We start from the raw sequence: 57,056 nt of genomic DNA on the forward strand, positions 1-57,056 counted from the left end.
CTTGACGCCGAGCGCCATCAGCACGTCGGCCGCGCCCGATCGCGAGGAGGCCGCGCGGTTGCCGTGTTTGGCGACCGGCACGCCGCAGGCGGCGGTGATGATCGCGGCGAGGGTGGAGACATTGTAGGAGCCGGAGGAATCGCCGCCGGTGCCGACGATGTCGATCGCCTCGGCCGGCGCGCTCACCCGCAGCATCTTGCCGCGCATGGCGCCGACCGCCCCGGCGATCTCCTCGGTAGTCTCGCCGCGCACCCGCAGCGCCATCAGGAAGGCGGCGGCCTGGGCGTTGGTGACGCCGCCGGAGAGGATGGTGTCGAAGGCATCGCGCGCCTCGTCCCGCGACAGCGAGGCGCCGGTCGCGACCTTGGCGATGAAAGGTTTGAAATCGTCCATCAAAAACTCTGTCGGATCAGGCTGGCTGGGTCAGGCTCGTGTCTCGGTCAGGCGTCTTCACGGGCCCGTATCGCGTCGTGGTCGCGGCCGCGCCATCGCTCGGCGGCGGCGAGGAAATTGCTCAGGATCGTGGCGCCGTGCTCCGAGGCGATGCTCTCCGGGTGGAACTGCACGCCATGCACCGGCAGCGTACGGTGCGACAGCGCCATGATCTGGCGATCCTCGGTTTCCGCCTCGATCGACAGCGCATCGGGCAGGGTGTCGCGGGCGACGACCAGCGAGTGGTAGCGCGTCGCCTGCAGCGGCCCGTTGACGCCGTGGAACAGGCCGCGCGCCCGGTGCGTGATGGTCGAGACCTTGCCGTGCATCGGCAGCGGCGCCCGCACCACATCGCCGCCGAAGGCCTGGCCGATCGTCTGGAGCCCGAGGCAGACGCCGAAGATCGGCTTCACCGCGGCGCCCTCCCGGACCAGATCCAGGCAGATCCCGGCCTCGTTGGGCGTGCAGGGTCCGGGCGACAGCACCAGCGCCTGATGCGGGCCGTCCAGCGCCTCCGCGACGCTCACCGCATCGTTGCGCACGACGTCGACCCGCGCCCCCAGCCCGCCGATCAGGTGGACGAGGTTCCAGGTGAAGCTGTCGTAATTGTCGATCAGCAGGACGCGCATGGGCTCAGCCGTGTTTTCGGGCAAGAGGTCATGCACGGTCGGGGGCGGGGCGGTCAAGTTGGCAGCCGCTCCGAGGGGCCGGCGAAGGCCGCCCCTTCGCGGCTCCCGCCGCGCGGCTACTGCCCGCGCCCGGTCCGCGCGGCGAAGCGGATCGCCTCCTCGGCCGCCTTGAACAGGGCCTTCGCCTTATTGACGCATTCCTGCTGCTCGGAGGCCGGATCGGAATCATAGACGATGCCGGCGCCGGCCTGGACATGCATGCGCCCATCTTTGACCACCGCCGTGCGCAAGACGATGCAGGTGTCCATCTCGCCATTCGCGCCGAAATAGCCGATGCAGCCGCCATAGGCGCCGCGTGCGTCGGGCTCCAGCTCGTCGATGATCTGCATCGCCCGGACTTTTGGCGCGCCCGACACCGTCCCCGCCGGGAAGCCGGCGCAGAGGGCGGCCAGCGCGTCGTGACGCGGGTCGATCGTGCCCTCGACATTCGAGACGATGTGCATGACCTGGCTGTAGCGCTCGATGAAGAAGGAATCGGTGACCCTGACCGAGCCGATGCCGGCAACGCGGCCGACATCGTTGCGGCCGAGGTCGAGCAGCATCAGATGCTCGGCCCGCTCCTTGGGATCGGCCAGCAGCTCGCACGCCAGCGCCTCGTCCTCCGCCGGCGTGGCGCCGCGCCGGCGCGTCCCGGCGATCGGGCGGATGGTCACCGTGTCATCGCGCAGCCGCACCAGAATTTCCGGGCTCGAGCAGACGATCTGAAAATCCGCGAAATCGAGATAGCACAGGAAGGGCGCGGGATTGACCCGCCGCAGCGCCCGGTAGAGCGAAAAGGGCGGCAGGGCGAAGGGCGCCTCGAAGCGCTGCGACAGCACAACCTGGAAGATGTCGCCGGCCCGGATGTAATCCTGCGCGGTGGCGACCATCGCATGGAAGTCCCGCTCCGAGGTGTTGGAGACGATGGCGGGGGCGGGCAGGGCGGCGATGTCGATCGCGGCCTCGGCCGGCAGCGGCCCCTCCAGCACCCGCGCCACCTCGTCCAGCCGCTCCAGCGCGCGTTCATGCGCGGCGCGGGCGGGGATGCCGGGCAAGGGCCGGACCGGGGTGACGAGGTGGATCTCGTCCTTGACCGAGTCGAACACCACCATCAGCGTCGGCCGGACCAGGATCGCGTCGGGCACGCCGGTGCCGCCCTGCTTGGGTTCCGGCAGCCGCTCCATCAGCCGGACCATGTCGTAGCCGAGATAGCCGAAGACGCCGGCGGCCATCGGCGGCAGCGCATCGGTGCCGGCGGGAATCGCGCTCTCCGCCAGCAGCGCGCGCAGGCTCTCGAAGGCCGGGCGCGGATCGGGCTGGAACGCTTCGCCCAGCGCGGTGCGGCAGAGCGAGGCCCGGCCGTGATGGCAGCGCCAGATCAGGTCCGGCTCGAGCCCGATCATCGAGTAGCGGCCGCGCACGGCGCCGCCTTCCACCGATTCCAGCAGGAAGGCCGGGCCCTTCTTGGCGTGGCGCAGCTTCAGGAAGGCCGCGACCGGCGTCTCGCAATCCCCCACCAGCACCTGGGTGAGCAATTGCACGGCGCCCGCCCCATAGGCTGCGGAAAACGCGGCGAGATCGGGCGCGGCGTCCATCTCAGTTCTGGGCGCCGCCGGTGGCGTTGCGGAAGGCCGTCTCGTTGATGGTGACGCCGAGATCGGTCTGCCGCTTGGCGATGAACTGCGCCAGGATATCCTCGCTGACGCTGTTGCCCAGCGCCCTGGCGAAATTCTCCGCCTCCTGCGTGGTGCGGACATAAGGGGGCACCGTGGCGGCATCGACCTTGAAGAGGATGCGCTCGCTGCCCGCACCCGCCGCAGCGCCGGCCTTGCCGACCACCGTGCCGAACACCAGGGTGACGACATTGGCCGGCAGGTCCGGGCGCTGGTCCTGGCGGCCCAGCCCCTCGGCCTTCTCGACCGTCAGCCCGGCATCGGCCGCGACCGCGTCGAAGGCCTCGCCCTTGTCCAGCCGCGCGACCAGCTCGCGGGTCCGCGCCGCGAGCCTGGCCGCGACCTCGTCGGCCCGCCATTGCGGCTCGATCAGCGCCTTCACCTCCTCGAAGCCGCGCTCGCGCGCCGCGTCGATCTTGGTCACGTCATACCAGACATAGCCGCTGTCGCGCGGCAGGCGCAGCGCCTCGTTGTCGACGCCGATATCGCTTCGGAAGATCGCCTGGGCGGTGGCGTCGCCGCCGGGCAGCGCCGGCTCGCTGCCGCCGTCGGGCTTGCGCAGCGTCGAATCGATCGGGCCGACGGTCCGCAGCGGCAGGTTGAACTCGCGCGCGATATCGGCCAGCGGCTTGGCCGAGGCGCGCTGATCCTCGATGCGGTCATGGATCTCGGCGATTCGGCTCGCGGCGCGGCTGGTCGCCAGCTCCGCGCGGATCTCTGCCGCGACCTCCTCATAGGGGCGCACCCGCTCCGGGGTGATCGCGGTCACCCGCAGCAGCGCCGCACCGAAGGCCCCCGCGACGGGCGCGCTGACGACGCCCTCCTGCAGCGCGAAAGCCGCGTCGCGCACCGCCGGATCGAAGACCTGCGGCCGGGTGAAGGTGCCGAGCGTGAGATCGTTCGGCGCGATGTTGCGCGCCGTGGCCACCGCCTCGAAGCTTTCGCCGCCCTCGATGCGCGCGCGGGCCGCCTGGGCTTCCTCGACGCTCGGGAAGACGATCTGCTGGATGGTGCGCGTCTCCGGCGAGCCGAAGCGCTGCGCCTTGACCTGCTCGTAGCGGGCGCGGGCCTCCTCCTCGGTGACGGCGGCGGGGTCGGCGAGCGTCTCGGCCGACAGCGCGAGCAGATTGGCAATGCGGTATTCCGGCGCGCGGAAGCTCGTCTTGCGCTCGTCGAAATAGGTCTTGAGCTGCGCCTCGGTCGGCGCGGCGATCTCGCCGGCGGCGCCGGCCGGCAGGCGCGCGAAGGTGATGGCGCGCTTCTCGTTGCGCAGGCGGTGGCCGATCTGCTGCAGGGCCAGAGGCGCGCTCACCGCGCCGACCACCATCTCGGCGATCTTCTGGCGCAGCACGGTGTTGCGCTGCTCGCGCACATAGCTCTGCTCGGTGAAGCCGTTCGAGCGCAGCAGCTCGTTGAAGCGCGCCGCCGAGAACTGGCCGTTGGAGTCGCGGAAGGTCGGGTCGTCGAAGATCAGGTTGCGGATCGTCTCGTCGGAGACCGCCAGGCGCATCTCGCGGGCGGTCTGGTCGAGCACGGCCTCGGTGACGAGGCGCGACAGGACCTGGCGGTCGAGGCCGATCAGCTGCGCCATGTCGGGAGTGATCGCGCGCCGCTGCTGGCGCGACAGCTGCTGGACCTCGTTCTGATAGGCGGTGCGCAGCTGCTCGATGCCGATCTCGGTCTTGCCGACCCGCGCCACCGAATTGCGGCCATAGCCCTGGAAGATGTCGCCGATGCCCCAGATCGCGAAGGAGAAGATCAGGAAGCCGAACAGCACGAAGATGAGGAGCTTGCCGAGAAAGCTCTGACCCGCCTTGCGGATGCCTGTCATCATCATCGTCTGGTTCTTCCCTGCTTGTCAGGCACGCGCCGGTTTCGCCGCCGCGGCTTGGTCGGGGGTGCTTATAGGAACCGGCGGCGCAAGCCGCAATCTCCGCGATCGGTGGGCTCGGCCGGCCGATCGGCGGTCCGGCCGCGAATTGCGATGCCCCGCCAGCATTGCTAAAGCGCCTCATCGGATTTTTGGAGTGTGGCGATGGCGCGCAGCATCAGGCCCCTTGTGGCCGGCAATTGGAAGATGAACGGGCTGAAGAGCGAGTTGGCCATCGCCGGCGCCGTCGCGACAGGCTGCGACGCCGCGCTGCGGCAGGCGGTCGATCTCGCCATCTGCCCGCCGGCCACGCTGCTCGCCGCCCTCTCGGACAGCCTCGCCGGTACCGGCATCGCCACCGGCGGCCAGGATTGCAGCCGTGAGGCGAGCGGCGCCTTCACCGGCGAGATCGCGGCGGCGATGCTGGCCGATGCCGGGGCGCGCTACGTCATCGTCGGCCATTCCGAGCGCCGGACGCTGCATGGCGAGGACGACGCCACCGTCAGGGCCAAGGCCGAGGCCGCGGTCGCGGCGCAGCTGGTGCCGATCATCTGCGTCGGCGAGACGAGGGCCGAGCGCGAGGCGGGCAGGGCCGTGGCGGTGGTCTGCGGCCAGCTGGCCGGCTCCGTGCCTGCGGCCTCGGGCGCCGCCAGCCTCGTCGTCGCCTATGAGCCGGTCTGGGCGATCGGCACCGGCCTGACGCCGACGGCCGGCGACGTCGCCGAGATGCACGTCGCCATCCGCGCGGAGCTCGGCCGGCTGCTCGGGCAGGAGGCGGCTTCCGGGGTCAGGCTGCTCTATGGCGGCTCGGTCAAGCCCGGCAACGCCGCCGAGCTGATGAGCGTTCGCGATGTCGATGGCGCGCTGGTCGGCGGCGCGAGCCTCGTCGCCGCGGATTTCCTGGCGATCGCCCGCGCCTGCGCCTGATCGCCCCCGACAAAACGGAAATCGCGGGTGGTGCTGGCGCCGAGCGCGTGGTATGTGCCGCCCGCATTGGCAGGCCGCGCCGCGGCGAGGCCAGCTCCATCAGGGCGGGCGCGACGAGGATTCCCTTGGCTTTCGCCTGCCCGATACCCATTTGCTGAGTCCATGCAGAACGTTCTCATCGTCATTCACCTGATCATCGTGGTCGCGCTCGTCGGCGTGGTGCTGCTGCAGCGCTCAGAAGGCGGCGGCCTGGGCATGGGCTCGGGCGGAGGTGGAGCCGGTGGCTTCATGACCGGCCGCGGCCAGGCCAATGCGCTGACGCGGACGACGGCGATCCTGGCCGGCGCCTTCTTCCTGACCTCGATCGTGCTGGCGGTGATGGCGACGCAGGGTCGCGTCCAGCGCTCGATCATCGATGGGGCGCCCGGCACCAGCGCGCCGGCGGCGCCCGGCGGCCCGAGCGCGCCCAATGCCGGCGGCGTGCTCGACCAGCTGCGCCAGATGCAGGGGCCGAGCGGCGCGCAACCGCCGACGCCTCCGGCGCCGGCACCGGCGCCGCAGCAGTGAAGACAGGGCAGGGGCCGGGCGACCGGCCCTTCTCTTTTGTGTGGGGCCGCGACGGCTCCGACGCGGTTGTGGACAAGCGTCCGGGGCGTAGCCGCCCTGCGCTGCCGCCCTTCGCGAATCGAATCCCTGGCGTTAAAGGTGATCTCCCATGACGCGGTATGTTTTCATCACCGGCGGCGTGGTGTCCTCGCTCGGCAAAGGCCTGGCGGCGGCGGCTCTCGCAGCCCTCCTGCAGGCGCGTGGCCATACGGTCCGTCTGCGCAAGCTCGACCCCTATCTCAACGTCGATCCGGGCACGATGAGCCCGTATCAGCACGGCGAGGTCTTCGTCACCGACGATGGCGCGGAGACCGATCTCGATCTCGGCCATTACGAGCGCTTCACCGGCCGCCCCTGCAACAAGGGCGACAACATCACCACCGGCCGCATCTACATGGACATCCTGACCAAGGAGCGTCGCGGTGATTACCTCGGCGCCACCATCCAGGTGGTTCCCCATGTCACCAACGCGATCAAGGAGTTCATCCTCACCGGCAACGAGGATTACGACTTCACGCTGGTCGAGATCGGCGGCACCGTCGGCGACATCGAGAGCCTGCCCTTCCTCGAGGCGATCCGCCAGACCAACCAGCAGCTCCCGCGCGGCCAGTGCATCTTCGTGCATCTGACGCTGCTGCCCTATATCCCCACCGCGGGCGAGCTGAAGACCAAGCCGACCCAGCATTCGGTGGCCGAGCTGCGCTCCATCGGCATCCAGCCCGACATCCTGCTCTGCCGCACGGATCGCGAGATCCCGCGGGAGGAGCGGCGCAAGCTCGCGCTGTTCTGCAATGTCCGGGAGACGGCGGTGATCGAGGCGCGCGACGTCGCGTCGATCTATGACGTGCCTTTGTCCTACCATGCCGAAGGGCTGGACAATGAGGTGCTCGCCGCCTTCGGCATGGATGCCGAGGGCGAGCCCGACATCTCGAACTGGCGCCGCATCTCCGAGCGGGTGAAGAACCCTGAGGGCGAGGTCACCATCGCCATCGTCGGCAAATATACCGGGATGAAGGACGCCTATAAGTCGCTGATCGAGGCGCTGATGCATGGCGGCATCGCCAACCGCGTCAAGGTCAATCTCGACTGGATCGAATCCGAGGTCTTCGAGAAGGAGGATCCGGCGCCCTTCCTGGACCATGTCCATGGGATCCTCGTGCCCGGCGGCTTCGGCCATCGCGGCGCGGAGGGCAAGATCAAGGCGGCGACCTTCGCCAGGCAGCGCAAGGTGCCGTATTTCGGCATCTGCTTCGGCATGCAGATGGCGGTGATCGAGGCGGCCCGCTCGCTCGCCGGCATCGAGAACGCCAATTCCACGGAGTTCGGCCCGACCGAGGAGCCGATCGTCGGTCTGATGACGGAATGGATGCGCGGCAACGAGCTGGAGCAGCGCGCGGCGGGCGGCAATCTCGGCGGCACGATGCGGCTCGGCGCCTACGCCTCGACCCTGGCGGCCGGATCGAAGATCGCGCAGATCTACGGCACCACCGAGATTTCGGAGCGTCACCGCCACCGCTATGAGGTGAATATGGGCTATCGCGAGAAGCTCGAGGCCAAGGGCCTGTCCTTCTGCGGCCTGTCGCCGGACGGGCTTCTGCCCGAGACGGTGGAATATCCGGACCATCCCTGGTTCATCGGGGTGCAATATCATCCCGAGCTGAAATCGCGCCCCTTCGAACCGCATCCGCTGTTCGCGAGCTTCATCGAGGCCGCGATGGTGCAGAGCCGTCTGGTCTGAGCCCATCCGGGCTTATCGGGCGATCGCCCCGTCAGGGCCGGCGCACCCTGAAGCCGGCGGGCCGCTATGGCTCGTCCCCGGGCGATGCCGGCGGCGGGCGCAGGCGCAGGGTCTTGCCGCCGACCAGGTCGAGAATCTGCGAGGTCAGCGCGTCGCGCTGGCGCGCTCGCGCGGGAAGCGGCGCGGGTTCCTCCGCCAGATGCAGCATCAGCGCCGTGAGCAGGCTCTTCACCGGCTCGGTCAGCCCCGCCTGCGGCGGGCAGATGGAGATGCTGCCCGCGATGCTGAGGCTCGTTTCACTGTCCTGATGCAGGAGGACCGGGTCCCGCGACAGCGTCACCATCTGCGGCTTGCTTCCGGCGATGCGGGATCTGGCGGCGAGGCTGGCGCTGTGCTCGTCCGCGAAACCCTCGGCGAGGACGGTGACGCGGGCGCTGAGCGGAATGGCATGATGATCGGCAGTCACGGCGGCAGGCTTTCTCATGGGTCTCGCTGCGGCTACGCGGCAAACCCCCATCCGGATGCAGCGCGGGACGGCGCCGCGAAACGCCATGACCGGGCTTGAAGCTGCTGCTAGTCTTCCGGCCCGACTCTCCAGGCTGCGAGGCTTCGATGACCCTCTCCGACACCGCCACGGTCCCGGCTCCGCGCGGGCTCGACCATCTCGTCGTCGCCGTGCGGGATCTCGATGCGGCCGGCGCCTTCTATGAGCGGCTCGGCTTCCGGGTCGGCGCGCGCAACCGCCATCCCTGGGGCACCGAGAACCGGATCGTCCAGTTCCCCGGCTCCTTTCTCGAGCTGATCACCGTCGCGGATGAAGCGGCCATCCCGCCCGCCGCCGCCGGCCGTTTCTCCTTCGGCGCCTTCGTGCGCGAGGCGTTGGAGCGCGGCGAAGGCACCGCCATGCTGGTGCTGGAAAGCCTGGATGCGCAGGCCGACAGGCAGGCCTTCAAGGCCGCCGGGATCGGCGAATTCGAGCCCTTTTTCTTCGAGCGCCAGGCCAGGCGCCCGGATGGCGAGGAGGTTCGCGTCGCCTTCTCGCTCGCCTTCGCCGACAATCCCGCCGCGCCGGAATGCGGCTTCTTCGTCTGCCAGCAGCACGAGCCGCAGAATTTCTGGAATCCGGCCTTCCAATCCCACCCCAACGGCGCAATGGCGCTCAGCGCCGTGGTGATGGTCGCCGACGAGCCGGCTGCGCATCGCCCCTTCCTCGATGCCTTCACCGGCGGGGCGGAGGTGCTGGAGGGCAATGCGGATCTCGTCTGGACCCTGCCGCGCGGGCGCATCGACGTGCTGGATCCCGATGCCGCGGCCGCGATCTATCATGTCGAGCCAGAGCCGACCCCCACGCATTTTCTCGGCTTCTGCGTCGCCGTCCCCGCGCTCGACCCGGTGGCGGAGCGGCTCGAGGCGCAGCGCATCCCCTTCGTGATGGGCGAGGACCGGCTGGTGGTGCGCCCGGATGCGGCCATGGGCTGCGCCATCGCCTTCGAACGCGCCTGACGCGCCCGCCCCCGTTTCGAGACGACAGGAACACCCCTCATGATGGCGCAGGCGCTGGTCAAGCTCCCGGATTTCGTGCTGTTCTTCTCCGGCTCGCTGGTGCTGGTCGGGCTCTATCTGCTCGTCTACACCCTGGCGACCTCGCATAACGAGTTCGGGCTGATCCGGCAGAACAATGTCGCGGCGGCGCTGTCGCTCGGCCTCAGCCTGACCGGCTTCGCCCTGCCGCTGTCGAGCGCGGTCGTCCATTCCACCAGCATCGTCGATCTCGCCATCTGGGGCGTGGTGGCGATCGTGGTGCAACTGATCGTCTATATGCTGGTGCGGCTCGTCCTGCCCAACCTGTCCTCGCGCATCGCCGGGGGCGAGCTCGCCTCCGCGCTGTTTCTGGGCGCGGCTTCGCTGGCGGCAGGCGTCATCAACGCGGCGGCGATGAGCTTCTGAAGCGGGCAGGCCCCGCGCCGCGCAGCCGGGCGGTCAGGCCGCCGAACGCTCGGCCGGGAGATGCGCCAGCAGCCCGACCAAAGCGCGGTCGTGCAGCACGACCATGCGCTCCTTCGGCTTGAGCCAGGCCACCGCGTCCTCGATCGTCTCGGCATCGACCAGCTTGGCCTGGGCGACGGCGCGTTCCGGCTCGATCTCGCCGCGGCGCCGCGGCTGCGCCTGCGGCAGCATCTCTTCATGCGCCAGCCGCAGCACCGGATCGGCGTGCAGGGCCTGCAGCCCGTCGGCATCGTCGAAGCCGGCCTGCGCGAATTCCGCCTGCAGCGCGTTGGCGCGGGTGGCGACGGCCGGCGGCTCGCCTTCCTCAGGCGTCAGCAGCAGCTTGCGCCGCTTCAGCCAGAGGCCGATGGCGAGTTGGCCCGACGCCCATGACAGCGGGATCGCCAGCACCAGGCCGACGATCGTCGGCGACATCCAGGCGAAGAGCGAGGTCGCTATCATGAAGGCGGAAATGCCGGTCACCACGCCCATCGCCGTGTGGATGCGGTGGCGCCGAATGATGTCCTTCAGCGGGATCGAGCCATCGTCGCGTCGCTGCGGGTTCCAGCCCGTATCGCGCCCGAGCAGGATCTGGAAGACCGAGCCGGACTGGATCAGCATCATGATCGGCGCGAAGAAGGCGGAGAACAGGATTTCCAGCAAGGCCGACAGGATCAGCCTGAAGGCGCCGCCGCCGGCCCTGCGCAGCTTCGCATTGACCAGCGTGAGGATCAGCCCGAAGCCTTTCGGCGCGAGCAGGATCGCCATGGTCAGCGCGAACAGGTTCAGCGCGCGCTCGGGGTCGAAGCGCGGCCAGATCGGGAACAGCGTGAATTCCTGCGTGAAATATTCCGGCCTGGCGTAATTCACCTGCAGCACGATCAGGATGCCGACCACCAGCTGCATCAGCCAGAAGGGCGAGGCGAGATAGCCCATGATGCCGGTGGCGAAATGCTGCCGCGTCGGCAGCACGAAACCCTTCGCGCCGATGATCCGCGAATGCTGCAGATTGCCCTGGCACCAGCGCCGGTCGCGCACCGAGATGTCGATCAGCGAGGGCGGGCTCTCCTCATAGGAGCCCGTCAGGTCCGGCAGCATGTAGACCGACCAGCCGGCGCGGCGGATCAGCGCCGCCTCGACGAAATCATGGCTCAGCACATGGCCGCCGAAGGGCGGCTTGCCCTTGAGATCGGGCAGGCCGCAATGCTCGGCGAAGGCCCTGGTCCGGATGATCGCGTTATGGCCCCAGTAATTGCCGTCGCGGCCCGACCACATGGCGAGGCCCGTGGCGATGACCGGGCCGTAGACCCGCGCCGCGAATTGCTGCAGCCGGGCGAAGAAGGTGTTGCGGTTGATGATCAGCGGCAGGGACTGGATGATGCCGGCATCGGGATCGGCCTCCATCGCCGCGGCGAGCCGCACGATGCAGGTCCCGGTCATCAGGCTGTCGGCGTCGAGCACCAGCATCTGCTCGTAATGCCCGCCCCAGCGCGTCACGAAATCGGCGATGTTGCCGGCCTTGCGGTGGTGGTTCTTCGGCCTGTGCCGGTAATAGACACGGCTGTCGGGGCCGAGCCTCTGGCGCAAAGCGAGGAAGGCCCGCTCTTCCGCGATCCAGACATCGGGATTGGTCGTGTCCGAGACGATGAAATAGTCGAAATGCGCGCCGAGCCCGGTCGCTTCCACCGATTCCCGGATCGCCGCCAGCGCCGCGAAGGTTCGCGCGGTGGATTCATTGTAGATCGGCATGACCACGACGGTGCGATGCCGCAGGCTCTCGATCCGTTCCGCCGGCGGCCGGCTGAACAACAGGCCGAAGAAGCCGAGCAGCGCGCTGGTGAAGGCGAGCGCGATCCACGAGAAGTTCAGCGTGAACAGCACGAGCAGCGCATATTGCAGCGAGGTCGTGCCGCTGACCGAGACGACGTTGTACATCTCCCAGGCGCCATAGGCGGTCAGGGCCATGCCGCCGCCGAAGACGAAGAGTCGTTTCAGCCAGGGCGTCGCCCAGCTCTCGGGCCGCGCGGGCTTGCGCCGCTGCGCCGGGTCCCAGCTCCGGAAGGACTGCACCGGCATGATCAGCGGGCTTTCCGGCGGCGTCGCGGGTTCGGTGCGCAGGCGCTCCGTCGGTCTCGTCTCCTGCAGCACGTCCGGGCTCACCACGTCCATCGGTCCAGCCAGGTTTCCGAGACGGGCTGCCCACCCGCCTGCAGCACGAGCCTGAGCTCGCTGAGCGAGTCCGCCCCGGGCTCGACCTCGAAGCCGACGCGCATCAGCTTGCGCTCCGGATAGGGCCAGAGCCTGACATTATGGATCGTGCCCTGGCTGGTCGAGACGGCGGCCCTTATCGCCGCGACCTGAGCCGCATCGGCCAGGCGCTCGCCGCTGAAGTCGATCAGGAAGCGCCGGCGCCGCGGCTGCGTGCCGCGCCCCTGGCGCGTCCTGACCGCGGTCGCCAGAGCGGGCTTCTCCGGCGGCTGCCAGCACCAGGCCTGCCGATAGGCGAGCGAGGTCTCGCTGCCGGCGGCGAGCGCCTGGCGCGGCCGCCAATAGGCGATGATGTTGTCGTTGAGCTCGGAATCGCTGGGAATCTCGATGAGCTGCACCGATCCGGCGCCCCAATCGCCGAGCGGCTCCGTCCAGACGCTGGGCCGGAGCTCGAAACGCTGGTCGTCATCCTGGAAGGCCAAGGCCTCGCGCTCGCGCTGGACGAGGCCGAAGCCGCGCGGGTTCTCGTCCATGAAGGAGGAGACCTGCAGGGTCGCCGGATTGTTGACCGGGCGGTAGATCCATTCGCCGCCGCCGGTCAGCATCTGCACGCCGGAGACCTCGTGCACCGCGGGGCGCAGATCGTCGAAGCCGCGCCGGCTCTGCGGCCCCGAGAGGAAGGTGCCCATGGTGCAGCCGAAGCCGATATGGTCCAGCACCTGCCGGGCGAAGAGCGTCATCTCGACATCGATCAGCGTGATGTCGCCCGGGCGCAGCGTCATCCGGACGGCGCCCGTCAGGCTCTCGGAATCGAGCAGCGCATGGATCACCAGCGCGCCGGAGGCGGCACTGGGGCGCTCGATCCAGAAGGCGCGGAAGAACGGGATCTCCTCGCCGCGCGTCTCGCCCGGGCGCAGGATCAGGGCACGCGCCATGGCGCCGAGATTCTGCCCGCGCGCCAGCGAACGGAAGAAGGTGGCGCCTTGGAAGACCGCGACCTCGAAGGGCCGCTCCAGCCCGGCCGCGATCCGCATCCCGGAGAATTGCAGGTCGAGATTGGGCGGCGGCGGGGCGACGCGGCCGTAATCGAATTTGGCGCGGTCGAAGGCGACGCGCCGGACGATGCCGTCCTCGACCGTGAACAGCCCGACCGGGCGCGAGAAGACATAGCCGCGATGCAGCGGCTCGACCGTGAATCCGCGATTCTCACCGGCCCAGAGCAGGCTACCCGGCACCGCGCGTATCCCAGCATATTGGTCATAGGGGAGGTTGGCGTAGCCATCCGGCAGATCGGTCGCCACCACCGGCACCAGCGGCCGGCGCGCCAGGTTGCGCGCGGTCTCGACGACCAGCCCCGCATCGAAGGGCTGCCCCTCGGCGACCACGGATTGCACGATCGCCGCCCAGTTGCTTTGGGCCAGAGCCGGCGCCGCCGGCAGGAGCGCCGCGGCGGCGATCCCGGACGCCGCGCCTTCGATGAACTGACGACGAGTGACGGATGAAGACATCATTTCCAACGCATTCGGGCGACGCCCGCGCCCATTCGCGCTTCTAGAGCATTTTCCGGGCCGCTGAAAAGCGCCGACGCGTTAAAAATCAAGAAGATCGCAAGTATCGTCAAATCTCGGTTCCCGCTGTTGCGGTCGATGGAGGGGGCGGGAGGCGGCTGTGCTTCTGCCGTGCGGGACCGACTTTGGCATTTCCTGGCGAGATCGGTTATCCACGCGGCCGCATCGCCGCCGTGCGCCTGCCTCCGTTTCCGGCGGCAGAGCGAGCGGGACGATCGGACAAGCCTGCACAGGACCCGATAATCATGACCGAAATAAAGCCCGCCCGCTCCTGCCTCGCGATCATCCTTGCGGCCGGTGAGGGGACGCGGATGAAATCGGCGCAGCCCAAGGTGCTGCATCGGGTCGGCGGCCGCTCCATGCTGGCGCATGTCCTGGCCGCGGTCGGAGCGGCGGGGGCCGATGCGGTGGCGGTGGTGATCGGGCCCGATCGGCCGGACGTGGCGGCCGAGGTCGCGGCCGTGCTGCCGGGCGCCGATGTGGTGGTGCAGCGCGAGCGCCGCGGCACCGCCCATGCGGTGCTGGCGGCGCGCGAGGTCATCGCGCGGGGCTATGACGACGTGCTGGTCGCCTTCGCCGACGTGCCGATGGTGCGCACCGAGACCTTCGCCGGGCTGCGGCAGGGGCTGGCGCAGGGCGCCGGCATCGTGGCGCTCGGCTTCGAGGCGCGGGATCCGACCGGCTATGGCCGCTTCGTCCTGCGCGACGGCGCGCTGGAGGCCATCGTCGAGCACAAGGATGCGAGCGCGGAGCAGCGCGCCATAACCCTCTGCAATGCCGGGCTGATGGCGCTGGACGGGCGCCATGCGCTGGCGATCCTCGATTCGATCGGCGACAGCAACGCCCAGAGCGAATTCTATCTGCCGGACGCCGTCGCGGTCGCCCGCGGGCGCGGCCTGAAGGCGGTGGCGCAGCTGGCGCCGGAGTCCGAGGTCGAAGGCGTCAACGACCGTATCCAGCTGGCGGCGGCCGAGGCCAAGTTCCAGGCCCGCCGGCGGCTCGAGATCATGGCCGGCGGGGCCACGCTGCTCGCGCCCGACACGGTCTTCTTCAGTCACGACACGCGGATCGGGCGCGACGTGCTGATCGAGCCGCATGTCGTGTTCGGCCGCGGCGTCACGGTGGCCGACGGCGCGGTGATCCACGCCTTCTCGCATCTCGAAGGAGCCGAGGTCGGCGCCGGCGCCAGCGTCGGGCCCTATGGCCGGCTGCGCCCGGGCACCAGGCTCGCCCGCAACGCCAAGGTCGGCAATTTCGTGGAGATCAAGGCCGCCGAGATCGGCGAGGGCGCCAAGGTCAACCACCTCACCTATATCGGCGACGCCAGCATCGGCGCCAAGGCCAATATCGGCGCCGGCACCATCACCTGCAATTATGACGGCTTCTCCAAATATCGCACGGTGATCGGGGAGGGCGCCTTCGTCGGCTCGAATTCCGCGCTGGTCGCTCCGCTCACCATCGGCGCGGGCGCCTATGTCGGCTCCGGCTCGGTCGTGACGCAGGACGTGCCGGACAACGCGCTGGCGGTGGCGCGCGGGCGGCAGATCCTGCGCGAAGGCTGGGCGACGCGCTTCCGCGAGGCGGCCCAGGCCCGCAAGGCCGGACGGTCGGACGGTAAGTCCGGCAGCTGAATCCGGCCCGATCCGGGCAAAGCGGCGTTCATAGTCGTTCATTCATAGTGATTGGCCATTTCCGACCATGGCGCTTATGCGGTCATCCGTCGGCAATGACGAAAGAGGTTTGGCATGTGCGGCATCGTCGGGATCCTGGGCAAGGAAGCAGTGGCCACGCAGGTCGTGGAAGCGCTGCGGCGGCTCGAATATCGCGGCTATGATTCGGCGGGCGTCGCCACGCTGGAGAAGGGTCGGCTGACCCGCCGCAGGGCCGAAGGCAAGCTCAGGAACCTCGAGATCCGCCTGTCGAACGAGCCGCTGGAAGGGCTGGTCGGCATCGGCCATACGCGCTGGGCGACCCATGGCAAGCCCAACGAGACCAATGCCCATCCCCACGCCACCGAGAAGCTGGCGGTGGTCCATAACGGCATCATCGAGAATTTCCGCGAGCTGCGCGGCGAGCTGCAGGCCCAGGGCTACGTCTTCGCCACCGAGACCGACACCGAGATCGTCGCCCATCTCGTCACCCGCGAGCTCGACCTCGGCAGCTCCCCGGTCGAGGCGGTGGCCAAGGCCCTGCCGCGGCTGCGCGGCGCCTTCGCGCTCGCCTTCCTGTTCCAGGGCGAGGAGGATCTGCTGATCGGCGCCCGCAAGGGCTCCCCGCTCGCCGTCGGCATCGGCGATGGCGAGATGTATCTCGGTTCCGACGCGCTGGCGCTCGCCCCCTTCACCAACCTCATCGCCTATCTCGAAGAGGGCGATTGGGTGGTGCTGAACCGCAAGGGCGCGACCTTCTACGACAAGAGCAACGCCGTGGTGGAGCGTCGCGCCCAGCGTGTCGCCGCCGGCGCGCTGCTGGTCGAGAAGGGCAATCACCGCCATTTCATGGTCAAGGAGATCTACGAGCAGCCGGAGGTGGTCGGCCATACGCTGACGCAATATCTCGACATGGTGGCCGGCACGGTGCGGCTGCCCTTCGGCGAGACGATCGACTGGGCCGGGCTGTCGCGCCTCTCGATCTCGGCCTGCGGCACGGCCTATTATGCCGGGCTCGTCGCCAAATACTGGTTCGAGAAACTGGCGCGGCTCCCGGTCGAGATCGATGTCGCCTCCGAATTCCGCTATCGCGAGGCGCCGCTGCCGAAGGACGGGCTCGCCCTCTTCGTCTCGCAATCCGGCGAGACCGCCGATACGCTGGCCTGCCTGCGCTACGCCAAGCAGGAGGCCCAGACGATCCTCTCGGTCGTCAACGTGCCGACCTCGACCATCGCCCGGGAAAGCGACGCCGTCGCCCCGACGCTGGCCGGTCCCGAGATCGGCGTCGCTTCGACCAAGGCCTTCACCTGCCAGCTGACGACGCTGGCCTGCCTGGCGCTCGCCGCCGCGCGCGGCCGCGGCACGCTCTCGGCCGAGGAGGAGGCCCGCCTCGTCCAGAGCCTGATCGCGCTGCCCGGGCTGATGGCCAAGGCGCTTGAGCTGGAGCCGCAGATCGAGCTGCTGGCGCGCGAGCTCTCGAAGGCGCGCGACGTGCTCTATCTCGGCCGCGGCACCAGCTTCCCGCTGGCGCTGGAAGGCGCGCTGAAGCTGAAGGAAATCAGCTATATCCACGCGGAAGGTTATCCGGCGGGCGAGCTCAAGCACGGGCCGATCGCCCTGATCGACGAGGCGATGCCGGTGATCGTCATCGCGCCGCATGACGCGCTGTTCGAGAAGACGGCGTCGAACATGCAGGAGGTGGCGGCGCGCGGCGGGCGCATCATCCTGATCACCGACGAGAAGGGCGCCGCCGAATGCGGCATCGAGCCCGAGGCGCTGATCGTGATGCCGGATATGGACCCGGTCTTCGCGGCGATCGTCTATGCGCTGCCGATCCAGATGATCGCCTATCAGACCGCCGTCTTCATGGGCAAGGACGTCGACCAGCCGCGCAACCTCGCCAAATCCGTCACGGTGGAGTGAGGGGTCAGCCCGGCCCTTCCGGCCGGCTGGCGACATAGGCGCCGGCGGAGAGCAGCCCGGCGCCGGTCACCCAGAGCGCGATCGGCGGCGCATCGGTCACCGCCAGCAGCGCAAAGCTCGCGAGCATCGAGCCGCAGGCCACCAGCTTGGTGCGGCGGCTGATCGCGCCTGTATCGCGCCAGCGCCGCACATGCGGTCCGAGCCTGGGGTGGTCGAGCAGCCAGGTCTCGAAGCGCGGCGAGGATTGCGAGAAGCACCAGGCCGCCAGGATCAGGAACACCGTCCCGGGCATCAGCGGCATCACGACGCCGATCGCGCCCAGCGTCGTGAAGACAAGTCCGGCGGTCATGAGGAGAGGGCGGCGCCAGCGTCGCATCGGGCGCTCCGGTAGCCGCGAGCGGGGATCGCGGCGGCACGATCTTGCGGCAGGGCTGGAATGAGTCGATGCCGAGCATATTTTGGTTCATATTGCGCTGCAATGCGGGCCTGTCGGTCCGGCGCCCCGCCGGCCGGGCCAGGCCACTGGATGAACCATGACGTCAGTTCCGCCCGATCCGCGCCTCGTCATCGAACCCGATCTGCTGAAGCCCTCGCCCGGCACCCGGATTCGCCGCTATTTCCTGACCGGGCTGGTACTCGCCGCGCCGCTGGCGATCACCGGCTCCGTCACCTGGTGGTTCGTCAATCTGATCGACGGCATGGTCAAGCCGCTGATCCCCAGCGCCTATCTGCCTGATTCCTACCTGCCTTTCCCGATCCCGGGACTCGGCATCATCATCGGCCTGATCGGCCTGACCCTGCTCGGCTTCTTCGCGGCGAATCTGGTCGGCCGCACGCTGATCGATGCCGGCGAGGCGATCCTCCACCGCATGCCTGTGGTCCGCAGCCTGTACAAGGCGGTGAAACAGGTCTTCGAGACGATCTTCTCGCAATCCGGCACCTCGTTCCGGAAGGTCGGGATGGTGCAGTTCCCGCAGCCCGGCATGTGGTCGATCGTCTTCATCGCGCAGGAGGCCGCGCCCGAGATCGCCGGGGTGCTGCCGGGCGGCGCCGAACAGATCGGCGTCTTCCTGCCCTGCACGCCGAACCCGACCACCGGCTTCTTCTTCTACCTGCCGCGCAGCGAGATCATCGAGCTCGCCATCTCGGTCGAGGACGGCGCCAAGCTGATCATGTCGGCGGGGTTGATCCAGCCGGGCCAGATGGCGGCCAAAGTGGCCGCCCCGGCGCGCGGCGAGAGCGCGGCGGCGGTCGAGCGCCAGCCCTCCGCCTGAGTCGTAACCCCTCCCGCAGGACCGGCGAGCATGGCGTTCCGCGTCAGCCGGCGCGCAGGAGCCGGACGGCGACGTCGCGCTCGAACAGATAGAGCAGGGTCCGCACCGCCTGGCCGCGCGGGCTGTCGAGCTGCGGGTCGCGCTCGATCAGCAGCCGCGCATCGTCGCGCGCCGCGGCGAGCAGGTCGCCATCGGTCTCCGGCCGCGCGATCCGCCAGTCCGGCGAGCCGGACTGCCTGGTGCCGAGCACCTCGCCCTCGCCGCGCAGGCGCAGATCCTCTTCCGCGATCCGGAACCCGTCCTCCGTCTCGCGCATGATGCCGAGCCGCGCTTCCGCCACCGGGCCGAGCGGGCCCTTGTAGAGCAGCAGGCAGGTCGAGGCGGCGGAGCCGCGCCCGATCCGCCCGCGCAGCTGGTGCAGCTGGGCGAGGCCGAAGCGCTCGGCATGTTCGATGACCATGACGCTGGCATTGGGCACGTCGACGCCGACTTCGATCACCGTGGTCGCGACCAGGATGCGGCTGCGGCCGGCGACGAAATCGGCCATCGCCTGGTCCTTGTCGCGGCCGGGCATCTGGCCGTGGAGCAGGCCGACCTTGTCGCCGAACAGCTGCTGCAGCGCCTCGGAGCGTTCCTGCGCCGCGGCGACGTCGAGCGTGTCGGATTCCTGCACCAGCGGGCAGACCCAATAGATCTGGGCGCCGGCGGCGACCGCGCGCCCGACCCCGGCGACCACCTCCTCATAGCGGTCGAGCGAGATCACCTTGGTGGCGATCGGCTTGCGTCCGGCCGGCTTTTCCGAAAGCACCGAGACGTCCATGTCGCCGAACCAGGTCAGGGCCAGCGTGCGCGGGATCGGCGTCGCCGTCATCACCAGGATATCGACCGCCTCGCCCTTGGATCCGAGCAGCAGCCGCTGATGCACGCCGAAACGGTGCTGTTCGTCGACGATGGCCAGAGCGAGATCGCGGAAGGCGACGCCCTCCTGGAACAGCGCATGGGTGCCGACGGCGATGTCGATGCGGCCATCGGCCAGCCCCTCCAGCACCTGCCGGCGGCCCGGCCCCTTCTCGCGCCCCGTGAGCAACGCGAGTTGCAGCCCGGCTTTTGCTGCGAGCGGCGCCAGCCGTTCGGCATGCTGGCGCGCCAGGATCTCCGTCGGCGCCATCAGCACGGATTGCCGCCCGGCCTCGGCGGCCGCCGCCATGGCCATCAGCGCCACCACCGTCTTGCCGGAACCGACATCGCCCTGCAGCAGGCGCAGCATGCGCTCCGGCTTCTCCATATCGTCATGGATGTCGGCGATGGCCTGGCGCTGGCCGTCGGTGAGGGTGAAGGGTAGGGCGCTCTCCAGGGCGCGGCGAATCTGCCCGTCCCCGGAGGTGGCGCGGCCGGCCGCCTTCTTCTGCTGGCGGCGCACCAGAGCGAGCGCGATCTGGCTCGCCAGCAATTCGTCATAGGCGACACGCCGGCGCATCACCGTGTCGCCCTCGACCGCCTTGGCATCGGCCGGCTGGTGCAGCGCCTGCATCGCCTCCCGGAAGGGCGGGAAACCGCTCCGCGCCAGGAAGGCCTCGTCCTGCCATTCCGCGAGATCGGGGCAGCGCTCGGCGGCGGCGGCGACGATCCGCCCCATCACCCGCGGCCCGATGCCTTCCGTCAGCCCGTAGACCGGCTCGAAACTCGGCATCGTCGCGGCCAGCTTGGGCTCGAGCAGACGCTCGGGATGGACCATCTGGCGCATCCCCTCCCAGAGTTCCAGCTTGCCGGAAATGATGCGGTAGGCCCCGATCGGCAGGGTCTGGAGCAGATGCCGGACATCGGCGTGGAAGAAGACGAGCGTCACGTCGCCGCTCTCGTCCTCGACCACGATCCGGTAGGGCGCCTTGCCCTTGCCGGGCGGCGGCGGCCTGTGCTCGGCGATGCGCGCGGCGAAGGTCGCGACATCGCCGATCGGCGCTTCCGCGATGCTGGGGCTAGGCCGCCTGTCGATGGCCCCGCTGGGCAGATGGAACAGCAGATCGATGACCCGCGCGCCGCGCAGCTCGTCGCCCAGGAACTTGTCCAGCAGCTTTCCGAGCTTCGGCCCGACGCCCGACAGGGTCGTCACCGGGGCGAATAGCGGGTCGAGCGTCGTCGGGCGCAAGTGGGCTCTCAAGCCTTTGTCAGGAGTGCGAAAATTTGCGGCGGCCCGGCGCTGACTTCGGCGGGTACCGACGCTATATAGCCCGCAACGGCAGGCTCCGCGACGGGGCCGGCCCTCTCGTCATGGCCCTGTCCCGAGGTTTTCATGTCAGGCTCGACCCGCACCAGTGCCGATCTCGACCCACGCCGGCGCAAGATCCTGTTCCGCTCCTGGCATCGCGGCATGCGCGAGAACGACCTGATCATGGGCCGTTTCGCCGATGCCGAGATCGGCACGATGAGCGAGGAGGAACTCGACGAGTTCGAGCGCCTGATCGAGGTGCTCGATCGCGATCTGCTGAGCTGGATCACCGGCGAGGCTCAGGTGCCGGACAATTACGACAGCGCGATCTTTCGGCGGCTGAAGGCGTTCCACCATCACGGCAAGCCGATCCACGTCTAGGGCCGTCGCCCTGCCATCACCCCAGCCCTCATCCGCGGGCAGCGCCGCAGGCGCGCCGCGCGGGTGATCCATCCATGCGAGCCTCCCCCGCGAGCCGCCGGCGCGGCGTCCGGGCAGGGGGCTCGAGCAGCAATGTCTGACCCGTCCGATGAGCATTCCGCCTCCCGCCCAGCTCGCCAAGCCGCAGCTCGACCGCGTTCTCGATGCGCTGAACCGCGGCGACAAGCCCGTCCTGGCCAGCGTACCCGACGGTTTCGACGCGCTCGTTCTGGCCGATCTGACCCGCGCCCGGGCCAGAAAGGCCGACGGCGCGGCGATGCTCGTCTTCGTCGCGCGCGATCCGCAGCGGCTGCAGGTGCTGGAGAACGCACTGCAATTCGTCGCGCCCGACCTCGAGATCGTCTCCTTCCCCGGCTGGGACTGCCAGCCCTATGATCGTGTCTCGCCGGCTCCGAGCCTCGTCGCGCATCGCATGACGACGCTGTCGCGGCTCGCCAAGACCAAATCCGGCGACCGGCCCCGTCTGCTGCTGACGACGGTCGATGCGGCGCTGCAGCGCGTGCCGGCCTTCTCGAAGGTCGCCTCGGAGAGCTTTTCGGCCGCGCCCGGCAATATGGTCGATACCGAGCAGCTCGCCCGCTGGCTCGACATGAACGGCTATCTCCGCACGTCGACGGTGCGCGAGACCGGCGAGTTCGCGGTGCGCGGCGGCATCGTCGACCTGTTCCCGCCCGGCATGCCGGCCCCGATCCGGCTGGATTTCTTCGGCGACACGCTGGAATCGATCCGCACCTTCGATCCCGAGACGCAGCGCACCACCGGCCAGATGCGGGGGCTCGACCTCGTGCCGATGTCGGAAGCGCAGATGACGAGCGAAAGCATCAAGCGCTTTCGCCAGAACTATATCGCCAGCTTCGGCACGCCCGGCCGCGACGACACGCTGTACGAGGCGGTGAGCGAGGGGCGGCGCCCGGCCGGGCTGGAGCATTGGCTGCCGCTGCTGGCCGAGCGGCTCGACACGCTCTTCACCTATCTGCCGGATGTGCCGCTCGTCCTCGACGCGCAGGTCGAGGATGCGGTCGGCGAGCGGATCAGCCTGATCAAGGATTATTACGACGCGCGCAAGGCGGCCTTGGACCAGCCCTCAGCCGGCGGCGCGCCCTATAAGCCGCTGCCTCCCGATGCTCTGTATCTCTCGCCGAAGGATTGGCGGGCCGTTCTGGACCAGTCCGGCGTGGCTGCGCTGACGCCGTTCCAGCTGCCCGACAGCGAGGGCAAGCTGATCATCGATCTCGGCGCGCGACAGGGCCGCAGCTTCGAGGCCGAGCGCGCCGACAATGCCAGCAGCGTCTTCGACGCCGCGGTCGCGCATGTGAAGGCGCTGCAGGCCGATGGCCGCAGGGTCATCCTGGCCTCGTGGTCGGAAGGCTCGCGCGAGCGGCTGGCGCATGTGCTGGCCGATCACGGGCTGAAGACGGTGCAGGCCACAGGCTCGCTGCGCGCCGCCTTCGATCTCAAGCCCGGCACCACCGCGCTCGCGGTCTGGGGCTTCGAGAGCGGCTTCGAGGCCGGCAAGCTCGCGGTGATCGGCGAGCAGGACATTCTGGGCGACCGGCTGGTGCGGCCGCGCAGGAAGACGCGGCGGCCGCAGGATTTCATCGCGGAACTCTCCTCGCTGTCGCCGGGCGATCTCGTCGTCCATGTCGATCACGGCATCGGCCGGTTCATCGGGCTGCAGTCGATCACGGCCGCCGGGGCGCCGCATGATTGTCTCGAGATCCATTACGCCGGCGACGCGAAGCTCTTCCTGCCCGTCGAGAACATCGAGCTGCTGTCGCGCTACGGCTCCGAGGATACCGAGGTCGCGCTGGACCGGCTCGGCGGCGGCGGCTGGCAGGCCCGCAAGGCCAAGCTGAAGCAGCGCATCCGCGAGATGGCGAGCAAGCTCATCGCCATCGCGGCCCAGCGGACCATGCGGGAGGCGCCGCGCCTGATCCCGCAGGAGGGGCTCTATGACGAGTTCTGCGCGCGTTTCCCGTTCGAGGAAACCGAGGACCAGCAGAACACCATCGACGCCGTGCTCGACGACATGGCGGCGGGCCGCCCGATGGACCGGCTGGTCTGCGGCGATGTCGGCTTCGGCAAGACCGAGGTCGCGCTGCGCGCCGCCTTCGCCTGTGCGCTCAACGGCAAGCAGGTCGCCGTGGTGGTACCCACCACGCTGCTCGCCCGCCAGCACTACCGGAATTTCGCGGACCGCTTCAAAGGCCTGCCGGTGCAGGTCGGCCAGGCCTCGCGCTTCGTGCCGGCCGCCGAGCTGAAGGCGGTCAAGCAGGGCATCAGGGACGGCACGATGGACATCGTGGTCGGCACCCATGCGCTGCTCGGCAAGGGCGTGGAGTTCAAGGATCTCGGCCTCGTCATCGTCGATGAGGAGCAGCATTTCGGCGTCAGCCACAAGGAGCGGCTGAAGGAGTTCCGGGCCGAGGTGCATATGCTGACCCTGTCCGCCACGCCGATCCCGCGTACGCTGCAGCTCGCCATGACCGGCGTGCGCGAGCTCTCGATCATCGCGACGCCGCCCGTCGACCGGCTGGCCGTGCGCACCTTCGTGACGCCGTTCGATCCGCTGATCGTGCGCGAGGCCTTGCTGCGCGAGCGCTATCGCGGCGGGCGCAGCTTCTATGTCGTGCCGCGGATCGAGGATCTCGCCGAGGTCAAGGATTTCCTCGACAAGCAGGTGCCGGAGGCCAAGGTCGGCATCGCCCATGGCCAGATGGCCGCCGGCCAGCTCGAGGATGTGATGACCGCCTTCTATGACGGTCAGTACGACGTGCTGCTCTCGACGACGATCGTCGAATCCGGGCTCGACATTCCGACCGCCAATACGCTGATCGTGCACCGCGCCGACATGTTCGGACTGGCACAGCTTTACCAGCTGCGCGGCCGCGTCGGCCGCTCCAAGGTACGGGCCTATGCGCTCTTCACCATGCCGGCGAACCGCAAGCTGACCGAACAGGCCGAGCGCCGCCTGAAGGTGCTGCAGTCGCTGGATACGCTGGGTGCCGGCTTCCAGCTCGCCAGCCATGATCTCGACATCCGCGGCGCTGGCAACCTGCTCGGCGACGAGCAGTCCGGCCATATCAAGGAGGTAGGCTACGAGCTCTACCAGCAGATGCTGGAGGAGGCGGTGGCCCAGCTCAAGGCGGGCGTCGACATCGTCGCGGAGAGCCAATGGTCGCCGACCATCCAGATCGGCGCGCCGGTGATGATCCCGGAGCATTACATCGCCGATCTCACGCTGCGGCTGACGCTCTACAAGCGGCTCTCGACGCTGGCGGAGGATAGCGACATCCAGTCCTTCGGGGCCGAGCTCGTCGACCGTTTCGGCCCCTTGCCGGAGGAGGTGCAGCAGCTCCTGGAGATCGTGACGATCAAGGCGCTCTGCCGGCGCGCCAATGTCGAGAAGGTCGAGGCCGGGCCGAAGGGCATCATCATCTCCTTCCGCGACAATGAATTCGCCAATCCCGAAGGCCTCGTCGGTTACGTCGCCAAGCAGGGCACGCTGGCCAAGGTGCGGCCGGACATGCGCGTCGTCTTCATCGACGATTTCGAGACGGCCGAGGACAGGCTGAAGGGCACGCGGAGGCTGTTGACCGACCTCGCCCGCATCGCCGAGCGCAAGAAGGCGGGGTAGCCGGACGGGCGGCCGGGGCACGCGAACGCGGCTGCGCCGCAAAGGTTCCCGGCCGCAGCGCAGTCATCCACAGCTTTCAGCGCCGGATGCTTTTGCGCTGCAACAGAGATGACATGATGGCGGGGAAGGCAACGGCGAATCACGCGTCCACGAGGCTTCACGCCAATGGTCAAAATCCTGCTGCTGATTTCGTATCTGATGACGACGGGCGACGTGCTCTATGATCTGCGCGAGCTGCAGGTCGAAGACCTCACCTCGTGCCGCTCCTATGCGAAATCCCTGGCGAAGCAGGATTTGCCGGAGCATGTCCGGGACATGCACGTGCAATGTCTCGGTGCCGATCTGAAGCCGCTGCGCGGCGCCCGCGGGGCCTGAGGGGCGCCCCTCACCAGGGCCGATGCGGCCCGGTGTCGATATGCAGGATGCCGTTCCAGTAGACCTTGTTGCCGCCGATGCCGGGCAGGGCCCGGGCGAAATCCAGCACGAGGCGTGGCCTCACACCGGGCACACGGAAATCCACCGCGTCGCAATTCTTGTGGTAGGAGCCGCGCCGCGCCCGCCAGGCGGGCCGCCAGGTCGAGGTCACCTTCACCGCGCCGAAGCGGGCCGAGACCTTGTCCAGCGCCGTTTTGAGCGCGGCGGGCAGGCAGGCGAGCGAGGTGCCGGGATCGGTCGAGATTCCCGGGCGCTCGGGCTTCTCGTCGGGATCGAAATCCGGCTCGGCCCCGGCCTTCTGCCCCGGCGCCAGCTGCCGCCATTCCGGGCCGTGATCCTCCTCCGGCTCGGCGACGGCGGGCGAGTCCGGCCCGGGCTGCGGCTGGCCGCCGGACGAGGCGGGCGGCACCACGGGGGCAGGGGGCGGGATGATGATCGCCGGCATCGGCGATGTCGCCAGGAGCTCCAGGTCGAAGGGCCGGGGTGGCGGCAGGGGCGCGAGCTGCGTCGTGCCCACCTGCGCGAAGGCCGAGCCGACGGGCAGGGCCGAGCCGACCGGGAAGGCGCCGGCCAGGGCCAGCACGCGAAGCAGGGAGACAGGCCTCACGCCTCAGGGTGCCGGCGTGGCCGGCATGAAGACGGCGCGCGATTCCGCGCTGATCAGCGGCGCCTGCGGTGTCTTGGCGCAAAGCTCGCTCAAAGCGGCCGGCGCGGCCGCGACCCGGCCGAGATCGATCTCGGGCCGCTGCGCGCCGCCCGCGAAATAGCCGGCGAGCCAGAGCGAGAGCTGGCTGCGATCGGTCTCGCTCATCCCGGAGAAATCCGCACAGGTCGCGGCCAGCAGGTTGAGCTGCTGGGCGCCGGCCGGCATGGCCGATATGCAAGCCGCGATCGCCGGGACCAGGATGAATCGTGACAGCGGCGCCATGCGTTTCTCCGGAGCCGGGGCGCCGAAGGGGCGCGCCTCGAATCGGCCGCAGTGTGTCCCGGCTCGCCCGGCGCGGCCAGCGAAATGCGCGGGAAACCGCTAAAGGCCCCGGCCGTTGCGGAGCGATGCGGGGCAGGGCGCGGATTTCCCGCTCATCTGCGCCTGAATCAACCCCGTTACCCGATTGTGCGGCGCGGCGAACTCTTGCTTCATTCCAATGCAAGGGATAATCGACTGACCAGCGCGCCGACGCCCGGCCGCGGGAAGAGGGGAAGACCTCATGCAGACCCTCCAGGTGCCGTCCCTGCTCAATGATTACCTGCCGCTCGCCATCTTCATCGGCGTATCGGGATTCATTGGCCTCGCCTTGCTGGTCGCGCCCTTCCTGATCGCCTATTCCCGGCCGGATGCGGAAAAGCTCTCCGCCTATGAATGCGGCTTCAACGCCTTCGACGATGCGCGCATGAAGTTCGACGTGCGCTTCTATCTCGTCGCCATCCTGTTCATCATCTTCGACCTGGAAGTCGCCTTCCTCTTCCCCTGGGCGGTCGCCTTCGGCACCCTGGGCTGGTACGGTTTCTGGTCGATGATGATCTTTCTCGGCGTTCTGACCGTCGGTTTCGTTTATGAATGGCGCAAGGGCGCGCTGGAGTGGGACTAATCGTCCCATCCCGACGCGGGTCTTGAATTCCTATCTCACGGGAATTGGTTCACAAGGGTTCGATGATGGCAGTTACAGCGATCGACCGCGGCAATCCGCTCGTCGCACCTGCGCCGAAAGGCCTGCTGGGTCCCGACGGGCAGCCGCTCGGCGCGCGTGATCCGTTCTTCCTGGAGATGAACAACGAGCTGGCGGACAAGGGTTTTCTCGTCACCGCCACCGACGACCTGATCAACTGGGCCCGGACCGGCTCGCTGATGTGGATGACCTTCGGCCTGGCCTGCTGCGCGGTCGAGATGATGCAGCTGTCGATGCCGCGGTACGATGTCGAGCGTTTCGGCTTCGCGCCCCGCGCCAGCCCGCGCCAATCCGATGTGATGATCGTGGCGGGCACGCTGACCAACAAGATGGCTCCGGCCCTGCGCAAGGTCTATGACCAGATGCCGGAGCCGCGCTACGTCATCTCGATGGGCTCCTGCGCCAATGGCGGAGGCTATTATCATTACAGCTATTCGGTCGTGAGGGGCTGCGACCGCATCGTGCCGATCGACATCTATGTGCCGGGCTGCCCGCCCACGGCGGAAGCGCTGCTCTATGGCGTCCTGCTGCTGCAGAAGAAGATCCGGCGGACCGGGACGATCGAGCGATAGGACCCTCGCCCGGGGGTGAGCATCGCCCGGGGCGGGCGAAGCTGGGAGCCTGGAGCCCGCGAACGGGTTCCGCGCGAAGGCTCCGACTATGGTCGGATTGAGGGCTGGCTCGCGCCGAAGCCTAGTAGGACGTGGTGGATTAGCGATGAGCGACGTGCTCGTGACCCTCGGCGAAGAGATCAAGGCGGCGCTGCCGGGCGCCGTCACGGACGCCGTCGTCGCCTATGGCGAATTGACGATCCTGGCCGAGGCGGCTGCGATCCCGGGCGTCCTGGAGACGCTGAGGGACGATCCGCGCTTCCGCTTCGTCAACTTCACCGACATCGCCGGCGCCGATTACCCCGGCCGTGAGAAGCGTTTCGACGTCGTCTACCATCTGCTGTCGCCGCGCCATAACCGCCGTATCCGGGTGAAGGTCCAGACCGACGAGGCGACACCGGTCCCCTCGGTGATCGACGTCTTCCCGGCGGCGAACTGGTACGAGCGCGAGGCCTATGATTTCTACGGCATCCTCTTCTCGAACCACCCGGATCTGCGCCGCATCCTCACCGATTACGGCTTCGAGGGCTATCCGCTGCGCAAGGACTTCCCGCTGACCGGCTATGTCGAAGTCCGCTATGACGACGAGCAGAAGCGCGTCGTCTACGAGCCGGTCAGGCTCAATCAGGAATTCCGGAATTTTGATTTCTTGAGCCCTTGGGAAGGCACGGATTATGTCCTTCCGGGCGATGAAAAAGCGAAGGTCTGAGGCAGTGGGCAGTCGTCAGTCGGCAGTCGGGACGCGACCGGGGTTGGGCGATGAGCATCCGATCGTACCGGGATCTGCGCGTCTGGCAGGAGGCGATGGCCTTGGCCGAATTGGTCTACCGGGTTACGAAGCTGTTTCCGCGGGACGAGATGTTCGGACTGACCTCGCAGATGCGCAGAGCCTGCGTCTCGATCCCAGCCAATATCGCCGAGGGCTATGGTCGCGAGAGTGCGGGAGCCTATCAGCAGTTTCTGCGCATCGCGCAGGGTTCGGTCAAGGAGCTCGAGACTCACGCGCTGATCGCATGTCGGGTCGGTATGGTCGGCGAGGAGGAAACGGCCGGTCTGCTGTCCAAGACGGAGGCTGTCGGCAAGATGCTGCGCGCGCTCATTCGCTCTCTGGACGTCTAGCGACTGCCGACTGCCGACTGCCCATTGCCAGAGGCAAAGCCTGACATGACCGAACACAACATCCGCAATTTCAGCATCAATTTCGGGCCCCAGCACCCGGCTGCGCATGGCGTGCTGCGCCTGGTGCTCGAACTCGACGGCGAGATCGTCGAGCGGGTCGATCCGCATATCGGCCTGCTGCATCGCGGCACCGAGAAGCTGATCGAGGCGAAGACCTATCTGCAGGCGCTGCCCTATTTCGACCGGCTCGACTATGTCGCGCCGATGAACCAGGAGCATGCCTGGTGCCTCGCGGTCGAGAAGCTGATGGGCGTGAGCGTCCCGCGCCGCGGCCAGCTGATCCGCGTGCTCTATTCCGAGATCGGCCGCATCCTCTCCCATCTCCTCAACGTCACCACCCAGGCGATGGATGTCGGCGCGCTGACGCCGCCGCTCTGGGGGTTCGAGGAGCGCGAAAAGCTGATGGTGTTCTATGAGCGCGCCTCCGGCTCGCGCATGCACGCCGCCTATTTCCGGCCCGGCGGCGTCCATCAGGATCTGCCGACCTCGCTGATCCACGACATCGCGGAATGGTGCGAGCCCTTCCTGAAGGTCTGCGACGATCTCGAGGGGCTGCTGACCGACAACCGCATCTTCAAGCAGCGTAATGTCGATATCGGCGTGGTCGATCTCGATACCTGCTGGAAATGGGGGTTTTCGGGGGTGATGGTGCGCGGCTCCGGCGCACCCTGGGATCTGCGCAAATCGCAGCCCTATGAATGCTATGAGGAGATGGATTTCGACATCCCGATCGGCAAGAACGGCGATTGCTACGACCGCTACTGCATCCGCATGGAAGAGATGCGGCAATCGGTGCGCATCATGCAGCAATGCTGCGCCAAGCTGCTGGGGCCGGATGGCGGCGGGCCGATCTCGGCGCTGGACGGCAAGATGGTGCCGCCCAAACGCGGCGAGATGAAGCGCTCGATGGAAGCGCTGATCCACCATTTCAAGCTCTATACCGAGGGCTTCAAGGTCCCGGAGGGCGAGGTCTACGCCGCGGTCGAGGCGCCCAAGGGCGAATTCGGCGTCTATCTCGTCTCGGACGGCACCAACAAGCCCTATCGCGTCAAGCTCAAGGCCCCGGGCTTCGCCCATCTCCAGGCGATGGACTTCATGTGCCGCAAGCACATGCTGGCAGACGTCTCCGCCATCCTCGGCTCGCTCGACATCGTTTTCGGGGAGGTCGACCGGTGACGCTGTCGCGCGCGTGGCGAGTGGCGAATGGCGAATGGGCTGTGATAGCCCTGCCGCGGCTCGCCGTGTCGCTGCCAAGGCCGTGCACGCCGCTCACCCCCGTTCGCCATTCGCCACTCGCCACTCGCCATTCGCCTCAGGTATCCTGATGTCCGTCCGTCGTCTCGCCCCCGATCACGTCCAGCCCGCCTCCTTCGCCTTCGACGCGGCGAACGAGAATTGGGCCGACCAGCAGATCGCGAAATACCCGCCGGGACGCCAGGCCTCGGCCGTGATCCCGCTGCTGTGGAAGGCGCAGGAGCAGCATCATGGCTGGGTCCCGCGCGCCGCGATCGAGGCGGTGGCGCGCAAGCTCGACATGGCCCCGATGCGGGTCATGGAGATCGCGACCTTCTACACCATGTTCAACCTGCAGCCGGTGGGCGAGCATTTCGTCCAGCTCTGCGGCACCACGCCCTGCGCCTTGCGCGGCGCCGAGGCGCTGAAGAAGGTCTGCGAGGATGTGATCGGCCCGCAATCCACGGTCAGTGCCGACGGAAAACTCTCATGGCTCGAGGTGGAATGCCTGGGCGCCTGCTGCAATGCGCCGATGGCACAGATCAATTTCGACTATTACGAGGATCTGACGCCGGAGAATTTCAGGACCCTGCTGGATGATCTGCGCCAGGGCCGCCCGGTGAAGACCGGCTCGCAGATCGGGCGCTCCGGCTCCGAACCCGAAGGCGGCGGCGAGACGCTGAAGGATCCGGCGCTCTATGACGGCACGGTGATCGGTGCGGGCGACTGGCAGAAGCGCGTGACCGAGCAGCGCCAGGCCGCGGCGGAAGCCGCTGCCGCCAAGGCCGCGGCCGAGGCGGAGGCCAAGAAGGCCGAGGCCGGCGCGGCCGCCCCCAAGGCGGACGCTCCCAAGACGGACTCGCCCAAGACCGACGCTCATAAGACCGACGCCACCCCCGCCGCCGCGACCAAGCCTGCGACGGAGACGGCTGCGGCCGGCCGCCCGAAGCCGTCGGAGCCCGGACAGCCGAGCAGCGCGGCGCAGGATACTCCATCCGCCGAAGGCAGGCCCGATCAGGGCAAGCCCGATGCAACCAGCTCCGACGCCGCCCGCGGTGGCGACAAGCCGGTCAAGTGAGGCAGGACTGACATGCTCGCAGATCGCGATCGTATCTTCACGAATCTCTACGGCCGGCACGATCTGTCGCTGAAGGGCGCCATGGCGCGCGGCGCCTGGGACGGCACCAAATTCCTGCTCGAGCAGGGCCGCGACTGGATCATCGACGAGATGAAGAAGTCGGGGCTGCGCGGCCGTGGCGGCGCCGGCTTTCCGACCGGGCTGAAATGGTCCTTCATGCCCAAGGTCAGCGATGGCCGGCCGAGCTACCTCGTCGTCAATGCCGATGAATCGGAGCCGGGCACCTGCAAGGATCGCGAGATCATGCGCAACGATCCGCATACGCTGATCGAGGGCTGCCTGATCGCCTCCTTCGCGATGGGCGCCAACGCCGCCTATATCTACATCCGCGGCGAATATATCCGCGAGCGCGAGGCGCTGCAGCGCGCCGTCGACGAGGCCTATGACGCCAATCTGATCGGCCAGAACAACAAGCACGGCTATCCCTTCGAGCTCTATGTCCATCACGGCGCCGGCGCCTATATCTGCGGCGAGGAGACGGCCCTGCTCGAAAGCCTGGAAGGCAAGAAGGGCATGCCGCGGCTGAAGCCGCCTTTCCCCGCCAATGTCGGGCTCTATGGCTGCCCGACCACGGTCAACAACGTCGAATCGATCGCGGTCGCGCCGACCATCCTGCGCCGCGGCGCGAGCTGGTTCTCCTCGCTCGGCAACCCGAACAATGTCGGCACGAAGCTGTTCTGCGTCTCCGGCCATGTGAACAAGCCGTGCAATGTCGAAGAGGTGATGGGCATCCCCTTCCGCGAGCTGATCGACCGCCATTGCGGCGGCGTGCGCGGCGGCTGGGACAATCTCATGGCGGTGATCCCCGGCGGCTCCTCGGTGCGCATGGTCCCGGCCGAGCAGATCATCGACACGCCGATGGATTTCGACTCGCTGTCGAAGCTGAAATCCGGCCTCGGCACCGCGGCCGTGATCGTCATGGACAAATCCACCGACATCGTCCGCGCCATCGCCCGCATCAGCTATTTCTACAAGCATGAGAGCTGCGGCCAGTGCACCCCCTGCCGCGAGGGCACGGGCTGGATGTGGCGGGTGATGACCCGCATGGCCGAGGGCAGGGCGCAGAAGCGCGAGATCGACATGCTGCTCGACGTCACCAAGCAGATCGAGGGCCACACCATCTGCGCGCTGGGCGACGCCGCCGCCTGGCCGATCCAGGGGCTGATCGCGCATTTCCGTCACGAGATCGAAAAGCGCATCGACGAGTATTCCGCCAACCCGCACTCCGAGCCGGTGCGTCTGATGGCGGCGGAGTGACAGCATGACCAAACTTCTCATCGACGGCATCGAGGTCGACGTCCCCGCCGACTACACCGTGCTCCAGGCCTGCGAGGCCGCGGGCGCCGAGGTGCCGCGCTTCTGCTTCCACGAGCGGCTCTCCATCGCCGGCAATTGCCGGATGTGCCTGGTCGAGGTGAAGGGCGGCCCGCCCAAGCCGCAGGCCTCCTGCGCCATCGGCGTGCGCGATCTGCGCCCCGGCCCGAACGGCGAGCCGCCGGTGGTGCTGACCAAGTCGCCCATGGTCAAGAAGGCGCGCGAGGGGGTGATGGAGTTCCTCCTGATCAACCACCCGCTGGATTGCCCGATCTGCGACCAGGGCGGCGAGTGCGACCTGCAGGACCAGGCAATGGCCTATGGCGTCGACACCTCGCGCTATTCCGAGAACAAGCGCGCGGTCGAGGACAAATATATCGGCCCGCTGGTGAAGACCTCGATGACGCGCTGCATCCAGTGCACGCGCTGCGTCCGCTTCACTACGGAGGTCGCGGGCGGGCAGGATCTCGGCGCCATCGGCCGCGGCGAGGATATGGAGATCACCACCTATCTCGAACAGGCGATGACCTCCGAGCTGCAGGGCAATGTCGTCGATCTCTGCCCGGTTGGCGCGCTGACCTCGAAGCCCTATCAGAACAAGGCGCGGCCCTGGGAGCTCTCCAAGACGCAGTCGATCGACGTGATGGACGCCGTCGGCTCGGCCATCCGCGTCGATGCGCGCGGCCGCGAGGTGATGCGCATCCTGCCGCGCGTCAACGAGGCGGTGAACGAGGAGTGGATCTCGGACAAGACCCGCCATGTCGTCGATGGGCTGCGCACCCAGCGGCTCGACCGGCCCTATATCCGCGAGAATGGCAGCCTGCGCCCGGCGAGCTGGGCCGAGGCCTTCGCGACGATCGCCGCCAAGGTCCAGGCCGCACGCCCCGAGCGCATCGGCGCCATCGCCGGCGACCTCGCCTCGGTGGAGGAAATCTACGCGCTGCAGCAGCTGATGGCGGCGCTCGGCAGCGCCAACACCGATTGCCGGCAGGATGGCAGCAGGCTGCATCCGCGGCATGGCCGCGCCTCCTATCTCCTCAACGCCGGCATCGCCGGCATCGAGGAGGCGGATTCGCTGCTGATCATCGGCGCCAATCCGCGCAAGGAAGCGCCGATCCTCAATGCCCGCATCCGCAAGCGCTGGCTGCGCGGCGGCTTCAAGGTGCAGCTCGTCGGCGAGCAGGCCGACCTGACCTATGCCTATGATTATCTCGGTGCCGGGCCGGATTCCCTGGCCGAGCTGGTCAAGGGCGCCAAGGGCGACATCGCCCGGCCGCTGGTGCTGGTCGGGCAGGGGGCGCTGGCCCGCGCCGATGGCGAGGCCATCCTCTCACTGGCGGCCAAGGCGGCCGATGCGCTCGGCGCCGGCACCGCCGGCTGGAACGCCTTCGGCGTGCTGCACACCGCCGCGGCGCGCGTCGGTGCGCTCGATCTCGGCTTCGTGCCGGGCGAGAGCGGGCTCGACGTGGCGGGGATGATCGCGCCCGGCGCGCTCGATCTGCTGTTCCTGCTCGGGGCCGACGAGATCGAGGTGCCGGCCGGCGCCTTCGTGGTCTATCAGGGCACGCATGGCGACCGCGGCGCGCATCGCGCCGACGTCATCCTGCCGGGCGCGGCCTATACCGAGAAATCCGCGACCTTCGTCAATACCGAGGGCAGGGTGCAGATGACCGAGCGCGCCACCTTCGCGCCCGGCGATGCGCGCGAGGATTGGGCGATCCTGCGGGCGCTCTCGGCGGCGCTGGGCAAGACCCTGCCCTTCGACACGCTGGCCGGGCTGCGCAAGGCGCTCTATGCGGCGCATCCGCATTTCGCGGCGCTCGACACGGTGCAGCCGGCCGATGCCGCCGGCCTGTCGGGGCTCGCCTCGCTCGGCGGCACGACCGACAGGGCGGGCTTCGTCTCGCCGATCGCCGATTTCTACCAGACGAACCCGATCGCGCGGGCATCCGCGGTGATGGCCGAATGTTCGGCGCTGGCCTCGGGCCGGCTGCGGCAGGCGGCGGAGTAAGGCCATGAACTGGGATATCGTCCTCTCCCTCCTGATCATGCTGGGCAAGAGCTTCCTGCTCATCGCCTGCCTGCTGGTCTTCATCGCCTATATCCTGCTCGCCGACCGCAAGATCTGGGCGGCGGTGCAGCTGCGGCGCGGGCCGAACGTGGTCGGCCCCTTCGGCCTGTTCCAGAGCTTCGCGGACCTGCTGAAATTCGCCTTCAAGGAGCCGATCATCCCCTCCGGCGCGAATAAGGGCGTGTTCCTGCTGGCGCCACTGGTCACCTGCCTGCTGTCGCTCTCGGCCTGGGCGGTCATCCCGGTGGCGGAAGGCTGGGCGATCGCCGACATCAATGTCGGCATCCTCTACATCCTCGCCATCTCCTCGCTCGGCATCTATGGCGTGATCATGGCCGGCTGGGCGTCGAACTCGAAATACCCCTTCATGGGCGCGCTGCGCTCGGCGGCGCAGATGGTGTCCTACGAGGTCTCGATCGGCTTCGTGATCATCACCGTTCTGCTCTGCGTCGGTTCGCTGAACCTGTCGGCGATCGTCGAGGCGCAGAACACCAGGGCCGGGCTGTTCGGCTGGTACTGGCTGCCGCTCTTCCCGATGTTCGTGATCTTCTTCATCTCGGCCCTGGCCGAGACCAACCGCCCGCCCTTCGACCTGCCCGAGGCGGAGTCGGAGCTGGTGGCCGGCTACATGGTGGAATATTCCTCCACCCCCTATCTGCTGTTCATGCTCGGCGAATACGTGGCGATCATGACCATGTGCGCGCTGACCACGATCCTGTTCCTCGGCGGCTGGCTGCCGCCGGTGCCGGTCGCGCCCTTCACCTGGCTTCCCGGCGTGTTCTGGTTCGCCTTCAAGATGTGCGCGGTCTTCTTCATGTTCGCCATGGTGAAGGCTTTCGTGCCGCGCTACCGCTACGACCAGCTGATGCGCCTGGGCTGGAAGGTCTTCCTGCCGCTCTCGCTGGTCTCGGTGGTGGTGGTCGCCTTCGTGCTGCAGCTCACGGGCTGGGGGCCGGTGCGCTGATGGCGGGCCTGGTCGGAGCCCTGATCGGCTTCGCGCTCGGCCTGCTGGAATATCGCGTGATCTCCGGCGCCGTCGTCGCGGCGCTGCGCCGGACGGATCGTTCGCAGAGCGATGAGGAGCGGGCCGATTATGCCCGCCGCATCCGCATCCTGCAGGCGGTCCTGCTGCTGATGACGGTCGGCGCCATGCCGGTCGTCGGGTTTTTTGTCGGCCGGGCCCTGTTCGGCTGAGACGGATGAAGAAGAGGATTGCCCTGCGATGACACTCGCGCAAGCCGCCAAGAGCCTGCTCCTCAAGGAGTTCGTCTCGGCCTTCGCCCTGTCGATGCGCTATTTCTTCAAGCCGAAGGCGACGATCAACTATCCCTTCGAGAAGAATCCGCAGAGCCCGCGCTTCCGCGGCGAGCACGCCTTGCGCCGCTATCCCAATGGCGAGGAGCGGTGCATCGCCTGCAAGCTCTGCGAGGCCATCTGCCCGGCGCAGGCCATCACCATCGAGGCCGGGCCGCGCCGCAATGACGGCACGCGCCGCACCACGCGCTACGACATCGACATGACGAAATGCATCTATTGCGGCTTCTGCCAGGAGGCCTGCCCGGTCGATGCGATCGTCGAGGGGCCGAATTTCGAATTCGCCACCGAGACCCGCGAGGAGCTGTTCTTCGACAAGGAGCGGCTGCTCGAGAACGGGGCGCGGTGGGAGCGCGAGATCGCGCGCAACATCGCGATGGACGCGCCGTATCGCTGAGGCGGCGCGTTGCGACAAGCGAATGGCGGGTGAAACCTCTGCATTCGCCACTCGCAACGCGCCACTCGCCCGCTTATAGACGCACCCAACGGCGCCCGGCCGAGAGTCGGACGCGTTTCAACGAGGGCCACCCGCGAGGGTGGAAGGGCTGACCGAGATGAACGCCGCAGCGGCTTTCTTCTATCTATTTTCGAGCATCACCATCGCCTCGGCGGTGATGGTGGTCGCATCGCGCAATCCGGTTCATTCGGTGCTGTTCCTGATCCTCGCCTTCGTCAATGCGGCGGGGCTGTTCCTGCTGCTCGGCGCCGAATTCCTGGCGATGCTGCTGATCGTCGTCTATGTCGGCGCAGTCGCCGTGCTCTTCCTCTTCGTGGTGATGATGCTCGACGTCGATTTCGCCGAGTTTCGCCAGGGCTTTCTGCAATATCTGCCGATCGGCGCGCTGGTCGGGCTGATCTTCGCGGTCGAGCTGCTGGTCGTTGTCGGCGCCTGGGTGATCGACCCGCAGATCGTGCGGGCCCCCGTCGCGCCGATTTCCGGCACGCTCAGCAACACGGCCGCGCTCGGGCAGGTGCTCTACACGCAATATGTCTATTACTTCCAGGCGGCCGGGCTGGTGCTGCTCGTCGCCATGATCGGCGCGATCGTGCTGACCCTGCGCGAGCGTCCCGGCGTCAAGCGCCAGGACATCAACCAGCAGAACGCCCGCACCAAGGACACCGCGATGGAGGTCCGCAAGGTCGCCTCGCATGCCGGCATTCCGGAGGAGACGGTCTGATGATCGGATTGGGCCATTATCTCGCGGTCGCCGCGATCCTGTTCACGCTCGGCGTGCTCGGCATCTTCATCAACCGCAAGAACGTCATCGTCATCCTGATGTCGGTCGAGCTGATCCTGCTCTCGGTCAACCTCAACTTCGTGGCCTTTTCCAGCTTCCTGAACGACATCGTCGGCCAGGTCTTCGCGCTGCTGGTCCTGACGGTCGCCGCGGCGGAAGCCGCGATCGGCCTCGCCATTCTCGTCGTCTACTTCCGCAACCGCGGCACGATCGCGGTGGAAGACATCAACATGATGAAAGGCTGAGCGTCACGACGCCCGGATCCGGCCCATGTATCACGCGATCGTCTTCCTCCCCTTGATCGGCTTCCTGATCGCCGGCCTGTTCGGCCGGCTGATCGGCGCGCGCGGATCGGAAATCGTCACCACCTCGCTCCTCGTGGTCTCCGCGGTCCTCTCCTGGATCGCCTTCTTCAATGTCGGCTTCGGCGCCGGAACGACGCGCGTCCAGGTCGCCACTTGGATGGCCTCCGGCGATCTCAGGGTCGATTGGGCCTTCCGCATCGACACGCTGACGGTGGTGATGCTGGTCGTGGTCAACACGGTCTCGTCGCTCGTGCATCTCTACTCCATCGGCTACATGCACGAGGATCCGCATCGGCCGCGCTTCTTCGCCTATCTCTCGCTGTTCACCTTCGCGATGCTGATGCTGGTGACCTCGGACAATCTGGTCCAGATGTTCTTCGGCTGGGAGGGCGTCGGTCTCGCCTCCTATCTGCTGATCGGCTTCTGGTATCAGAAGCCCTCGGCCAACGCGGCGGCGATGAAGGCCTTCATCGTCAACCGGGTCGGCGATTTCGGCTTCGCGCTCGGCATCTTCCTCGTCTTCGTGCTGTTCGGCTCGGTCGGCTTCGACGGGATCTTCCCGCGGGTCGGCGATCTCGCGACGCAGAGCTTCCGCTTCCTCGGTTATGAGTGGAACGCGATGACGCTGGCGGCGCTGCTGCTGTTCATGGGCGCCATGGGCAAATCGGCGCAATTCCTGCTGCACACCTGGCTGCCGGATGCGATGGAGGGGCCGACGCCGGTCTCGGCGCTGATCCATGCCGCGACCATGGTCACGGCCGGCGTCTTCATGGTGGCGCGCCTGTCGCCGATTTTCGAATTCGCGCCGAACGCGCTGACCGTCGTCATCATCATCGGCGCGACCACGGCCTTCTTCGCCGCGACGGTCGGGCTGGTTCAGAACGACATCAAGCGCGTGATCGCCTATTCCACCTGTTCGCAGCTCGGCTACATGTTCGTTGCGCTCGGCGTCGGGGCCTATTCCGCCGGCATCTTCCACCTCTTCACCCACGCCTTCTTCAAGGCGCTGCTGTTTTTGGGCGCTGGCTCCGTCATTCACGCCATGCATCATGAGCAGGACATGCGGAATATGGGCGGGCTGCGCCGGCACATCCCGCTGACCGCGGCGGCGATGACCATCGGCACGCTGGCCCTGACCGGATTCCCGCTTTTCGCCGGCTATTTCTCCAAGGATGCGATCATCGAGAGCGCCTATGCCTCGGTCGCGCATAAGGGCTTCGCGGGGACCTATGCCTTCGTGCTGCTGGTGGTCGCGGCCTGCATGACCTCCTTCTATTCCTGGCGGCTGTATTTCATGACCTTCGAGGGCAAGCCGCGCTGGGCCGGCCATTCTCATGGCCATGATGATCACGGCCATGCCGACCACGCGCACCAGACCCATGCGGCCCATGCCCATGCAGCCCATGCCCATGCCCATGCGGATTCGGCGGTCACCGGCCATCCCGATCGCGATCCCCCGGCGCATGAGGACGGGCCCGGCGCCCATGAGCATGACCATGGTCACCACGAGCTGAAGCCGCATGAGAGCCCGCTGGTCATGCTGGTACCGCTCGCCGTGCTCTCGCTCGGCGCCGTGGCGGCCGGCTTCGCCTTCAAGGAGGCCTTCATCGGCCATAATTACGAGAGCTTCTGGAAGGCGGCGCTGTTCACCGGCAAGGACAACCACATCCTGCACGAGATGCACGAGGTGCCGGGCTGGGTGATCGCCTCGCCCTTCATCGCCATGCTGATCGGCTTCGCGCTGGCGGTGTATTTCTATGTGCTGCGGCCCGACATGCCAGTGCGCCTCGCCGCCGCCAACCCGGCTCTCTACAAATTCCTCTTGAACAAATGGTATTTCGACGAGCTCTACGACGTGCTCTTCGTGCGTCCGTCGATGTGGCTCGGCCGCTTCTTCTGGAAGAAGGGCGACGGCATGGTCATCGACGGGCTGGGGCCGGATGGCGTCTCGGCGCGCGTCGTCGACGTCACCAACCGGGTGGTCCGGCTGCAGACCGGCTATCTCTATCACTATGCCTTCGCCATGCTCGTCGGGGTCGCGGCCCTGGTGACGTGGTACCTCCTGGCCCGCGGGTGAGATGATGTTCGGCTTCGGTATCCTCACAGGCCTGCTCGTCCTGCCGCTGGTCGGCGCGGCCTTCATCCTCGCCCAGCGCGGCGACCAGGCATCCGTCGATTCCAATGCCCGCTACGCCGCGCTGGCGACGACCATCGCGACCTTCGTGCTCGCTCTGGTCGCCTGGAGCCGGTTCGACGCGGCCAATCCCGGCTTTCAGATGGTCGAGACCCATGGCTGGGTCTCCGACGCGATCAAGTTCAAGCTCGGCGTCGACGGGTTCTCCTTCCCCTTCATCGTGCTGACCGCCTTCCTGATGCCGTTCTGCATCCTGGCGTCCTGGCAGTCGGTCACGAAGCGGGTCAGGGAGTACATGGTCGCCTTCCTGATCCTGGAGACGCTGATGATCGGCGTCTTCGCGGCGCTCGACCTCGTGCTGTTCTACCTGTTCTTCGAGGCGGGCCTGATCCCGATGTTCCTGATCATCGGGATCTGGGGCGGCAAGCGGCGCGTCTACGCCTCCTATAAATTCTTCCTCTACACGCTGCTCGGCTCGGTGCTGATGCTACTGGCGCTGATGGCGATGTACTGGAACGCCGGCACCACCGACATTCCGACGCTGCTCGCCCATAAATTCCCGTCGGGCATGCAGACCTGGCTGTGGCTCGCCTTCTTCGCCTCCTTCGCGGTGAAGATGCCGATGTGGCCCGTCCACACCTGGCTGCCGGACGCGCATGTCGAGGCGCCGACCGCCGGCTCGGTCGTGCTGGCGGCGATCCTCCTGAAGATGGGCGGCTACGGCTTCATCCGTTTCTCCATCCCGATGTTCCCGGAAGCCTCGCAATATTTCGCGCCCTTCGTCTTCGCGCTCTCCGTCGTCGCCATCGTCTACACCTCGCTGGTGGCGCTGATGCAGGAGGACATCAAGAAGCTCATCGCCTATTCCTCCGTGGCGCATATGGGCTTCGTCACGATGGGCCTGTTCACCTTGACGCCGCAGGGCATCCAGGGCGCCATGTTCCAGATGGTCAGCCACGGGCTGGTCTCCGGCGCGCTCTTCCTCTGCGTCGGCGTGGTCTATGACCGCATGCATACGCGCGAGATCGCGGCCTATGGCGGCCTCGTCAACCGCATGCCGGTCTATGCCGTGATCTTCATGGTCTTCACCATGGCCAATGTCGGGCTGCCCGGCACGGCCGGCTTCGTCGGCGAGTTCCTGACGCTGATGGGCGCCTTCAAGGCCAATCCCTGGGTCGCCTTCATCGCCACCTCGGGCGTGATCCTCTCGGCCGCCTATGCGCTGTGGCTCTACCGCCGGGTGATGTTCGGCGAGCTCGTCAAGCCGGAGCTCAAGGGCATCGCCGATCTCGACCGCCGCGAAATGGCGATCCTGATCCCGCTCGTCCTGCTGACGGTCTGGTACGGCATTCGCCCCGGCACCATCCTCGACGCCTTCGCCGCACCGACGGAAGCGCTCATCCGGAATTATCAGGCTGCCCTCACCGCCGCGAAAACGGCGATGATGGCGGTCAATTAAGGTCGCTCCCCCATGACCGTACCCGCTCTCGGCCCGGCTCTGCCGGAAATCATCCTCGCGCTCGGCGCCATCGCGATGGTGCTGGTCGGCGCCATCCGCGGCGAGCGGGCGACGCGCCTGCTCGAAGGCGCGGCGCTGGTCCTGTTCGCGGTCGCGCTGGTGGTGATCCTCTCGGCCGATGGCCGGCTGTTGACCTTCAACAACGGCTTCGTGGCCGATGGTTTCGGCCGCTTCATGAAGGCGTTGACGCTGGTCGGCGCCGCTGCCGCCATCATCCTGTCCTCGGACACGCTGCGGCGCGACGGCTCGATGCGCTTCGAATTCCCGATCCTCGTCGTGCTCGCCACCATCGGCATGATGATGATGATCTCGGCCAACGACCTGATCAGCCTCTATGTCGGGCTCGAGCTGCAGTCGCTGGCGCTCTATGTCGTCGCCGCCTTCGACCGCGACAATGCCAGGTCGACCGAGGCCGGGCTGAAATATTTCGTCCTCGGCGCGCTCTCCTCCGGCATGCTGCTCTACGGCTCCTCCTTGGTCTATGGCTTCACCGGCACCGTCAATTATGCCGGCATCGCCGCCGCGGTCGCCGGCGGCAAGGTCGGGCTCGGGCTGATCTTCGGCATCGTCTTCATCTCGGCCGGCATCGCCTTCAAGATCTCCGCCGTGCCGTTCCATATGTGGACGCCGGACGTCTATGAGGGTGCGCCGACGCCGGTCGCCGCCTTCTTCGCCGCCGCGCCGAAAATGGCCGCGATGGCGATGATGACCCGCATCTTCATCTCCGCCTTTCCCGGCGCGCTGCATGAATGGCAGCAGATCGTGATCTTCATCTCGATCGCCTCCATGGCGCTCGGCGCCTTCGCGGCGATCGGGCAGACCAACATCAAGCGGCTGCTCGCCTATTCCTCGATCGCCAATATGGGCTATGCGCTGGTCGGCCTGGCCGCCGGCACCGCCTCCGGCGTCCAGGGCGTGATGGTCTATATGGCGATCTATCTCGCCACCACGCTCGGCGCCTTCGCCTGCGTGCTGATGATGCGGCGCGACGGCAAGGCGGTGGAGGAGATCGGCGAATTGGCCGGGCTCTCGCGCACCAATCCCTGGATGGCCTTCGCGCTGTCGATGATGATGTTTTCGCTGGCCGGCATTCCGCCGCTCGCCGGGTTCTGGGCGAAGTTCTACGTCTTTCTCGCCGCCATCGACGCCAAGCTCTACACGCTCGCGGTCGTCGGCGTGGTGACCAGCGTGATCGGCGCCTATTACTATCTGCGCCTGGTCAAGATCATCTATTTCGACGAGGCGAAGCCGGCCTTCGAGCGTGGCGATGTCGGCACGCGCGCCGTGCTGCTGGTCTCGGCGATCTTCGTGCTGGTGCTGTCGCTGGTCCCGGCTCCGCTGTTCGACTCCGCCGCCGCGGCGGCGAAATCCCTGTTCTGATCCGGGCGGGAACCCGGTCTCGCGCGGCATGCTGGCCGAATCCGTCCGCGCCGCCGGCTACCGCCTGATCGTCCGCGACGCCGTCGGCTCGACAATGGACGAGGCGCGCCGCGCCCTCGAACAAGGGGATCCCGGTAAGCTCTGGATCGTGGCGCGCAGCCAGGAGGCGGGGCGGGGCCGCCATGGACGGCAATGGGGCTCGCCGCCGGGCAATCTCTATTCCAGCCTGCTGCTGGTCGCGCCCTGCGAGCCGCCGCAGGCGCCTCAGCTCTCCTTCGTCGCGAGCCTGGCGCTGCATGACGCCGCGGCCAGGCTGACCGGGCTGGCGCCGCCCAGGCTGGCGCTGAAATGGCCGAACGACCTGCTGATCGACCGGGCGAAATGCTCGGGGCTGCTGCTCGAGGGCGAGAGCCGGGCAGGGGTGTTCAGCGTCATCATCGGGCTCGGCATCAACATCGCCTCCTGCGCCCAGGGCACGCCCTATCCCGCGAGCTACCTCCAGGCGCATGCCCCCGGCGTCACCGTCGAGGCGGCGCTGGATGCGCTGAGCGCGGCGATGCTGAAGCGGCTGAGCGATTGGCGCGGCCCGGGCGGCTTCGCGCAACTGCGGGAGGAATGGCTGGCGCGGGCCGCCTTCCTGGGCGAGACGATCACCATCCGCCCGCCGGAGGGCGCCGTCAGCGGGGTCTTCGTCGGGCTCGACGCGAACGGCAGGCTGCTGCTGCGGACCACGGGCGGAACCCGCAGCTTCGATGCCGGCGATCTGTTCTTCACCCCCGTCGGCTGAAGCGGTGCGCGGCCGCTGCGGCCGGCACCGCCGCTCTGGAGCGCGGGCGGCTGGCGTGATAGGGCTCCGGCTCAAAACCCGCGCAACGATGCGCCCCTCCCGAAACTGACAGGATCAGCAGTGCCTCGTTCCCAGGACCAACTCGTTTTCGTTCCGCTCGGCGGCCTCGGCGAGATCGGCATGAATGCCGCCCTCTACGGCTATGGCCCGGAGGGGCGGCGGAAATGGATCCTGGTCGATTGCGGCCTGTCCTTCGCCGGCGCCGATGTGCCCGGCGTCGACATCGTCCTGCCCGACCTCCGCTACATCATCGAGGAGCGCGCCAATCTCCTCGGCATCGTCATCACCCACGCCCATGAGGATCATATCGGCGCGCTCGCCGCGCTGTGGCCCTCGCTGCGCGCCCCCGTCTATTGCACGCGCTTCGCCGCCGGCCTGCTCGGCACCCGCCGGCTCTCGGAGCCCGGCGCGCCGAAAGTCCCGATGAACATCGTGCCCCAGGGCGGGCGGGTGCAGCTCGGCCCCTTCGACATCGAATTCGTGCCGGTCGCCCATTCCATCCCCGAGTCGAACGCGCTGGCGATCCGCACGCCGGCCGGCCTCGTCGTTCATAGCGGTGACTGGAAGATCGACCCGACGCCGGGCGTCGGCATTCCGACCGACGAGAAGCGTCTGCGCGAACTGGGCGAGGAGGGCGTGCTCGCCCTGATCTGCGATTCAACCAACGTCATGCGCGACGGCACCAGCCCGAGCGAGAGCGATGTCGCGGCGAAGCTGAGCGAGCTCGTTCATTCCGCCCCCGGCCGCGTCGCCGTCACCACCTTCGCCTCCAATGTCGCCCGGCTGCGCGCGGTGGCAGAGGCGGCGATGGCCAATCAGCGCGAGGTCGTGGTGGTCGGCCGCGCCATGGACCGCGTCATCGACGTGGCGCGCGAATGCGGCTATCTCGACGGCATTCCCGCTTTCCGCTCGGCCGACACCTATGGCTATCTGCCGCGCGACAAGGTGGTGGCCCTGCTCACCGGCAGCCAGGGCGAGCCGCGCGCCGCGCTTTCGCGCATCGCCTCCGACGATCACCCCGAGATCGCGCTCTCTCCCGGCGACCGGGTAATCTTCTCCTCGCGCACCATCCCGGGCAACGAGAAGGCGGTGGGCAACATCCTCAACGCGCTGGCCCGCGACAATATCGAGATCATCACCGACCGCACGCATCTCGTGCATGTCTCGGGCCATCCCCGCCGCGAGGAGATGGCGCGGCTCTATGGCTGGCTCAAGCCGCAGATCGCGATCCCGGCCCATGGCGAGGATCTGCATCTGAGCGAGCATGAGAAATTCGCGCGCGGCCTCGGCGTGAAGCAGGTGATCAGGCCCGGCAATGGCGATATCGTGCAGATCGCCGCCGAGGGCGCGCGCAAGATCGACGAAGCGCCCCATGGCCGGCTCTACCAGGACGGCAATCTGCTGGTGAACGCGCTGGACAAGACGATCCAGGAGCGCCGCAAGCTCTCCTTCGCCGGGATGATCTCGGTCGCCGTGGCGATCGACGAGAAGGGTGGGCTCGCCGGCGATCCGGAGATCGCCGTGCTCGGCCTCCCGCCGCGCACCCGCGACGGCTCGGATTTCGACGAATATGTCGCGGAAGCGGTCAGCGAGCTCCTCGACAATGTCCCCAAGGCCCGCCGGCGCGACCCCGAGGCGCTGCGCAACGCGCTCGAGCGCGGGTTGCGCAGCGCCGTGAACGAGGAGTGGGGCAAGAAGCCGCTGGTGCATGCGCTGGTGATTGAGGTTTAGTAGAGGGATCGGCAGTCTGCGCGGTCGGCCCCTCTGCCGGCCGCTTCAGCGCGGCTGCCGAGCCCGATTGCCCGCCCAGGAGTTTCCATGATCGGTCGCCTCAACCATGTCGCCATCGCGGTCAGGGACCTCGCCGCCTCCACGGCGCTCTACCGGGACACGCTCGGCGCGCGGGTCTCCCAGCCCCTGCCACAGCCCGAGCATGGCGTCACCGTGGTCTTCGTCGAGCTGCCCAACACCAAGGTCGAGCTGCTGGAGCCGCTCGGCGCGGAGTCGCCGATCGCGAAATTCCTGGAGCGCAACGCGGATGGCGGCATCCATCATATCTGCTACGAGGTCGACGACATCCTGGCGGCGCGCGACCGGTTGAAGGCCCAGGGGGCGCGGGTGCTAGGCTCGGGCGAGCCGCGCATCGGCGCGCATGGCAAGCCCGTGCTGTTCCTGCACCCCAAGGATTTCTGCGGCACGCTGGTCGAGCTTGAGCAGGCATGAGCGAGATCGACTTCTTCGGCCGTCCCGAGGCCGGTTCGCCGCGTCCCTTCAGCGCCGCGACCCGTGCCGGCGGGCTGATCTTCGTCTCCGGCCATTCCGCGCCGCATGACCCGGCGCGCGGCGTGTTTCGCGGCGACAGCCCGGCCGAGGAGGTCCGCAACGCGCTCGCCCATATCGAGAAGATCCTGCAGGAGGCGGGCAGCGGCCTCGATCGCATCGTGCAGGCGACCATGCTGATCACCGATCCCGCCGATTACGCCGCCTGCAACGCTGAATATGTGAAGCACTTTCCCAATGGCCTGCCGGCGAGGCACACGGCCCGCTTCGGCGTGCCGACCGAGGCCCGCGTCGCCTTCTCCTGCATCGCGCTCGCGGGAGAGGATCGATGACGGTCGTCGGCGGGCTGGCCCTGTACTTCGTCATCTGGTGGACGGTCCTGTTCGTGGTGCTGCCCTTCGGCGTGCGCAGCCAGGCCGAGGAGGGGCTGGTGATCGACGGCACCGAGCCGGGCGCCCCCGTCCTGCCGGGGCTGCTGCGCAAGGCGGCCATCACCTCCGTGATCGCGGCGCTGGTCTTCCTCCTGGTCTGGTACGTCTGGGCGACGTTCGACCTCTGAAGCCTTTGGGCCGGGCCGCCCCGAGCTCTGTGTTTTGGATCGCGGCGGAGCCGTCCGCCTCTCGCCATCCGCGCCTTGCCGGCCGTCGCTTGCTGGCGGATCGGGCTCACCGAATTCGTCCGGACCCTCGCCGCCGCATCCGCCCGGCCGGCCGCTCGCCGTCCCAAGCGTGACAGAGCGCGGCCGGTTCGCCCGCGGCCAGCGTCTTCATCCCAAGCTCCCGCTGCTTGCAGCTCGCAAGCGCTGAGCCGGCTCAAGGCGTCGGCAAAGGCTCGGACAACGCTCACCCACCAGCAGAACCGCAAACGCAGCGCCGGCTGACCGACGGGGGACATTACTGAAGTAAGTTCATCATTATATTAGTTTAAAATCTATAAAAACTAGATAATACGCGACAATGACGCAACGAAAACAAGTTGCATCGCGTCGTCATATGTCCTAGGCCCTGAATATGGCGGTTATCTGACCGAATAGAGATCGGATTCGGATAATATCAACACGATTTACGCCAGTAATTCAGGAATTTCGCTCATGAATACATCATTTGCGCGCGGGGTAACACTCATTGCTTTGCTGACGCAAATTATCGTCATGGGCGATCCCGCTTTTGCCGATCCGCCCGGCTCGAGCGATCCCGCGGACTGGAAGACGCCGGAATTCCTGAAGGATTGGGGCCTGGCCGCGATGCGCGCCGAATATGCCTATGCGCGCGGCATCACCGGCAAGGGCGTGCTGATCGGCAGCGTCGACTCCGGCGCCCTCACATACCATCCCGACCTGCGCGACAATGTCCGGCCGGTGACGACGAGCGGTATCTATGCCGCCGATGGCTGGAAATACTCTCCGACGAACGGGACCTATGAGGGCGGAACGGCGTTTTCCGTGCCCGGCAGCTATATCCGTGGCGTCAACGACGATCACGGCACGCATGTCGCCGGCATCATGGTCGCCGACCGCAACGGCAGCGGCATGCATGGCGTCGCCTTCGGCGCGACGCTGCTTCAGAGCAACACCAACGGCACCGACGCCTATCGCTACGGCGTCAATGCCGACTACAACTACTTCAAGGCGGCCTATGGCAATCTGGCGGCGAGAGGTGTCCGGGCCATCAATTCGAGCTGGGGCAACCCGCCGGTCGGCGACAATTACGACAGTCTCGCGGGGCTCACCGACGCCTTCCTGCCGCTGACACGGACGAAGACGTGGCTCGACGCGGCGATGGAGACCCGCAAGAGCGGCGCCGTCATGGTCTTCGCCGGCGGCAATGCGGGTGCCGACAACCCCTCGACCCGCGCCTTCGTTCCCTATTTCCGTCCCGATCTCGAAGGCGGCTGGCTGGCCGTCGCGGCCCATAAGCAGAATGGCCAGATGACGGAGTTCAACCAATGCGGCATGGCCAAATGGTGGTGCATCACGGCGCCCGGCCACAACATCAATTCGACGGCGGCCAGCGTCGACTACAAGAATCTCAGCGGCACCTCGATGGCGGCGCCGCATGCGACCGGAGCTCTGGCGCTGGTGATGGAGCGCTTCCCCTATATGACGGGCGAGCAGGCGCTCTACACCATGCTCACCTCCGCCGATAAATTCGGCACCGGCGCGCAGATCCAGGTCCCTGACCGCACGGCGGGCTGGGGGACCATCAATCTGCGGCGGGCGATGGACGGGCCCGGCCAGTTCTTCGGCCATTTCACGCCGCATATCGGCGCCGGCGGGGTCGATGTCTACGCCAACAATATTTCCGACGTCGCCATCCGCAGCCGCGAGGCCGACGACAAGGCCGAGCAGAAGAATCTGGCGGCCCGCTCCAACAGCGCCCGCGCCGCGCTGGTCGACAGCGCTCTCGCCGCCCGGGCTTCGGCCATGGCCACGCGCGGGCTCGACCCTCTGACGGGCGAGACCTATGTCGGCAGCCTCGAAAAGCGCGGCGACGGCACCCTGGTCCTGGCCGGCCGCAACAGCTACAGCGGCAGCACCTGGGTGCGCGGCGGGCAGCTCGTCCTGAAGGGGTCCATCACCTCCGACACCACGGTCGACGGGTCCGGCATCGGTCTGTCCTTCGTCAACCCGACGACGCGCTACCAGGATGTCGGGACGCAAGGCGGATCCTTCGTGGTCGAGACCGGCGCGACCGCGGCCGCCGTCACGGTGCGCAAGGGCGGTTCGGCGACGATCGGGGGCCGGGCCGGCAAAGTCACGGCCGAGACCGGCGGCTCCGTCGTCGTCGACGGCCGTGTCGGCGATGTCACCGCCAGTGGCGGCAGCGCCGTGATCAACGGCCAGTCGGGCGACGTGATCGCCAGTGCGGGCGGCGCGGTCGAGATCGGCGGGCGCTCGGGCGACGTCACCGCCAGCGGCGGCAGCGCGATCATCAACGGCCGGTCGGACACGGTGACCGCGACGGCCGGAGGTTCGGTGCTGATCGGCGGGCGAGCCGGCAACGTCACCGCCACCGGTGGCAGCGCGGTGATCAACGGTCAGGCCGGTGACGTGAGCGCCAGCGCGGGCGGCTCGGTGCTGGTCGGCGGGCAGGTCGGAAACGTCGCCGCCGGTGGCGGCGGCACCGCCACGATCACCGGACGCGCCGGGGCCGTGACCGCGAGCGCGGGCGGCAAGGCGACCATCGACGGGCGGGCCGGCGACGTCGCGGCCAATGGCGGCAGCGCCATCATCAACGGTGTCGCCGGCAACGTCACCGCGAGCGCGGGCGGCTCGGCGCTGATCGGTGGGCAGGTCGGGGCCGTCGCCGCCGATTCCGGCGCCATGGCGGTCATCAACGGCCGGGCCGGGGACGTGACGATCGGCGCCGCCGGCCTGCTCTCGGGGTCCGGCACGCTGGGCTCGCTCGCCGCTCTGTCCGGCTCGGTGATCGCGCCGGGCAATTCGATCGGCACCTTGACCGTCGGCGGGCCCGTCGGCTTCGCCGCGGGCGCGACCTATCGCGTCGAGATCGCGCGCGACGGCCGCGGCGACCGCATCGCTACCGCCGGCGCGGCGAGCCTCAGCGGCGGCCTCGTCACCGTGTCGATCGAGAACAGCCCGGCGCTGCTCAACCTGCACCAGGCCTGGTCCGTGCTCGGCCGGCGCTACACCATCCTCTCAGCCGAGGGCGGGGTCCGCGGCAGGTTCGACGGCGCGACGCCTGGCTTCGTCTTCCTCAATCCCATCCTCGACTATACCGGCCAGAGCGTCGGGCTGACCATGGAGCGCAGCGAGACCAGCTTCATCTCGGTCGGGCAGAGCGGCAATCAGCGCCGTGCCGGCAGCGCGGTCGAGTCGCTCGGGCCGGGCAACCCCGTCTTCGAAGCGGTGCTGACGCTGCCCGACGCGGCCTCGGCCCGCACCGCTTTCCGCGCGCTCGCAGACGAGACCTCGGCCACGGTCACGAGCAGCCAGGCGGCGACGGCGGTCTTCATCCGCGAGACATTGTCCGGCCGCAGCCGCTGGTCGAGCAGCTCAGGCGGGTCCGGCATTCCCGCCGGCGCGGGATCGGTCGGCGGCGCCTATGCCGCGCTCGATTCGGGCGATGCGCCGCAGCCGGTCGCGATGCCGCTGCCGCAGCCCAGCCGCTACGGGCTCTGGGGCCAGGGCTTCGGCACCTATGGCCGGACGGGGGCGACGGCGGAGGTCGCTGCCGGCACGCATCATGTCGCCGGCTTCGTCGTCGGTGCCGACGGTCTGCTCGACAATGGGCTGAAGCTCGGCGCCGCAGCCGGCCTGGCCGAGACCAAGCTGCGCAGCGCCCATAACGGGCCGACGGCCGATATTTCGAGCCCCTTCGCCTCGCTCTATGGCGGCTATGAGATCGGTCCCGTCGCGCTGCAATTCGGCGGCGTCTACAGCGACAACCGCACGACGGCAAAGCGCAGCGTCGCCTTCCCCGGCTTCTTCAACAGCCTGACGAGCAAGGGCCGCAGCGCCAGCTTCGTCGGCTTCGGCGAGTTCGGCTATAAGGTCGCCATCGACCAGCGCCTGGCGCTGCCGGGCGCGTCCGGGACCGAGCTGACGCTCGCCTATGTCCAGCCCTATCTCGGCCTCGGCTACACCCAGATCCGCAGCGACCGCTATACCGAGCGGGGTGGACCGGCCGCGCTGACGAGCTATGCCAACACCACCGATCTCGGCGACGTCACCCTCGGGGTCAAGGCCGAGGCGCGGCTCGATCTCGGGCTGGGGCAGCCGATGGCGCTGCGTGGGCTCGTCGGCTACCGCCGCAATTACGGCGACCTCACCCCGGCCTCGCTGCTCGCCTTCAGCGGCGGCACGCCGTTCAGGAGCAGCGGCGCGCCGCTCGACCGGCAGGCGCTGGTGACGGAGGCGGGAATCGATCTGAAGCTCGGCCGCAACGTCACCATGGCCGTCACCTATGCCGGGCAATTCGGCAAGAACAGCTTCGAGCATACCGGCAAGGGCAGCCTGACCTATCGCTGGTGAGCCGCCCGCGGCCGGGCGGGACGCCTCGCCGGGGTCAGAGCGAGGCGAGAAAAGCCCGCCAGCCGCCATGGGCCGTCACATCCCGCGCATTCTCGGTCGCGATGGCCTCGCAGAGGAACCCCTTGACCCGCGTGCCGTCGGCCAGCGCCAGCGTCCCGATCCCGAGCGGGGCGGGAATGGAGGCGACGAAGCGCCCGAAGCCGGATGGCGGCAGCGCCCAGACCTCCACCGCGATCGGCGCGCCGCCCGCCGGCGCCACCCGCACCAGCCCCGGCCGCTGCGGCGGCCCGCCCGGCAGAGCGAAGAGCCGGTAATCGCCGGTCGTCGTCGTGGCGCGCAGGAAACTGCCGCCCAGCGCCGTCAGCTCATGGTTCAGCGGCATGCCCGAGAGATGCGCGCCGACCACCGCGATCTCGATGCTGTCGGGCCCCGCCCGCGGCAGGCCGGGCTCCGGCGCAGGCATTGGCCCACCCGTCGCGCCGAGCGTCAGACCGGATGCGGCATGCAGGGCGCGGCCGATGCCGGCGAGCAGCGCGTCCTGGCCGGCCGGGGCGATCAGCGTCACCCCTGCCGCGGTTCCGTCCGCGGCGAGGCTGGCCGGGACGGCGAGCGCGCAGAGATCGAGCAGATTGACGAAATTGGTATAGCGGCCGAACAGCGCGTTCTTGCCGATCGGATCGGCCGCCATCTCGGCGAGCGTCACCGGCCGTGGCGCGGTCGGTACCATCATCAGGTCGAGGCCGGCGAAGACGGCGCGCGCCGCGAGCGCCAGCTCCGCCAGCCGATAGCGCGCGGCGAAGGTCTCCGCCGCGCTCTGGAGCGGGCGTCCGGCAATCACCTCGCGGATCACCGGCAGGATCGCGTCCGGCTCCCGCTCCAGCAGCGCCTGGATGGTGAGGTAGCGCTCCGCCACCCAGGGGCCGTCATAGAGCAGGCGCGCGGCTTCCCAAAACGGGGTCATGTCGAGCGGGACGAGGGTGGCGCCGAGCGCCTGGGCGCGCGCCGATGCGGCCTCGAAACTCGCCGCGGCCGACGCATCCCCGGCGAAATCGCGATCGGCCGGCCGCGGCACGCCGATGCGCAGATGCGGCGAGGGCAGGCCGGGCTGGCTGATGGCGACGGGTTTCGAAAAAGCGTCTGACGGATCGGCCCCGGCGATCACCTCCAGCACCGCCCAGGCATCGTCCACCGTGGTGGCGAAGATCGAGATGCAATCCAGCGTCCGGCAGGCGGGGACGACGCCTCGCGTCGGGACGAGGCCGAGTGTGGGCTTGAGCCCGACCAGATTCTGCAGCCCGGCCGGGACCCTGCCGGAGCCGGCGGTGTCGGTGCCCAGCGCCACGGGCACGATGCCCGCCGCCACCGCGCTGGCCGAGCCCGAGCTCGAGCCGCCGGGGACGAGATCGGGCCTGAGCGCATTCCGCGGCACGCCATAGGGCGAGCGCGTGCCGTTCAGCCCGGTGGCGAACTGGTCGAGATTGGTCTTGCCGATGATCAGCGCCCCCTCCGCGCGCAGCCGCGCCACCGCCGTCGCATCGGCCGCGGGCCGATAGGCGAAGCCGGGGCAGGCCGCCGTGGTGGGCAGCCCCGCCACGTCGATATTGTCCTTCACGGCGATCGGGATGCCCCAGAGCCTGCGGCCGCGCGGCCCCTCTTCCTCCAGCCGCGCCGCCTCCGCCAGAACCTCCGCCTCGGGGCGCAGGCTGATGAAGATGGCCGGGTCGCCATGCGCGCGATGGCTCGCATAACAGGCGGCGACGCTCTGCGTCGGCGTGGCGGAGCCGTCGAGATGGCTGCGGAGCAGGCTGGTCAGGGTCGGCACGGGCATTCGCTTTCGCAGGAGCACAATCGCTAGGCAGATAGCGCCGGCATGCATGCAAGGACTGTGCAAGCGGGCGGGAGGGCGGCGGCGCAGAAGCCTCCCCGTCACGCCGCAGCAGGCATGGCGCTTGCTAGTCCAGGCGGAGAGCCCGCGGAGACCGCATGTCATGCAATGCCAGGTGCCGGCCCAGCCCGAGCCGCTCGCGGTCGATTTTCGGCGGAGCGCGCTGCTGATCATCGATATGCAGCGGGATTTTCTCGAGCCGCACGGCTTCGGCGCGGCGCTCGGCAACGACGTCTCCCTGCTGGGCCGGGCCGTGGCGCCCTGCAAGGCGATGCTGGAGGGCGCGCGGGCCGCCGGCATCCTCGTCCTGCATACGCGCGAAGGGCATCGCCCCGATCTCTCGGACGCGCCGAAGACGAAGATCGAGCGCGGTGCGCCGGAGCGCCGCATCGGGGTGGCCGGGCCGATGGGCCGCATCCTGGTCCGGGGCGAGGCGGGGCACGGCATCATAGCGGACCTGCAGCCGCTCCCCTCCGAGCCGGTGATCGACAAGCCGGGCAAGGGCGCCTTCTACCAGACCGATCTCGAGCTGCTGCTGCGCAACCGCGGCATCGATACCCTGCTGATCGCGGGGGTGACGACCGAGGTCTGCGTCCACAGCACCGTGCGCGAGGCCAATGATCGCGGCTTCCGCTGCCTCGTGCTCGGCGATGCCTGCGCCTCCTATCATCCGGAATTCCACGAGGTCGGGCTGCGGATGATCGCGGCGCAGGGCGCGATTTTCGGCTGGGTGACCACGACGGAGGCGGTTCTCGCGGCGCTGTCTGACAGCCAAGCCGCGCGGCCGGCCGCGCCGGTCGAGACGGTGGCGGAGGTCGAAAGCGCATGAGCGACGAGCCATTCGACGCGGCGCTGCATCTGGACGCCATGGCGGCGACGATGGGGCTCGCCATCAGCGCCGACCAGCGACCCGGCGTGCTGCAATTCCTGCAGGTGGCGCAGGCCATGGCCGCTCTGGTCGCGGCAGCGCCGCTGGACCCGGATGCCTTCGATCTGGCGCCGGTGTTCCGGCCGGGACCGGCGGAGAGCGACGATGCTTGATCCCTTCACTGCGGCGCATCGCATCGCCAGCGCGGTCCGCCATGGCAGGGTCAGCGCGCAGGCGGTGACGCAGGCCTGGCTCGATCGCGTCGCCATAGTGAACCCGCGGCTCAACGCCTTCACCGACGTCACCGCCGACCGGGCGCTGGCGCAGGCGCGGGCGGTCGATCGCGCCCGCCTGGCCGGTGCCGCGCTGGGGCCGCTGGCCGGGGTGCCCTTCGCCGTCAAGAACCTCTTCGACGTCGCGGGGCTGCCGACGCGGGCGGGCTCAAAAATCAACCGCGAGCGGCCCCTGGCGACGCGCGACGCCGTGCTGGTGGAGAGGCTCGAAGCGGCGGGCGCCGTGCTCATAGGCAGCCTCAACATGGGCGAATATGCCTATGATTTCACCGGCGAAAATCACCATGACGGTGCCTGCCGCAATCCGCATGATCTGTCCTGCATGGCGGGCGGGTCCAGTTCCGGCTCCGGCGCCGCCACGGCGGCCGGGCTGGCGCCGCTGTCGCTCGGCTCGGACACGAACGGCTCGATCCGCGTGCCCGCCTCGCTCTGCGGGGTCTTCGGGCTCAAGCCGACCTATGGGAGGCTGCCGCGCACCCGGAGCTTCCCCTTCTGCGACTCGCTCGACCATCTCGGCCCCTTCGCGCGTGACGTCACCGATCTCGCTCTGGCCTATGATGTGATGCAGGGCCCCGACCGGCACGACCCCGCCTGCGCGCAGCGCCGGGTCGAGCCGGTCCTGCCAGAGCTGCAGAAGGGGCTGGCCGGGCTGCGGATCGCGACGGCCGGCGGCTATTTCGAGACGAATGATCTGCCGGAGGCCGATGCCGCCGTCGGAGCGGTCGCCGCGGCTTTGGGCGCGCGCGGCCATGTCGTCCTGGAGGGCGCCGCGATCGCCCGCGCGGCGGCCTTCCTGATCACCAATGGCGAGAGCGCCGCCTTCCATCTCGGCAGGCTGCGCAGCCGTGCCGACGAGTTCGATCCGGAGACCCGAGACCGCTTCCTGGCCGGCGCGATGCTGCCGGCGGCCTGGGTGATGCAGGCCCAGGCCGCCCGGCGCTGGTTCCATGACGAGACGATGCGGCTCTTCCGGTCGGTCGACCTGATCATCGCCCCCGCAACGCCGTGCACGGCGCCTGAGATCGGGCGGAAGACGCTGCGTCTGCGCGGCGCCGACGTGCCGCTGCGGCCCAATCTCGGGCTGTTCACCCAGCCGATCTCCTGCATCGGCCTGCCCGTCGCCTGCGTGCCGGTCTTCACCGGCACGATGCCGATCGGCGTGCAGCTGATCGCGCCGCCCTGGCGGGAGGATATCTGCCTGCGCGCCGCCGCCTTCCTGGCGACGCAGGGTATATGCGTGGCGCAGCCGCCGGCCGCTCTCCAAAGCTGAGGGCGAAGCGAGCCGCGCCGCGCCTCAATGCGCCCCGGCGTGGTCCTGGCGGCGCTCCGGCACCGGCGTGTGCTGGGCGAGATGGGCGATTGCGGCCGCGACGCCGCCTTCGCCATGCGGCACCTCCAGCGCCTGCAGCGCCATCTCGACCGCGCTCAGGCTGCCGAGCACCATCGGCACGTTGGTATGGCCCATATGGGCGATGCGAAACGCCTTGCCGGCGAGCTCGCCGATGCCGGAGCCCAGCGTCACCCCGCAGGCCGAGCGCGTGTAATCGGCGATCGCTTCGGGCTCGTGGCCCTGCACGAGGATCGGCGTCACCGAACAGGCCCGCTGCGCGGGTTCGGGAATATTGCAGGAGAGGACCTGCCCCTCGGCCCATTTCGCTACGGCGGCATGGGTGGCGCCGGCCAGCAGCCTATGCCGCTGCCAGACCGCCTCCAGCCCCTCTTCCAGGATCATGTCGAGCGCGGCGCGCAGCCCGAACATCAGATGCTCCGGCGGGGTGCCGCAATGGCGCATGTAGTGCTGCGGCCCGCTGCGCGCGGTCCAGTCCCAGTACAGCGTCCGCATCGTCGCGGTCCGGTGGGCCTGCCAGGCCTTCTCGTTGGCGGCGACGAAGGCGAGCCCGGGCGAGGTCATCATGCCCTTCTGCGAGGCCGACATGGCGACGTCGACCCCCCAGCCATCCATCTCGAAGGGCATGCAGCCGAGCGAGGCGACGCCGTCGATCATGTAGAGGGCGGGGTGTCCCGCGGCATCGATCGCCGCGCGTACCGCCTTGACGTCGTTGACCACGCCGGAGGCGGTGTCGATCTGCACCATGAGCACGGCCTTGATCTCGTGGCGCGTGTCGCGCCGCAGCCGCTCCTCCACCGCCGCGGGATCGACGCTGGCGCGCCAGGAGCCCTCCAGCATCTCGACCTCGGCGCCCATGAAGCCGGCCATCTCGCCCCAGCCGAGGGCGAAGCGGCCGCTGGCGAGCACCAGCACCTTGTCGCCGCGCGACAGCACGTTCGAGACCGCCGCCTCCCAGCCGCCATGGCCGTTGGCCGCGTAGAGAAAGGTCCTGCCGGAGGTGCGGAAGATGCCCGCGAGATCGCTCAGGATGCTATCGGTCAGCGAGACGATCGTCCGCGTGTTGAGATCTTCCGCCGGGCGCATCATCGCCTGCAGCACGCGATCGGGAATATTGGTCGGGCCCGGAGTGGCCAGCAACGCCCGGCCGTTCGCGACGCTCATAGATAGCTCCTGTCGCGCCCGCCGCCGGTGAGGGAGAAGGGCCGCGCCTCGTTCGTGTGGAAACAGATCGCCTCGGGCGACGGGCCATACCTAGCTGCGAAACCGGATTCTGTCTCACGACAAGGGCTTCGGCACCTCATTCGTTTCGCTCATGAGACGGCGCGTCAGGAGGTGCAGATCGCCTCGCCGCATTCGTCCAGCGCGCTGACGATCCGGTCGAGCGTCTTCGGCCCGGGATAGCCGAGCAGCCCCGCGCCGCCGGCGACGAAGGAGGGCGTCGCCGCGAGGCCGAGATTGGCGGCGAGATCGCGCTGGGCGGAGACCATCTTGCCGATGCCGTCGCTGTCGGCGAGAGCCTCGACCTCCCCGCGGCTCGCGCCGAGCTCCTCCGCCAGCGCCAGCGCCTGCAGCCCGTCGCGCCGGCCGGGCCTGGCGAAGAGCCGGCGGTGCAGCTCATAGGCCGGCTGCGGCCCTTTCAGGCTGAGCAAAGCCGCCTCGACCCGCGCGGCCTGGACCGAGCCCGGCGAGAGGATGGCGTTGTTGACGAGCCCGACCCGAAGCTCCGGCCGCGCCGAAACCAGCGTATGCAGATCCGTGGCCGCCACGCGGCAATAGGGGCAGTTATAGTCGTAGAATTCGTAGAGCGTGACGGCCCTGCTGCTCGCGCCGATCCAGATCACGCCCGGCAGCGCCTCGATCTCGCTGGTCAGCTCCACCGGCAGGCGGGTATTGGCCATCGGTTTGCCGTCGTCCCCGGCAATGTCGAACCAGCCATCGCTCTGGGCCCTGGCGACGCCAGGCAGCTGCGACAGGGCGACGAGCGCGAAAGCGGCGCCGCGGATCAGAGTGCGGCGGGTCGTGACGATCATGAGGCTCTTCCGGCGTGACGGCGCGGCCCGTGCCAGCGCAGCCGGGTTCAACAATCCGATCATGTCTTTTTTGCAATGTGCGGGCGGGGTGTCCGACGTGCGGATTCGCCCAACCGGCTCTGTCCTGCATTGGCTGCATAGGCAGTTGACACTGCTGCAGAGGTC

At 68.4% G+C, this 57,056-nt stretch carries 49 protein-coding genes and 1 pseudogene; 36 read left to right on the plus strand and 14 right to left on the minus strand.

What is annotated here, in order from left to right:
• The 4 genes and pseudogenes from ASG72_RS21300 to ASG72_RS14110 all read right to left on the minus strand — a co-directional run.
• A pseudogene (locus tag ASG72_RS21300) lies at positions 1–393 on the minus strand (anthranilate phosphoribosyltransferase); the annotation flags it as partial.
• A 47-nt stretch (positions 394–440) separates the two neighbouring features.
• Positions 441–1,061: an aminodeoxychorismate/anthranilate synthase component II gene (locus ASG72_RS14100; protein WP_056713261.1), complete on the minus strand. Its 621-nt coding sequence runs from the start codon at positions 1,059–1,061 to the stop codon at positions 441–443.
• Between the two features lie 116 nt (positions 1,062–1,177).
• Positions 1,178–2,695 carry an anthranilate synthase component I gene (gene trpE / locus ASG72_RS14105; RefSeq protein WP_056713263.1) on the minus strand — a complete coding sequence of 506 codons (1,518 nt, stop codon included), beginning with the start codon at positions 2,693–2,695 and terminating at the stop codon, positions 1,178–1,180.
• A 1-nt stretch (position 2,696) separates the two neighbouring features.
• Complete coding sequence (locus ASG72_RS14110) at positions 2,697–4,610, minus strand: peptidylprolyl isomerase (protein WP_244488807.1); 1,914 nt, start codon at positions 4,608–4,610, stop codon at positions 2,697–2,699.
• A 198-nt stretch (positions 4,611–4,808) separates the two neighbouring features.
• Between ASG72_RS14110 and tpiA the strand changes: the two genes are divergently transcribed.
• From tpiA to ASG72_RS14125, 3 genes are all read left to right on the plus strand, one after another.
• Positions 4,809–5,570: a triose-phosphate isomerase gene (gene tpiA, locus ASG72_RS14115; RefSeq protein WP_056713266.1), complete on the plus strand. Its 762-nt coding sequence runs from the start codon at positions 4,809–4,811 to the stop codon at positions 5,568–5,570.
• A gap of 162 nt (positions 5,571–5,732) precedes the next feature.
• The gene (gene secG, locus ASG72_RS14120) at positions 5,733–6,137 is read left to right on the plus strand and encodes a preprotein translocase subunit SecG (RefSeq protein ID WP_056713268.1); all 405 of its coding nucleotides are present in this window, start codon (positions 5,733–5,735) and stop codon (positions 6,135–6,137) included.
• 148 nt (positions 6,138–6,285) lie between these two features.
• Positions 6,286–7,914, plus strand: a complete 1,629-nt coding sequence (locus ASG72_RS14125; protein ID WP_056713270.1) for a CTP synthase — start codon at positions 6,286–6,288, stop codon at positions 7,912–7,914.
• A 64-nt stretch (positions 7,915–7,978) separates the two neighbouring features.
• On the opposite strand, the gene ASG72_RS14130 is transcribed toward ASG72_RS14125, so the two are convergent.
• On the minus strand, positions 7,979–8,467 hold the full coding sequence (locus tag ASG72_RS14130) for a hypothetical protein (RefSeq protein ID WP_156395970.1): 489 nt from the start codon (positions 8,465–8,467) through the stop codon (positions 7,979–7,981).
• A gap of 59 nt (positions 8,468–8,526) precedes the next feature.
• Here ASG72_RS14130 and ASG72_RS14135 point away from each other — a divergent pair, with 59 nt between their 5' ends.
• Both ASG72_RS14135 and ASG72_RS14140 read left to right on the plus strand, forming a co-directional pair.
• Positions 8,527–9,417, plus strand: a complete 891-nt coding sequence (locus tag ASG72_RS14135; RefSeq protein WP_056713275.1) for a VOC family protein — start codon at positions 8,527–8,529, stop codon at positions 9,415–9,417.
• A gap of 39 nt (positions 9,418–9,456) precedes the next feature.
• Positions 9,457–9,861: a DUF350 domain-containing protein gene (locus tag ASG72_RS14140; RefSeq protein WP_056713277.1), complete on the plus strand. Its 405-nt coding sequence runs from the start codon at positions 9,457–9,459 to the stop codon at positions 9,859–9,861.
• A gap of 33 nt (positions 9,862–9,894) precedes the next feature.
• Here the strand turns inward: ASG72_RS14140 and mdoH are convergent, their stop codons facing one another.
• Positions 9,895–12,069: a glucans biosynthesis glucosyltransferase MdoH gene (gene mdoH / locus ASG72_RS14145; RefSeq protein WP_056713279.1), complete on the minus strand. Its 2,175-nt coding sequence runs from the start codon at positions 12,067–12,069 to the stop codon at positions 9,895–9,897.
• A complete protein-coding gene (locus tag ASG72_RS14150) occupies positions 12,057–13,619 on the minus strand; it encodes a glucan biosynthesis protein (RefSeq protein ID WP_244488808.1) in 1,563 nt (520 codons plus the stop codon). Before ASG72_RS14150 ends, mdoH begins: the two co-directional genes overlap by 13 nt.
• Positions 13,620–13,921: 302 nt before the next feature.
• On the opposite strand from ASG72_RS14150, the gene glmU reads away from it, so the two are divergent.
• Both glmU and glmS read left to right on the plus strand, forming a co-directional pair.
• Positions 13,922–15,307, plus strand: a complete 1,386-nt coding sequence (glmU, locus tag ASG72_RS14155) for a bifunctional UDP-N-acetylglucosamine diphosphorylase/glucosamine-1-phosphate N-acetyltransferase GlmU (protein ID WP_056713281.1) — start codon at positions 13,922–13,924, stop codon at positions 15,305–15,307.
• Positions 15,308–15,421: 114 nt separating this feature from the next.
• Positions 15,422–17,248, plus strand: a complete 1,827-nt coding sequence (glmS, locus tag ASG72_RS14160) for a glutamine--fructose-6-phosphate transaminase (isomerizing) (RefSeq protein WP_056713283.1) — start codon at positions 15,422–15,424, stop codon at positions 17,246–17,248.
• Positions 17,249–17,252: 4 nt separating this feature from the next.
• On the opposite strand, the gene ASG72_RS14165 is transcribed toward glmS, so the two are convergent.
• Positions 17,253–17,597, minus strand: a complete 345-nt coding sequence (locus tag ASG72_RS14165; protein ID WP_056713284.1) for a YbaN family protein — start codon at positions 17,595–17,597, stop codon at positions 17,253–17,255.
• Positions 17,598–17,781: 184 nt separating this feature from the next.
• Between ASG72_RS14165 and ASG72_RS14170 the strand changes: the two genes are divergently transcribed.
• Positions 17,782–18,522 carry a DUF502 domain-containing protein gene (locus ASG72_RS14170; RefSeq protein WP_082540351.1) on the plus strand — a complete coding sequence of 247 codons (741 nt, stop codon included), beginning with the start codon at positions 17,782–17,784 and terminating at the stop codon, positions 18,520–18,522.
• Positions 18,523–18,565: 43 nt separating this feature from the next.
• Here the strand turns inward: ASG72_RS14170 and recG are convergent, their stop codons facing one another.
• Positions 18,566–20,668, minus strand: coding sequence for an ATP-dependent DNA helicase RecG (recG, locus tag ASG72_RS14175; RefSeq protein WP_056713286.1), 2,103 nt, complete (start codon positions 20,666–20,668; stop codon positions 18,566–18,568).
• A gap of 144 nt (positions 20,669–20,812) precedes the next feature.
• Here recG and ASG72_RS14180 point away from each other — a divergent pair, with 144 nt between their 5' ends.
• The 3 genes from ASG72_RS14180 (at position 20,813) to ASG72_RS14190 (ending at position 25,181) form a co-directional block, all read left to right on the plus strand.
• Entirely contained in the window at positions 20,813–21,109 is a 297-nt protein-coding gene (locus ASG72_RS14180; protein WP_056713287.1) for a succinate dehydrogenase assembly factor 2, read from the plus strand.
• Positions 21,110–21,257: 148 nt separating this feature from the next.
• A complete protein-coding gene (gene mfd, locus ASG72_RS14185) occupies positions 21,258–24,806 on the plus strand; it encodes a transcription-repair coupling factor (protein ID WP_056713289.1) in 3,549 nt (1,182 codons plus the stop codon).
• Between the two features lie 165 nt (positions 24,807–24,971).
• Entirely contained in the window at positions 24,972–25,181 is a 210-nt protein-coding gene (locus ASG72_RS14190; protein WP_056713291.1) for a hypothetical protein, read from the plus strand.
• Between the two features lie 10 nt (positions 25,182–25,191).
• Here the strand turns inward: ASG72_RS14190 and ASG72_RS14195 are convergent, their stop codons facing one another.
• Positions 25,192–25,848 carry a hypothetical protein gene (locus tag ASG72_RS14195; RefSeq protein ID WP_156395971.1) on the minus strand — a complete coding sequence of 219 codons (657 nt, stop codon included), beginning with the start codon at positions 25,846–25,848 and terminating at the stop codon, positions 25,192–25,194.
• A 3-nt stretch (positions 25,849–25,851) separates the two neighbouring features.
• Positions 25,852–26,169 carry an HdeA/HdeB family chaperone gene (locus ASG72_RS14200; RefSeq protein WP_056713294.1) on the minus strand — a complete coding sequence of 106 codons (318 nt, stop codon included), beginning with the start codon at positions 26,167–26,169 and terminating at the stop codon, positions 25,852–25,854.
• 295 nt (positions 26,170–26,464) lie between these two features.
• Between ASG72_RS14200 and ASG72_RS14205 the strand changes: the two genes are divergently transcribed.
• The 22 genes from ASG72_RS14205 (at position 26,465) to ASG72_RS14310 (ending at position 50,464) form a co-directional block, all read left to right on the plus strand.
• Positions 26,465–26,830 (plus strand): NADH-quinone oxidoreductase subunit A, encoded by a 366-nt coding sequence (locus ASG72_RS14205; protein ID WP_156396018.1) that lies wholly within the window; start codon positions 26,465–26,467, stop codon positions 26,828–26,830.
• A 65-nt stretch (positions 26,831–26,895) separates the two neighbouring features.
• Positions 26,896–27,480, plus strand: a complete 585-nt coding sequence (locus tag ASG72_RS14210; RefSeq protein ID WP_056714712.1) for an NADH-quinone oxidoreductase subunit B — start codon at positions 26,896–26,898, stop codon at positions 27,478–27,480.
• A gap of 145 nt (positions 27,481–27,625) precedes the next feature.
• Positions 27,626–28,228, plus strand: coding sequence for an NADH-quinone oxidoreductase subunit C (locus ASG72_RS14215; protein ID WP_056713298.1), 603 nt, complete (start codon positions 27,626–27,628; stop codon positions 28,226–28,228).
• Positions 28,229–28,278: 50 nt separating this feature from the next.
• Entirely contained in the window at positions 28,279–28,638 is a 360-nt protein-coding gene (locus ASG72_RS14220; RefSeq protein WP_056713301.1) for a four helix bundle protein, read from the plus strand.
• 45 nt (positions 28,639–28,683) lie between these two features.
• Positions 28,684–29,874 (plus strand): NADH-quinone oxidoreductase subunit D, encoded by a 1,191-nt coding sequence (locus ASG72_RS14225; protein WP_056713303.1) that lies wholly within the window; start codon positions 28,684–28,686, stop codon positions 29,872–29,874.
• A 148-nt stretch (positions 29,875–30,022) separates the two neighbouring features.
• Positions 30,023–31,009: an NADH-quinone oxidoreductase subunit NuoE gene (gene nuoE, locus ASG72_RS14230; RefSeq protein ID WP_056713305.1), complete on the plus strand. Its 987-nt coding sequence runs from the start codon at positions 30,023–30,025 to the stop codon at positions 31,007–31,009.
• A gap of 12 nt (positions 31,010–31,021) precedes the next feature.
• Complete coding sequence (nuoF, locus tag ASG72_RS14235) at positions 31,022–32,326, plus strand: NADH-quinone oxidoreductase subunit NuoF (protein WP_056713306.1); 1,305 nt, start codon at positions 31,022–31,024, stop codon at positions 32,324–32,326.
• Between the two features lie 4 nt (positions 32,327–32,330).
• Positions 32,331–34,394, plus strand: a complete 2,064-nt coding sequence (gene nuoG / locus ASG72_RS14240) for an NADH-quinone oxidoreductase subunit NuoG (protein ID WP_056713309.1) — start codon at positions 32,331–32,333, stop codon at positions 34,392–34,394.
• Positions 34,395–34,398: 4 nt separating this feature from the next.
• Complete coding sequence (nuoH, locus tag ASG72_RS14245; protein ID WP_056713311.1) at positions 34,399–35,418, plus strand: NADH-quinone oxidoreductase subunit NuoH; 1,020 nt, start codon at positions 34,399–34,401, stop codon at positions 35,416–35,418.
• On the plus strand, positions 35,418–35,648 hold the full coding sequence (locus ASG72_RS14250) for a hypothetical protein (RefSeq protein WP_056713313.1): 231 nt from the start codon (positions 35,418–35,420) through the stop codon (positions 35,646–35,648). Before nuoH ends, ASG72_RS14250 begins: the two co-directional genes overlap by 1 nt.
• 28 nt (positions 35,649–35,676) lie before the next feature.
• Positions 35,677–36,165 (plus strand): NADH-quinone oxidoreductase subunit NuoI, encoded by a 489-nt coding sequence (gene nuoI / locus ASG72_RS14255; RefSeq protein WP_056713314.1) that lies wholly within the window; start codon positions 35,677–35,679, stop codon positions 36,163–36,165.
• Positions 36,166–36,322: 157 nt separating this feature from the next.
• Entirely contained in the window at positions 36,323–36,946 is a 624-nt protein-coding gene (locus tag ASG72_RS14260) for an NADH-quinone oxidoreductase subunit J (protein ID WP_056714716.1), read from the plus strand.
• Complete coding sequence (gene nuoK, locus ASG72_RS14265; RefSeq protein WP_056713315.1) at positions 36,943–37,251, plus strand: NADH-quinone oxidoreductase subunit NuoK; 309 nt, start codon at positions 36,943–36,945, stop codon at positions 37,249–37,251. The genes ASG72_RS14260 and nuoK overlap by 4 nt, the downstream gene beginning before the upstream one ends.
• A gap of 25 nt (positions 37,252–37,276) precedes the next feature.
• A complete protein-coding gene (gene nuoL / locus ASG72_RS14270) occupies positions 37,277–39,388 on the plus strand; it encodes an NADH-quinone oxidoreductase subunit L (protein ID WP_056713316.1) in 2,112 nt (703 codons plus the stop codon).
• Between the two features lie 4 nt (positions 39,389–39,392).
• A complete protein-coding gene (locus ASG72_RS14275) occupies positions 39,393–40,904 on the plus strand; it encodes an NADH-quinone oxidoreductase subunit M (RefSeq protein ID WP_056713317.1) in 1,512 nt (503 codons plus the stop codon).
• Between the two features lie 12 nt (positions 40,905–40,916).
• Positions 40,917–42,344 carry an NADH-quinone oxidoreductase subunit NuoN gene (gene nuoN, locus ASG72_RS14280; protein ID WP_056713318.1) on the plus strand — a complete coding sequence of 476 codons (1,428 nt, stop codon included), beginning with the start codon at positions 40,917–40,919 and terminating at the stop codon, positions 42,342–42,344.
• A 28-nt stretch (positions 42,345–42,372) separates the two neighbouring features.
• Positions 42,373–43,131: a biotin--[acetyl-CoA-carboxylase] ligase gene (locus ASG72_RS14285; protein ID WP_056713320.1), complete on the plus strand. Its 759-nt coding sequence runs from the start codon at positions 42,373–42,375 to the stop codon at positions 43,129–43,131.
• 120 nt (positions 43,132–43,251) lie between these two features.
• Entirely contained in the window at positions 43,252–44,922 is a 1,671-nt protein-coding gene (locus ASG72_RS14290) for a ribonuclease J (RefSeq protein ID WP_156395973.1), read from the plus strand.
• 87 nt (positions 44,923–45,009) lie between these two features.
• Positions 45,010–45,414: a methylmalonyl-CoA epimerase gene (gene mce / locus ASG72_RS14295; RefSeq protein WP_056713321.1), complete on the plus strand. Its 405-nt coding sequence runs from the start codon at positions 45,010–45,012 to the stop codon at positions 45,412–45,414.
• Positions 45,411–45,803 carry a RidA family protein gene (locus ASG72_RS14300; protein WP_056713323.1) on the plus strand — a complete coding sequence of 131 codons (393 nt, stop codon included), beginning with the start codon at positions 45,411–45,413 and terminating at the stop codon, positions 45,801–45,803. Before mce ends, ASG72_RS14300 begins: the two co-directional genes overlap by 4 nt.
• Positions 45,800–46,030 (plus strand): DUF1467 family protein, encoded by a 231-nt coding sequence (locus ASG72_RS14305; RefSeq protein WP_056713325.1) that lies wholly within the window; start codon positions 45,800–45,802, stop codon positions 46,028–46,030. Before ASG72_RS14300 ends, ASG72_RS14305 begins: the two co-directional genes overlap by 4 nt.
• Positions 46,031–46,561: 531 nt before the next feature.
• Positions 46,562–50,464, plus strand: a complete 3,903-nt coding sequence (locus ASG72_RS14310) for a S8 family serine peptidase (RefSeq protein ID WP_082540353.1) — start codon at positions 46,562–46,564, stop codon at positions 50,462–50,464.
• 34 nt (positions 50,465–50,498) lie between these two features.
• Here the strand turns inward: ASG72_RS14310 and atzF are convergent, their stop codons facing one another.
• Complete coding sequence (gene atzF / locus ASG72_RS14315) at positions 50,499–52,292, minus strand: allophanate hydrolase (protein WP_056713329.1); 1,794 nt, start codon at positions 52,290–52,292, stop codon at positions 50,499–50,501.
• Positions 52,293–52,452: 160 nt separating this feature from the next.
• Here atzF and ASG72_RS14320 point away from each other — a divergent pair, with 160 nt between their 5' ends.
• From ASG72_RS14320 to ASG72_RS14330, 3 genes are read left to right on the plus strand one after another with little or no spacing between them, the layout of a single operon-like run.
• A complete protein-coding gene (locus tag ASG72_RS14320) occupies positions 52,453–53,178 on the plus strand; it encodes an isochorismatase family cysteine hydrolase (RefSeq protein WP_056713331.1) in 726 nt (241 codons plus the stop codon).
• Positions 53,175–53,390: an AtzG-like protein gene (locus ASG72_RS14325; protein WP_056713333.1), complete on the plus strand. Its 216-nt coding sequence runs from the start codon at positions 53,175–53,177 to the stop codon at positions 53,388–53,390. Before ASG72_RS14320 ends, ASG72_RS14325 begins: the two co-directional genes overlap by 4 nt.
• Positions 53,383–54,780 (plus strand): AtzE family amidohydrolase, encoded by a 1,398-nt coding sequence (locus ASG72_RS14330; RefSeq protein WP_056713335.1) that lies wholly within the window; start codon positions 53,383–53,385, stop codon positions 54,778–54,780. Before ASG72_RS14325 ends, ASG72_RS14330 begins: the two co-directional genes overlap by 8 nt.
• A gap of 24 nt (positions 54,781–54,804) precedes the next feature.
• Here ASG72_RS14330 and ASG72_RS14335 read toward each other — a convergent pair whose 3' ends face one another.
• Positions 54,805–56,022 (minus strand): aminotransferase class V-fold PLP-dependent enzyme, encoded by a 1,218-nt coding sequence (locus ASG72_RS14335; RefSeq protein WP_056713337.1) that lies wholly within the window; start codon positions 56,020–56,022, stop codon positions 54,805–54,807.
• Between the two features lie 164 nt (positions 56,023–56,186).
• Positions 56,187–56,891 (minus strand): DsbA family protein, encoded by a 705-nt coding sequence (locus ASG72_RS14340; protein WP_082540354.1) that lies wholly within the window; start codon positions 56,889–56,891, stop codon positions 56,187–56,189.
• Positions 56,892–57,056 lie beyond the last annotated feature (165 nt).

The sequence above is a fragment of the Allobosea sp. Leaf344 genome, assembly GCF_001426225.1.
In the GTDB taxonomy this organism is placed as follows: Bacteria; Pseudomonadota; Alphaproteobacteria; order Rhizobiales; family Beijerinckiaceae; genus Allobosea.

Bases quoted from the DNA above. Each gene is read 5' to 3' on its own strand.
- ASG72_RS14100 (WP_056713261.1), bottom strand. From the start codon at position 1,061: ATGCGCGTCCTGCTGATCGACAATTACGACAGCTTCACCTGGAACCTC.
- trpE (WP_056713263.1), bottom strand. From the start codon at position 2,695: ATGGACGCCGCGCCCGATCTCGCCGCGTTTTCCGCAGCCTATGGGGCG.
- ASG72_RS14110 (WP_244488807.1), bottom strand. From the start codon at position 4,610: ATGATGATGACAGGCATCCGCAAGGCGGGTCAGAGCTTTCTCGGCAAG.
- tpiA (WP_056713266.1), top strand. From the start codon at position 4,809: ATGGCGCGCAGCATCAGGCCCCTTGTGGCCGGCAATTGGAAGATGAAC.
- secG (WP_056713268.1), top strand. From the start codon at position 5,733: ATGCAGAACGTTCTCATCGTCATTCACCTGATCATCGTGGTCGCGCTC.
- ASG72_RS14125 (WP_056713270.1), top strand. From the start codon at position 6,286: ATGACGCGGTATGTTTTCATCACCGGCGGCGTGGTGTCCTCGCTCGGC.
- ASG72_RS14130 (WP_156395970.1), bottom strand. From the start codon at position 8,467: ATGGCGTTTCGCGGCGCCGTCCCGCGCTGCATCCGGATGGGGGTTTGC.
- ASG72_RS14135 (WP_056713275.1), top strand. From the start codon at position 8,527: ATGACCCTCTCCGACACCGCCACGGTCCCGGCTCCGCGCGGGCTCGAC.
- ASG72_RS14140 (WP_056713277.1), top strand. From the start codon at position 9,457: ATGATGGCGCAGGCGCTGGTCAAGCTCCCGGATTTCGTGCTGTTCTTC.
- mdoH (WP_056713279.1), bottom strand. From the start codon at position 12,069: ATGGACGTGGTGAGCCCGGACGTGCTGCAGGAGACGAGACCGACGGAG.
- ASG72_RS14150 (WP_244488808.1), bottom strand. From the start codon at position 13,619: ATGATGTCTTCATCCGTCACTCGTCGTCAGTTCATCGAAGGCGCGGCG.
- glmU (WP_056713281.1), top strand. From the start codon at position 13,922: ATGACCGAAATAAAGCCCGCCCGCTCCTGCCTCGCGATCATCCTTGCG.
- glmS (WP_056713283.1), top strand. From the start codon at position 15,422: ATGTGCGGCATCGTCGGGATCCTGGGCAAGGAAGCAGTGGCCACGCAG.
- ASG72_RS14165 (WP_056713284.1), bottom strand. From the start codon at position 17,597: ATGACCGCCGGACTTGTCTTCACGACGCTGGGCGCGATCGGCGTCGTG.
- ASG72_RS14170 (WP_082540351.1), top strand. From the start codon at position 17,782: ATGACGTCAGTTCCGCCCGATCCGCGCCTCGTCATCGAACCCGATCTG.
- ASG72_RS14180 (WP_056713287.1), top strand. From the start codon at position 20,813: ATGTCAGGCTCGACCCGCACCAGTGCCGATCTCGACCCACGCCGGCGC.
- mfd (WP_056713289.1), top strand. From the start codon at position 21,258: ATGAGCATTCCGCCTCCCGCCCAGCTCGCCAAGCCGCAGCTCGACCGC.
- ASG72_RS14190 (WP_056713291.1), top strand. From the start codon at position 24,972: ATGGTCAAAATCCTGCTGCTGATTTCGTATCTGATGACGACGGGCGAC.
- ASG72_RS14200 (WP_056713294.1), bottom strand. From the start codon at position 26,169: ATGGCGCCGCTGTCACGATTCATCCTGGTCCCGGCGATCGCGGCTTGC.
- ASG72_RS14210 (WP_056714712.1), top strand. From the start codon at position 26,896: ATGGCAGTTACAGCGATCGACCGCGGCAATCCGCTCGTCGCACCTGCG.
- ASG72_RS14215 (WP_056713298.1), top strand. From the start codon at position 27,626: ATGAGCGACGTGCTCGTGACCCTCGGCGAAGAGATCAAGGCGGCGCTG.
- ASG72_RS14220 (WP_056713301.1), top strand. From the start codon at position 28,279: ATGAGCATCCGATCGTACCGGGATCTGCGCGTCTGGCAGGAGGCGATG.
- ASG72_RS14225 (WP_056713303.1), top strand. From the start codon at position 28,684: ATGACCGAACACAACATCCGCAATTTCAGCATCAATTTCGGGCCCCAG.
- nuoE (WP_056713305.1), top strand. From the start codon at position 30,023: ATGTCCGTCCGTCGTCTCGCCCCCGATCACGTCCAGCCCGCCTCCTTC.
- nuoF (WP_056713306.1), top strand. From the start codon at position 31,022: ATGCTCGCAGATCGCGATCGTATCTTCACGAATCTCTACGGCCGGCAC.
- nuoG (WP_056713309.1), top strand. From the start codon at position 32,331: ATGACCAAACTTCTCATCGACGGCATCGAGGTCGACGTCCCCGCCGAC.
- nuoH (WP_056713311.1), top strand. From the start codon at position 34,399: ATGAACTGGGATATCGTCCTCTCCCTCCTGATCATGCTGGGCAAGAGC.
- ASG72_RS14250 (WP_056713313.1), top strand. From the start codon at position 35,418: ATGGCGGGCCTGGTCGGAGCCCTGATCGGCTTCGCGCTCGGCCTGCTG.
- nuoI (WP_056713314.1), top strand. From the start codon at position 35,677: ATGACACTCGCGCAAGCCGCCAAGAGCCTGCTCCTCAAGGAGTTCGTC.
- ASG72_RS14260 (WP_056714716.1), top strand. From the start codon at position 36,323: ATGAACGCCGCAGCGGCTTTCTTCTATCTATTTTCGAGCATCACCATC.
- nuoL (WP_056713316.1), top strand. From the start codon at position 37,277: ATGTATCACGCGATCGTCTTCCTCCCCTTGATCGGCTTCCTGATCGCC.
- ASG72_RS14275 (WP_056713317.1), top strand. From the start codon at position 39,393: ATGTTCGGCTTCGGTATCCTCACAGGCCTGCTCGTCCTGCCGCTGGTC.
- nuoN (WP_056713318.1), top strand. From the start codon at position 40,917: ATGACCGTACCCGCTCTCGGCCCGGCTCTGCCGGAAATCATCCTCGCG.
- ASG72_RS14285 (WP_056713320.1), top strand. From the start codon at position 42,373: ATGCTGGCCGAATCCGTCCGCGCCGCCGGCTACCGCCTGATCGTCCGC.
- mce (WP_056713321.1), top strand. From the start codon at position 45,010: ATGATCGGTCGCCTCAACCATGTCGCCATCGCGGTCAGGGACCTCGCC.
- ASG72_RS14300 (WP_056713323.1), top strand. From the start codon at position 45,411: ATGAGCGAGATCGACTTCTTCGGCCGTCCCGAGGCCGGTTCGCCGCGT.
- ASG72_RS14305 (WP_056713325.1), top strand. From the start codon at position 45,800: ATGACGGTCGTCGGCGGGCTGGCCCTGTACTTCGTCATCTGGTGGACG.
- ASG72_RS14310 (WP_082540353.1), top strand. From the start codon at position 46,562: ATGAATACATCATTTGCGCGCGGGGTAACACTCATTGCTTTGCTGACG.
- atzF (WP_056713329.1), bottom strand. From the start codon at position 52,292: ATGCCCGTGCCGACCCTGACCAGCCTGCTCCGCAGCCATCTCGACGGC.
- ASG72_RS14320 (WP_056713331.1), top strand. From the start codon at position 52,453: ATGCAATGCCAGGTGCCGGCCCAGCCCGAGCCGCTCGCGGTCGATTTT.
- ASG72_RS14325 (WP_056713333.1), top strand. From the start codon at position 53,175: ATGAGCGACGAGCCATTCGACGCGGCGCTGCATCTGGACGCCATGGCG.
- ASG72_RS14330 (WP_056713335.1), top strand. From the start codon at position 53,383: ATGCTTGATCCCTTCACTGCGGCGCATCGCATCGCCAGCGCGGTCCGC.
- ASG72_RS14335 (WP_056713337.1), bottom strand. From the start codon at position 56,022: ATGAGCGTCGCGAACGGCCGGGCGTTGCTGGCCACTCCGGGCCCGACC.
- ASG72_RS14340 (WP_082540354.1), bottom strand. From the start codon at position 56,891: ATGATCGTCACGACCCGCCGCACTCTGATCCGCGGCGCCGCTTTCGCG.